Source organism: Cereibacter ovatus, from assembly GCF_900207575.1.
Classification (GTDB): Bacteria; Pseudomonadota; Alphaproteobacteria; order Rhodobacterales; family Rhodobacteraceae; genus Cereibacter_A; species Cereibacter_A ovatus.
On record NZ_OAOQ01000007.1, the window covers coordinates 110,346 to 166,195 of the forward strand.

A 55,850-nucleotide genomic window follows, 5' to 3' on the forward strand; every position below is an offset into this window, starting at 1 on the left:
CGCCCCTCGACCGGAAGCCGTGTGCCAAGACCGACCGGGGCGGTCTGCGGCACGCTTTCCAGCGCGGTGCGAATCCAGTCCTGATGATCGCGGGCGAAGGCCAGCGCCTCGGATTCGCGGGCACGCTGGGGCAGCGTCAGCGTCACGCGCCCGTCAAGCCGCGACACGCGCAGCGAAAAGCGCCGGGCACGCCCGGAACGGCGCAGGGTGATCTCGACGGGGGGCGGGCCGGGCAAGACGGGCATCGGGGGCTCCTTCAGGCGGCAGATTAGCGGCGGCGCGGGCAGAGAAAAGCCCTGAAAATCCCGGGTTTCCGCGCGGGGCGAAAGGCTTTGACAGCGCGGGGGGCTTGTGGCATGGCTCCTCAATTCTGCATCAGACAGCCTTGCAAGGGGATCACCATGCCCAAGGAAGAATGGGGCACGAAGCGCATTTGCCCGACCACCGGGAAGCGTTTCTACGACCTCAACCGTAACCCCGTCGTCAGCCCCTACACCGGCGAGGTGGTGGATATCGAAAGCGCCCGCCGCAAGGCGGTGGCTGCCGTCATCTCGCGCGTGGCGCCCGAGAAGGACGAAGACCTTCTGGTGGACGATCTCGAGGCCGAGGACGATCTGCTTGACGCCGAAGCGCCCGAAGATACGGACGTCGACGACGACCTGCTGGAAGACGACGCCGACGACAACGTGTCGCTCGACGATCTGGCCGATGTGGCCGGCGACGACGAAGAAAGCTGATTGCTGTCGGGGGGCGAATTTTCCTCTTGCGCCCCCCGCCGCGAGATTCTAGATAGCCCGGGCGAAGCGGGAACGGTTCGCAAAACCCAAGCAGGCCGGCAACGGTTTGCACCTCCGGTGGGGTCATAGCTCAGTTGGGAGAGCGCTTGAATGGCATTCAAGAGGTCGGCGGTTCGATCCCGCCTGGCTCCACCAAAAAACCAGCACGCAGACGCACTGTAAATCATCCTTCGGGATGCACGGCATTCAGCTCGTTGTTTTCCTGAGCCCTGCCTTCGGATCGGATCGGCGCCCCATCGTGCCGCGCTGATACGAACGGCCCGCGACATCGGTGCAGACAGTGTGACCGACAGTTTCGGCGGAAATCGCGCGCGAACTCGGCTAGGCTTGCGCCCATATCATCGCGGAACGCCAGGCAACCACACAAGGATCACCCCGCAATGCAAGATGCGCTCGTCATTGCGACGCCGACTCTGCTGACGGCGTGCGCCCTTCGGGGTTGGCTGGGGGCAGGGCACCGGGTTGCCGAACTGTGGTGCTGCGAACCGCAAAGCGGCTTTCTGCGCCCGCCACGCAGCCTTGCCGGCCGGCTCTTCCCCGACTTCGACGCCGTGCGCATCGTCCGGCAGGCCGGGATCAAGGTCAGGCCCTGCCCGCCCCTGCGCCACTGGGCCGAGGCGGCGGGCGCCGCCCGCGCCACCGGCGCCGATGTGCTTGTGACCCTGATGACGATGCAGATCGTTCCCGATGCGCTGCTGGACGTCTTTGGCCCGCGCGCGGTGAACCTGCACCCCGCCCTTCTGCCGCATTATCGCGGTCCGGCGCCCCGGGTGGGGATGCTCTTTGACGGCGAGGCCGACCGCCATGGCGGGGTGACGCTGCATGTCCTTGCCCCCGCCATCGACGAGGGGGCGATCATCGCGCACTCTGCCTGCCCGCGGTCGGCCGCAGGCAACCTGTTCCAGTGGGATCACCAGATTGCCGCGGCGGCGGGGCGGCTTATGGCCAGGGATCTGCCCCGCTACCTGCGCGGCGAGATCGCCGCCCGACCGCAGGCCGCAGGTCAGGGCAGCTACCGCCGTCTTGGCCGGGGCGAGGCCGATCTTGGCCCGCATCTCGACCTGACAGAGACCCGCCGCCGGTTCGCGGCCTTCGGCCCGCATCATCTGCACCGCTGGGTCGGGGCTGACGGGCAGACAGTGCAGGTCACCGGCCTTGTGGCGGTGCAGGGCGGGCGCAGCGGCACGCCGGACCGCCTGACCGCAGCCAGCTTCCAGACCGATCTGCGCGATGCGCGGGTGGTCTTCCGCCGTCGCTCGCCGCTGTTCCAGATCCGGCGCACCGCCGCGCGTCTGGCCGCGATGCGGGACGCCCGGCAGCGCCTGCACGAAAAGGAGCATTGATCGTGCCCCCGCAACCGCTTCGGCTGGCGTTCGCCCCGCAGACCGATCCGGCCGAGATCCGGGTGCGGATCGCCGCTGGCCCGCACCAGCTTGGCACCGCGCGCTTCACCTGCCGGACCGGGCAGAGGCTGACGCCGACGGCCGATGCGCTGCTGTGTCTTGGGCTTTATCCGGCATCCGAGACCGGCACCGCGCTGGAGATCGACGGCGCGGTGGATGCCGGGCTGCTGTCGCGGGCCGCTACGATCACGGGGATGTTCCGCGACTGGTGGCCGGGCTGCCGCAGCGTTCCCGTCTCGGCGCAGCGGGCGGCCCCACGGACCGCCCCGCCGGCAGACGGCACGGCGGCCTTTTATTCGGGCGGCATCGATTCAAGTTTCACGCTTGCGGACGCGCTGCCGCGACTGACCGCCATCGTCACGCTGCTGGGGGTGGACGTGCCGCTGTCGGACCAAGAGGGCTGCGCCCGGATGGAAGCGATGTGCCGCGACGTGGCCGCCCGGCTGGGGATCGAGGCGGTGGTGATCGAAACCGACATCCGCCAGAAATTCCACCGCCATGCCAGCTGGATCGAATTCCACGGCTCGGCCCTGGCCGCGATCGGGCATCTGCTGTCAGGCCGAATCGGGCGTATCCTGATCGCCGCGTCCGGGGACGAAAAGGCATGGGGTGCGCCCTGGGGATCGCATCCGGGGCTTGATCCGCTGTTTGGCTCGGCCGCGCTGACGATCGAGCATCACGGGCTGGTGGCGCGGGTCGACAAGATCGCCCGCATCGCGCCGAACGATGCGCTGATGCATCACCTGCGGGTCTGCAACGTCGCGCGCCACAACTGCGGCGTTTGCGACAAATGCACCTTCGCCATGCGGGCGCTGGCCATTCTGGGTGCCTCGGGCCGGGCCCCCACCTTTCCGCCTGCGGTGCCGGGACAGGGGCGGTTCAAGATCACCGACGACGCCTTCCTGAGCGAGATGGAAAAGCTGCGCGCACGGGCCGAGGAAGCCAGCGACGCGACCACCTTCCTGCCCGAAATCGACCGCGCCATCGCCGTCTATCGGCGCAAACGCCTTTGGCGCCGCGGCTTTGGGCTTGAGTCCCTTCCGGCAAGGTTGCGTGTGGCCAAGCATCGGTGGCGCTGGCACAAGGACTCGCCATGATCGACATCGCCAGTTTCGTGATCCATCTTGACCGCGCCGAGGGCCGACTCCCCAATGTCGCCAACCTGCTGGACCGGCTGGGCCCTGCGGCGGAACAGTTGCAGGCCGTTGACGGCACGCAGATGAGCGCGGACGAGATCGCCCGTCATATCGGCGGCGCCTTCCTGCCGCGCTATCCGTTTCCCCTGCGTCGGGCCGAGGTGGCGACCTTTCTCAGCCATCGCCGCAGTTGGCAACGCATCGTGGACAGGGCGCTGCCGATGGCCCTTGTGATCGAGGATGACGCGACACTTGGCCCCGGGTTCGAACCGGCACTGGCGCTGGCGCTGCGGCATGTGACGGACGGGATGCTGATCCGCTTTCCGGTCAAGCGACGCGAACGGTTCCGGCAGATCCTGGCCAAAGACGGCGGCATCCGCCTTGGCCGACCGCGGACCGTGGCCCTTGGGATGCAGACGCAACTGGTGACGCAGGGCGCGGCGCGGCAGCTTCTGGCCATGACCGACCGCTTCGACAGGCCGGTGGATACCTTCCTGCAAGCGCGGTGGATTCACCACACCGATGTCCTGTCGGTGCTGCCATCGGGGGTGGGCGAAATGTCCGGCCGCCTTGGGGGCAGCCTGATCGGCGAAAAGGTCGGGCTGCTTGACCGGCTGCGGCGCGAGTTGCGACGCCCGGTGTTCCGTCTGGCCACGGCGATCCGGTCGCGGACCTGCCCATGATCCGCAAGCTGCGAAAGATCCGCCGCCACTGGGCGGCCCGCCTGCGTCCGGCCTCGCTGCCGCCGCTGTTCTGGCACATCGGCACACCGAATTTCGGTGACGACATCAACCCCGCCTTCTTCGAGGCGTTGTCTGGCGTCCGAACCCGCTTTGCCACCAACCGGGACGCCGTGCATTTTCTGGGCATGGGCAGCATCCTTGACCGGGCCACGCCGCAGTCGATCGTGCTGGGCGCGGGCCTGCTGGAACCCCGCCCCCCCGCCCCCGCGCCCATGCGCTGCGTGGCGCTGCGGGGCGCACTGACGGCAGCGGCGCTGGGGATCGATCCGGCGCAGGTGCCGCTGGGCGATCCGATGGTGCTGATCGACCGGCTGGTTCGCCCTGATCGCGGCAGCGACACCGGGTTCATCCCGCATGTCCGGCAGATCCGGTCGGCGCGGGGGGGGCTGCCCGCTGGAATGCGCCTGATCGATGTCGGCCGCGATCCCTGGGCGGTGATCCGCGAGATCGGCCATTGTCGCCGCATCATCAGCCAGTCGCTGCATGGCCTGATTGTGGCCGACGCGCTGGGTATCCCCAACCTCTGGCTGGCCCCTGCCGCGAACATGACCGGCGGGGCCTTCAAGTTTCAGGACTATTTCTCCACCCTTGACGCGCCCAAAACCCCGCACCCGCTGACCGCGGACCTGCTGCATTCACCGCCGGCCGCGGAATTCTCGGTCGGACACTATCGCGGCGACAAACCCGAGTATCACCGCCTTCTGGCCGCCGCATTGCAAGAGGGCACGCCATGACCGCAACCGGACGCCTGAAAGCCGTGGCAAAGGCCGCTCGCACGGGGGTGATGCGACCAATCAAGCTGGCCCTTGCCCGGCGCGCACGCGGGCGCAGTGCTGCGCGCTTTGTTGCGGTCACCGGCAGTTCGGGGAAATCCACCACCACCGCGCTTCTGGCCCATCTGCTGGCCGACGAAGGGCCGGTCGTGGCGCAGGTATTCTGGAACACGCTTGGCCCGCTGATCCGCACGCTGCGCCGCAGCCGCCGCGACACGCGCTTCGTCGTGGCGGAACTGGGCGTGGGGGGGCCGGGCCAGATGCCCGAGATGGCGGCGCTGTTCCGGCCGGACATGGCGGTGGTGACGATGATCGGGCGCGAACATTACAGCGCCTTCCGCTCGCGCGAGGCGGTCGCGCAGGAAAAGGGCACACTGGTCGAAACGCTGCCCCCGGGCGGCATCGCAGTGCTGAACGCCGACGACGATCTGGCCCTGGGCATGACGGCGCGGACGGCGGCGCGCTGCGTGACCTTCGGCTGGGCCGACAGTGCCGACTGCCGCATCCTGTCGGCCAGGGCGCAGTTGCCCGAACGGCTTGGCCTGCGCCTGCTGTGGCAGGGCCGGGCGATCGATCTGCAAACCCGCTTCACCGGCGCGCATTTCGCGCTGCCGGTCGCGGCGGCGGCGGCGGCGGCGCTGACCCTTGGCGTCCCGCCCGACGCGCTGGCCCGCCGCATCGCCCGCTTCGAGCCGCTTCACCTGCGCATGAGCATGCATCCCGTGCCGAACGGCCCGGTGCTGGTGGTGGATACCGCGAAGGCCCCGCTCGATACGGTCGATCTGGCGTTTCAGGCGATCCGCGATGCCCGCGCGCCGCGGCGGCGCATCGTGCTGGGCACCGTCTCGGATTATCCGGGCGCCCGCAAGCGCGCCTATCGGATGGCGGTATCGGCGGCGCTTCAGGCCGCTGACGAGGTGATGGTGGTCACCGAATCGGGCGGCGAAAGCTGGGCCGACGAGGCGGCCCATGCCGACGGCCGCTACAGGATCTTTACCAGCACGAAGGCGGCCGCCGACCACATCCGCGCCACCGCCATCCCCGACGAGATCATCCTGCTGAAGGCATCGACCAACCTTCACCTTGAACGGATCATGCTGCAATTCCAACAAGATGTGCGCTGCTGGATGACCGCTTGCGGCAAAGGCGATTCGTGCATCGCCTGTGGGCTGTCCGGCACCGACTACACGCTTCACCGCAGCGCGCGGCGCAAGGCACGCCTTGCGTGGCTGCTGCATCCCGCGCGCCTGTTCGGCGCCGGTGCGAAATCCTGACCCCTGCACGACAGCAGGGGTCGCAACCCCCTCAGGAACGGTAGCATGGCGGAAGACCGATTTGAGATCACCCGCCGGATCGAGCGTCCCTCGGCCGCCGAAACGGTGCTTGCGATGACCCGCCCGCACCCCAGCCCGCCAAAGCCGCGCCGCTTCACCGAAAAGGATCTGCAACTGGTGCTGCTGCATGGCGCGCTGGCGCTGGGGGCACGGCTGCTGCCGACCCGGCTGTGGGGGGCCCTGTGCCGCCTGACGGCAGCGCCCAAGGCAGGCCGGCTGCGCCGGAAGGGCATGGCCGCCTTCCGCCCCCGCGCAACGGCCGTTCTGGGGCCGTTGGGCGACCGCGACGCGGCCCGCCTGTTCGACCGGCAGCGCCAGCGGCTGTTCGAACGCCACCTGACCTACCTGCGCGAGCATATCCGCCCCGATCCGGTGCAATTCGCATTCGACGGCCTGGACCGGCTTTTCGCCTTGCTTGCGGGCGGGCGGGGGGCGATCCTGTGGGTGACGCCCGGTCTTGCCGACACGATCGTAACCAAGCGGGCACTGGCCCAAGCCGGCGTGCGCGCCTTTCAGGTCAGTGTGCGCAGTCACGGCTTTTCGCAAAGCCGGTTCGCGGTGCGGCATATCAATCCGGGCCAGCTGGCGGCCGAGGATCGCCATCTTGGCGGCCGCATCCTGTTTGACGGCGACGACACCCATACCGTCACCCGCCAGATCCTGACCCATCTGGGCGCAGGTCAGGCGGTGCTGTTCGCCAACAGCCGCTTTGCCGGCCGGTCCTTCCTTGCGGTGCCGTTCGCGCCGGGATTTCTGCTGCCGCTTGCCAGCACGCCGCTGTCGATCGCGGCCAGAAAGGGTGTACCGATCCATATCGTGACCGGGGTCGAGACCGACAGTTTCCGCAGCTACAGGATCGCGATCTCGGCCGATCTGCGGATCGGGCTTGACCCGGCCGAAGATGCGCAGGCCGCCATGGCGCTGCGTGCCCGCGATCACCTGCGCGCGGCGTTGCGCGATGCGCCCGACCAGATCCGGCTGTTCGACAGCCTGATCCCCGAGCCCTGACGCCTCGGAAGGTCCGGGCGAAGGTCTGCGCCCCGCCTTGGCCCCCGGATGTCGGGCCGCCAAGACCCGTGCCCCGCCGCAGTCACGTTGCCGGCACGGGCGGAACCGGGGTGGACCACAGCGGTTGACGCCCCGGACATCCCCTTTGCAGAGGCGCAGCATGAAAAAGTTCCTGATCCTGATCCCGGTCGTGGCCCTCGCGGCCGGATGCGAGACCCCCGACAAGACCACCGCGGCCAGCGCCTTGGGCGGCGCGGCGCTGGGCGCGGCCCTGTCCAGCGACAAAGACCGCGTGCAGGGCGCCGCCATCGGCGCGGCGGCGGGCGCCATCGCCGGCACCCTGATCGGCCCGACCAGCCCCAGCAGCAACACCTGCTACTATCGCAACGCCCGGGGCGAGCGGTTCACCGGCCCGTGCTGACCGCATGGCCCTGCCAAGGTGGCCGTTCGGCGGCCACCGGGCCGGGAAAACAACGCCGGCCCGGCGCCATGCCGGGCCAACCGTTCCGCCCGTCAGCGGACAGAAAGGCCCCTGCGCCCCGGGCACCGCTAGCCGATCCGGTGCCGTTCCGGCGCGTCATGGCCTGGCATCCCCCTGACCCACGATCTCGAACCGATCGACATCCACCAGACCGCGGTCGGTGATCTTCAGATGCGGGATCACCGGCAGCGCCAGAAACGCCAGTTGCAGGAACGGCTCTTCCAGCGTCACGCCCAGCGTCCGGGCCGCCGCGCGCAGGTCGGTCAGCGCATCGCGGACGGCCTCGAACGGCTGAAGACTGATCAGCCCGCCCAAAGGCAGCGCCAGTTCGGCCAGAATCCGCCCGCCCAGCGCCACGGCAAAGCCGCCCTCGATCTCGCGCAGGCGGTTCGCGGCCAGCGCCATGTCGGCATAATCCACCCCCACCACCGCCAGATTGTGATGATCGTGGCAAACGGTCGAGGCGATGGCCCCGCGTTGCAGGCCAAAACCGCGGACAAAGCCGGTGGCGCGGCCACCCGTGCGGCCATGACGCTCGATCACCGCGATCCGGGCCAGATCGCGGGCCGGATCGGGCGGGCGGTCGCCCTCGACGGTGGGAATGGCGATCTGAAGCCGCTCGGTGATGATCTTGCCCGGCAAGATGCCGATCACCGGCGTCGTGGCGGCCTTGCCCGGACAGCCAAACATCCCCGGCGTCAGTCCCGCCACCTTCACCGACTGCCGCGCCACCGGCGCAACGGTGCCGCGCGCGGCAAAGGCGGCCTCATCGGCCACCACACCGCCCGCCAGCACCAGCACGGCGCGGCACTCCTCCAGCGCGTCGATCACCACGATGTCGGCGCGCTTGCCCGGCGCGATCAGGCCGCGATCCTTCAACCCGAACGCCTCGGCGCCCGACAGGCTGGCCGCGCGATAGACCGCCAGCGGCGGCACCCCCAGCCCGATCGCGGTGCGGATCATGTGGTCGATATGGCCGTGTTCGGCGATATCCAGCGGATTGCGGTCGTCGGTGCACAGGCACAGGTAGGGCGACAGCCGTTCGGTCAGCAACGGCGCCAGCGCGTGCAGATCCTTGGAAACCGATCCTTCACGGATCAACACCCGCATCCCCTTGCGCAGCTTTTCCAGCGCCTCGTCGGCGGTCGTCGCCTCGTGTTCGGTGCGGATGCCGGCGGCGATATAGCCGTTCAGATCGTGCCCGCGCAGCAGCGGCGCATGGCCATCGATGTGGCGGCCGCGGAACGCCTCAAGCTTGGCAAGGCAGCTTTCGTCCTTTGCCAGAACGCCGGGAAAGTTCATGAACTCGGCCAGCCCGATCACCCGGGGATGATCCCTCAGCGGTGCCAGATCGCCCGCGTCCAGCATGGCGCCCGAGGTCTCCATATGCGTGGACGGCACGCAGGACGACAGTTGCACCCGGATATCCATCACCGTCAGCGCCGAAGCCTGAAGGAAATAGCCGATGCCTTCCAGCCCGCAGACATTGGCGATCTCGTGCGGGTCGCAGATCGCGGTGGTGATGCCGCGCGGGGTCACGCAGCGGTCGAATTCGAACGGTGTGACCAACGAGCTTTCGATGTGCAGATGCGTGTCGATGAAACCGGGGACAAGGATGCGCCCGGTGCAGTCGATCTCGCGCCGGCCGGTGTAGCTGCCGAAGGTGCCCACGATGGTGTCGCCGCAGATCGCGACATCGGTCTGCACCAACTCTCCTGTTATCAGGTCAAAGACCCGGCCGTTTTTCAGGACCACATCGGCCGGGACAACACCTCGGCCCTGATCGATAAGGTCGGAAAGGGAACGTCGCATCGGTTCCTCCTGTCGCGTGATCTTACAGAAACCCAGCGCGGGCGCCGCGTCCAGCCTGATCGGCCTTGTGCGGGGTCCTGGCCGGGGGGATAGTCCGGCAAGCCCCTTGCGCCGGCTGCGCCAAGGTGGTCCACCTGCCCTGTCAGGCTGAAGGTTTCCCATGCGCCCGCTTCATGGCATCGCCCTAAAGATCGGTTCGGTCCTGATCTTCATCGTCATGTCGGCGCTGATCAAGGCCACCGCCGACCGCGTGCCCGCGGGCGAGGCGGTCTTCTTCCGGTCGTTCTTCGCCATGCCGGTGATCCTTGTCTGGCTGATCTGGCGGCGCGAGCTGCGGGTGGGCCTGCGCGCGGCAAAGCCGATGGGTCATGTCTGGCGCGGGCTGGTGGGGACGCTGGCGATGGGGCTGGGCTTCGCCGGTCTGGCCTATCTGCCGCTGCCCGAGGTGATGGCGCTGGGCTATGCCGCGCCGCTGATGACGGTGATCTTCGCCGCGATGTTTCTGGGCGAGGAGGTGCGCGCCTTCCGCATCTCGGCAGTGATTCTTGGGCTGGTGGGGGTGCTGATCGTGCTGTCGCCGCGGCTGTCGGTGCTGTCGGGCGGCATGGGCCACCGCGAGGCGTTCGGCGCGGTTCTGGTGCTGGGCGGGGCGGTCTTTGCCGGGCTGGCGCAGGTCTTCATCCGCAAGCTGGTGATGACCGAGGCGACCGCCGCCATCGTGTTCTACTTCTCGTTGACGGCCACGCTTTTGTCCTTTGTCACCCTGCCCTTCGGCTGGGTCTGGCCCACCGCGCCCGAGGCCGCCCTGCTGATCGGTGCAGGCCTGCTGGGCGGGGTGGCGCAGATCCTGCTGACATCCAGCTATCGCCATGCCGATGCCTCGCTGGTGGCGCCGTTCGACTATGCCTCGATGATCTTCGCGCTGGCCATCGGCTATCTGGTGTTTGACGAGGTGCCGACGCTGGTGATGATGGCCGGCGCCAGCCTTGTGGTCGGCGCCGGCATCCTGATCATCTGGCGCGAACGGCGGCTGGGGCTGGAACGTGCCCGGCAGCGCAAGGCGATGACGCCGCAGGGCTGATCATTGCCAGCGGATCACCTCGTCGGCGGGAACAGAGCCGTCCAGCACTCGCCGCGCGTTCGGCAGATCGTTGGACTGCGCCCAGAGGGCCGCCGCTTCGGGGCTGCGGCCGGCATCCAGACCGCGGCGGATCAGCCGGCGTTCCAGTTCCTCGAACGGCACATCCAGAAACACCGTCAGGTCGAAGAAATCGCGCAAGTCCCGCCACGGATATTCGTCCAGCAGCAGATAGTTGCCTTCGACGACAAGGATATGATCCTCATCCGTTACCACATCGGCGGCCGCGCGCGACAACTCCATGGCGCGGTCAAAGACCGGAATCGCGATCTCGCCGCCGTCGCGCAGGCGGTGCATCAGATGCAGGAAACCGTGGATGTCGAAGGTTTCCGGCGCCCCCTTGCGGCTGGACAGGCCACGCTGCGCCAGCACCCGGTCGTCAAAGTGAAAGCCATCCATCGGCACCACCCGCGCGCCCTGCCCCAGCGCCGCCACCACGGCTGCGGCCAGCGTCGACTTGCCCGCGCCGGGCGGCCCGGCAAGGGCCACGATGATCCGGCCCCGCCCGTCGGCCCCTTGCAGGATCTTCTGCGCAAGATCTTCCGTGGTCATGCGAATTCGTTCAGCTTTTCGGGCGCCATCGCCCCGGTCATCAGCGCGACCGCATCCGACATCGAATGTCGCCGGGGGTCGATCACGCACAGCCGGCGGCCAAGACGGTGGACATGGATGCGGTCGGCCACCTCGAACACATGGGGCATGTTGTGGCTGATGAGAACGATCGGCAGCCCGCGGCGCTTCACATCCAGAATCAGCTCCAGCACCCGGCGGCTTTCCTTCACCCCCAGCGCGGCGGTGGGTTCGTCCATGATCACGACCTTGGACCCGAAGGCCGCCGCCCGCGCCACCGCCACCCCCTGCCGCTGGCCGCCCGACAGCGTCTCGACCGCCTGCCCGATGTTCTGGATCGTCATCAGGCCCAGTTCGGTCAGCTTTTCGCGGGCCCGCCGCTCCATCTCGGCGCGGTCGAGGGCGCGGAACCACTTGCCCATGATGCCGGGTTTGCGGATCTCGCGGCCAAGGAACATGTTGTCGGCGATGGACAAGGCCGGCGACAGCGCAAGGTTCTGATAGACCGTCTCGATCCCCGCTTCGCGCGCATCCAGCGGCGAGACGAAGGACATCGGCCGGCCGTCCAGTTCGATCGTGCCTTCGTCCACCTTCACCGCGCCCGACAGCGCCTTGATCAACGAGGACTTGCCGGCGCCGTTGTCGCCGATCACGGCCAGAATCTCGCCGGGATACAGGTCGAAGTCGCAGTTATTCAGCGCCGTGACCTTGCCGTAACGCTTCACAAGGCCCCTTGCCTTCAGAATCGGTTCCATCACGCGGCCGCCTTTCTGATCCACTGGTCCACGGCCACCGCCGCGATGATAAGGACGCCGATAAGCAGGTAGGTCCATTGCGGGTCCGTCCCCATCAGCTTCAATCCAAGCGAGAACACCCCCACGATCAGCGCCCCGAACAGCATCCCCAGCACCGAGCCGCGACCACCGAACAGGCTGATCCCGCCGATCACCACCGCGGTGATCGATTCGATGTTGGCAAACTGCCCCGCCGTGGGCGAGACCGAGCCCAGCCGGCCGATCATCACCCAGCCCGCCAAGGCGCAGATCAGCCCCGACAGCGTGTAGACCGTCACCAGCACCTTCCTGGTCTGCACGCCCGCCAGTTCCGCCGCATCGGGATCGTCGCCCACGGCATAGACATGGCGCCCCCACGCGGTCTGGCGCAGGACATAGGCGATCAGCAGAACCAGCACGATCAGCAGCACCGCGCCATAGGTAAAGACCGCGCCGCCGCGCCCGGCCTCGTCCGCGCCGATGCGGAAGGTGTTGCCGAAGAATTGCAGGATCGGCGCCTTGGCCGAGATGTCCTGCGCGCGGATGGTCTCGTTCGCGGAATACAGGAAGTTCGTGGCCAGCACGATCTGCCACATGCCGAGCGTGACGATGAAGGGCGGCAGCTTCATCCGCGCGACCAGCGTCCCGTTGACGAAGCCGATGGCCGCCCCCGCCGCCAGCCCGCACAAGACCGACAGCGGCGCCGGGATGCCATAGCGGAAGGTGAACTGCCCCATGATGACCGACGACAGCACCATGATCGCCCCCACCGACAGGTCGATCCCCGCGGTCAGCACCACCAGCGACTGCGCGGCGCCCACGATGCCGACGATGGCCACCTGTTGCAGGATCAGCGTCAGCGTGAAGGCGGAAAAGAACTTCTGGCCCAGAAGCGCGCCGAACACCGAAATCGAGACCACCAGCACGATCAGCGGCACCAGCGACGGCGTCTGATGCAGCAGCTGCCGGGCGCGCTGCACCGGCGACTTTCTCTGCGTGAACTCGGCCACCGCCTCGGGGTTGCGCGCCAGCGCCGCCTCGAAGCCCTGCGGCCCACGGGTTTCGGTTGCCATGTCTGTCGACCTCCCGGTTTGCGGACGCGCCCCCCGCGCGGCCTTGTGGCAAGGGGGCGGCGCACCCGCCCCCCGCCCGTGTCAGCAGGGCGGCATCAGCCCCAGCACAGCTCGGCGCCGCGGGTGCTGTCGATCGACTCGACCCCCTCGACCGGCTGATCGGTGACCAGCAACACGCCGGTATCGGTGAAGGTCTTGCCCTCGGTCACCGCGGGCTTGGTGCCGTCCTTGGCAAAGGCCGCGATCGCCTCGACCCCAAGCGAGGCCATGCGCAGCGGATATTGCTGCGAGGTGGCGCCGATCACCCCGCCCTTCACGTTCTGCACGCCCGGGCAACCGCCATCGACCGAAACGATGGTGACATCGGCTTCGCGGCCGATGGATTTCAGCGCCTCGTAGGCGCCGGCCGCGGCGGGTTCGTTGATGGTATAGACCAGATCGATCATCGGATCCTGCGCCAGCAGGCTTTCCATCGCGCGGCGGCCGCCTTCTTCGTTGCCGTCGGTCACGTCATGGCCGACGATGCGCGGATCGGTCTCGTCGCCCCAGCGGTTCGGGTCACCCAGATCGACGCCGAAGCCCTGAAGGAAGCCCTGCGCCCGCAGCACATCGACCGAGGGCTGCGACACGCCAAGGTTCAGCATCGCGATCCGCGCAGTCGCGGCGGCATCGCCCATCTTCGCCCGCGCCCACTGGCCGATCAGTTCGCCGGCGATGAAGTTGTCGGTGGCAAAGGTGCCGTCCGCGGCCTCGATCGGGTCCAGCGGCGTGTCCAGCGCGATCACAAGGATGCCCGCATCCCGCGCCTTCTGCACCGCGGGCACGATGCCCTTGGTATCCGAGGGCGTGATCAGGATGCCCTTGGCGCCATCCGCGATGCAGGTCTCGATCGCCGCCACCTGGCTTTCGCTGTCGCCGTCGATCCGGCCGGCATAGGATTTCAGGGTGATGCCCAGTTCCTGCGCCTTGGCGGTGGCGCCTTCCTTCATCTTCACGAAGAACGGGTTGGTGTCGGTCTTGGTGATCAGGCAGGCATTCACCTCTTGCGCCAGCGCCGGCACCGCCGACAGGGCAAGCGCCGCGGCGCCCCCCAGAAGGGTGGTCTTGAAATGGGTCACGATGTCATCCTCCCAGTGGCGGGGCTTCCTCGGCCCGCCGTTTCGCTTTGCGCAAGCGTTCCTCCCGCCGCGACGCCTTTATGGAAGCCGATTCCCGGCCTTGCGTCAATAATTAAATCACTCTGATTTAGTATTGACAGAGCAGCCGCCGCACGGCCCAATGATCAGGCAGGTTCGCCTGCCGGGGAGGGAAGATGATCGTGAAACAGGAACCCGAGACGGCGGAACGCCCCGCCGCGGCGGCGCTGCGGTTGCGCGGATCGAATCAAAGCGGGATGCGCGCCCATAACGAACGGCTGGTGCTGTCGCTGGTCCGGCGCGAAGGCGCGCTGGCCAAATCCGACATCGCCCGGATCACCGGGCTTTCGGCGCAGACCGTATCCGTCATCATGCGCGGGCTTGAGGCCGACGGCCTGCTGATGCGCCGTGACCCGATCCGCGGGCGGATCGGCCAGCCCTCGGTGCCGATGGCGCTGGCGCCGGACGGGGCGTGGTTTCTGGGGCTGAAGATCGGGCGGCGGTCGCTGGAACTGACGCTGATCGACTTCGTGGGCACGCCGGTCGCCTCGCGCCGGCGGACCTATCCCTACCCCACCCCCGACGCCGTGATGGCCTTCGTGACCGAGACGCTGCCCGCGGTTCTGGCCCATCTGCCGCCCGAGCGGCTGGACCGGGTCGGCGGCATGGGGATCGCCATGCCGTTTCAGCTGTGGAACTGGGTGCAGCATGTCGGCGCGCCGCAATCCGAGATGGACGCCTGGCGCCACCGTGACATCCAGTCCGAACTGGCCGCGCTGACGGGGATGCCGGTCCATGTCCAGAACGATGCCACCGCGGCCTGCGGCGCCGAACTGGTGTTCGGCAGCGGCGACCGGCCCAAGGACTTCCTGTATTTCTACTTTGCCTATTTCATCGGGGGCGGGCTGGTCCTGAACGGCCATCTGTTCACCGGGCGCACCGGCAATGCCGCGGGCGTGGGGCCGATGCCGGTTCCGGGCCGCGATGGCCAGATGCAGCGGCTGTTGAATGTGGCCTCGATCTCGGTTCTGGCCGAGTCGATGGCGGCCGCGGGCGAAGACCCCTCGACGCTGTGGGAAACTCCTGATCGCTGGCAGGTCGGCGCGGCGGTGCTGTCCGATTGGCTGGACGGCGCGGCGGCGGGGCTGGCTTCGGCCATCCTCAGCGCCGCGGCACTGGTCGAAATGGATACCGTGATGATCGACGGCTGGATGCCGCGCGCGATCCGGGCCGAAATCGTGCGCCGGACCGACGCGGCGCTGCATCGGCTGGACCTGTCAGGGATCGATCCGCCCCAGATCCGTGAAGGCACGGTGGGCGCGCAGGCCCGCGCGCTGGGGGCGGCGGCGATCCCGCTGTCGCACCGCTACCTTCTGGAAGCCTGGGGCGCGCTGCCCGAAGCCTGAGGGGCCGTCGCGGAAAACCGGCGCGATGCGGGCGGCAAATCCCGCACTTCGGGTTGACAGATGAGGGGCACGCCCACATTTAGGGACTAACCTATCCCGAACCTGAAAGAATTTCATGATCGCGTCCCCACGCACATCAGGAAAGGAGAGCCGGGCGGCATGTCTCTCGCGCTGATCGCCGCCCTTCCGTTCCTTGGGGCCCTGTTGCCCGGCCTTTTGATCCGATCCGGCCGCAATGCCTGCGCGCTGGCCACCGGCACGGTGACGGCACTGGCGTTGCTGATGCTGGGGCTGCACGCCCCCGCCGTCCTGTCGGGCGAGGTGATCCACACCCGGATCGAATGGATGCCCGCGCTGGGGCTGAACGCCAATTTCTTTCTGGACGGGCTGGGCCTGCTGTTCGCGGGTCTGATCCTGGGGATCGGTCTGCTGATCATCCTTTACGCGCGGTTCTATCTGTCGTCGCGCGATCCGATGGGGCAGTTCTACACATATCTTCTGCTGTTCCAAGGCGCGATGGTCGGGATCGTGCTGTCCGACAACATCCTGCTGTTGCTGGTATTCTGGGAGTTGACGTCGCTGTCGTCCTTCCTGCTGATCGGCTACTGGAAACACCTGCCCGAGGGGCGTCAGGGCGCGCGGATGGCCTTGGCCGTGACCGGGACGGGTGGCCTTGCGATGATCGCGGGGATGCTGATCCTGGGCCAGATCGCCGGCAGCTACGACCTGAGCGTGATCCTGCAATCGCGCGAGGCGATTCAGGCGTCAGACTGGTATCTGCCGGCGCTGGTGTTGATCCTGCTGGGCTGCTTCACCAAGTCGGCGCAGTTCCCGTTCCATTTCTGGCTGCCGCACGCGATGGCGGCGCCGACGCCGGTTTCAGCCTATCTGCATTCCGCGACCATGGTGAAGGCCGGGCTGTTCCTGATGGCGCGCATGTGGCCGGTTCTGGCCGGCACGCCGGAATGGTTCTATCTGGTCGCCACCACCGGCCTTGTGACGATGGTCGTCGCCGCCAAGATCGCGCTGTTCAAGGACGATCTGAAGGCGCTTCTGGCGTTCTCGACCGTGTCGCATCTGGGGCTGGTGACGATGCTGCTGGGCTTTGGCACCAAGGCGGCTGCCATTGCCGCGATCTTTCACATCATCAACCATGCCACGTTCAAGGCTGCGCTGTTCATGTGCGCGGGCATCGTCGATCACGAAACCCATACCCGCGACCTGAAACGGCTGGGCGGGTTGCGGAGGCTGATGCCGGTGACCTTCGCGCTGTCGACCATCGCCGCTCTGTCGATGGCCGGGGTTCCGCCGCTCAACGGCTTCCTTTCGAAAGAGATGATGCTGGAAGAGGTCGCGCATACCGCATGGGCCGGGCAGGTCTGGCTGATGCCGGCCTTTGCGACGCTGGGGGCGCTGTTCTCGGTCGCCTACAGCCTCCGTTTCATCGCGCATGGCTTTCTTGGCCCGGTGCGCAAGGACTATCCGTCAAAGCCGCACGATCCGCCCTTCGGCATGTGGGCCGCGCCGGCGGTTCTGGTGCTGCTGTTGGTGGCCATCGGGCTGGCGCCGATGCCGGTGGCAGGCTGGCTGGTCGATGCCGCCGCAGGCGCCACGACCGGCGGGCTGGTCCATGCCCATATCTCGCACTGGCACGGGCTGACGCCGGCGCTGTGGATGTCGGTTGCGGCCATCGGCGGCGGGCTGATCCTGCTTTCCGCCCACCGCCCGCTGATGCGCGCATGGCTGGCCACCCCCCGCCCCGAGGCGAAACGGCTGTTCGACGGGGTTCTTGAGCCCCTTGCCACCGCCGCGCGCGGCGTGACGCAGGGGCTGCATGACGGGGCGCTGAGCCGCTATTTCGCCATTGCCACCGTTGCCGTGGTGACCGCCGGGGCTGCGGCCTTCCTGACCGGCAGCCATCAGGGCGGAACCCGCGCGCCGACCCCGGTCGATCTGGTGCCGGTGGTGGGGTGGTTCCTGCTGATCGCGGCCACCGTGGCCTTGGTGCTGCGCCACCACGACCGCTTCCTCAGCCTTGTGTTTGTGGGGGTGGTGGGCCTGATCGTGTCGATGGGGTTTGCCTATCTCTCGGCGCCCGACCTTGCGCTGACGCAGATCCTGGTCGAGGTCGCGACCGTGATCCTGTTGCTGCTGGCGCTGAACTTCCTGCCCAAGCGCACCCCGGCCGAGACCGGCCTTGCGCGCCGCCTGCGCGACGGCGCCATCGCCTGCGCGGCCGGGCTGGGGTCGGGCGGGCTGATCTACCTGCTGATGACGCGCAACGCGGCTTTCCCCAGCATCGCGGATTATCATCTGGCCAATGCCAAGACCGGCGGCGGCGGAACCAATGTGGTCAATGTGATCCTTGTGGACTTCCGCGGCTTCGACACTTTCGGCGAGATCACCGTTCTGGGCATCGCCGCGCTGGTGATCTTTGCCCTGACCGAAACCGTCCTGCGCGCAGGCCCCGCCAACGACCGCCTGCTGGGCTGGTCGCAGCGGCACAGGCAGGCCGGCGACCGCCACCCGCTGATGTTCGTGGTGGCGACCCGGATGGTGCTGCCGATCGCGCTGATGGTGGGCATCTACATCTTCCTGCGCGGCCACAACCTGCCCGGTGGCGGCTTCATCGCCGGCCTTGTCGTCGCCGTTGCCGCGCTGATGCAATACATGGCCTCGGGGTTTGGCTGGACCTCGGCGCGCAAGCGGGTGGAATATCACGCGCTGATCGCGGTGGGGGTGCTGATCGCCGCCGCGGCCGGGGTGGGGTCGTGGTTCGCGGGACGGCCATTCCTGACCTCGGCCTATGGCTATGTCACCCTTCCGCCTCTGGAAAAGTTCGAGCTGGCAACCGCGATGGTCTTTGACATCGGCGTGTTCCTGACCGTGCTGGGCGCGGTGATGCTGGCGCTTGCCTCGATCTCGCGCATTGCCGTCCGCGCGGGCGAGAGGGTCTCGGCCACGCCTTATGACGTGGACCTGCCCGGCGACGGATACGGAGACCGCTGATGGAGGTTCTTATGGCAAGTGCCGTCGGCATCCTGACCGCGGCGGGCACCTATCTGATCCTGCGGCTGCGGACCTTTCCGGTCATCGTGGGGCTGGCGCTGCTGTCCTATGCGGTGAACATCTTCATCTTCGCCAGTGGCCGGCTGGCGGTGGCGCTGCCCCCGGTTCTCAGCACTCAGGCCGAGGGATATACCGACCCGCTGACGCAGGCGCTGGTGCTGACCGCCATCGTGATCTCGTTCGGGATGACGGCGGTGATCGTCATGCTGGCGCTGGGTGCGTTTCTGGAAACCGGATCGGACCGGATCGATACCGACGATGACGACGAGGGCGCGCGATGAACCACTGGCTCGTTGCCCCGATCGTCCTGCCTGCCATCCTTGCGCCGCTGATGGTGCTGTGGATGCGGCATGACCTGCCATTGCAGCGGGTGGTCTCGGTCGCGGGAACCGTTCTGCTGTGCGCGGTGGCGGGGGGGCTGCTGGCCATGTCCGCCGACACCCCGCCCGAGGTTTACCGGCTGGGCAACTGGCCCGCGCCGTTCGGCATCGTGCTGGTGCTTGACCGGCTGGCCGCGCTGATGGTGGCGCTGACGGCGTTTCTGGCGCTGATGGTGTTGCTTTACGTCATCGGCACCGGCTGGGACCGGCGGGGCCATCATTTCCACCCGCTGTTCCAGTTCCAGTTGATGGGTCTTTGCGGGGCATTCCTGACCGGCGATGCCTTCAACCTGTTCGTGTTCTTCGAGGTGCTGCTGATCGCCAGCTATGGCCTGATGATCCACGGCGGCGGCCGCACAAGACTGCGCGCGGGGGTGCAGTATGTCGCGTTCAACCTGCTCGGCTCGACGCTGTTCCTGTTCGGGCTGGCCACGATCTATGGCGTGACGGGCACGCTGAACATGGCCGATCTTGGGGTGAAGGTCGCAACGCTGCCCGAAAGCGAGGCGGCCCTTGTCCGGGTGGCGGGCGTGATCCTGCTGGCGGTCTTTGCCATCAAGGGCGCGCTGGTGCCGTTCCAGTTCTGGTTGCCGGGCACCTATGCCGCGGCGCCGGGGCCGGTGGCGGCGCTGTTTGCGGTGATGACCAAGGTCGGCGCCTATGCGGTGATCCGGGTGTTCGGTCTGGTGTTTCCCACCGACACGCCGGCCACGGGCGGCCTTTATTCCGACCTGCTGTTGCCGGCGGCGCTGGTGACGCTGGTGCTGGGCGCGGTGGGGGTGCTGGGGGCGGCCAGCCTTGGGCGGATGGTGGCCTTTGCCGCCATCGCCTCGATGGGGACGCTGTTTGTGGCGATCTCGGGCTTTCGGCCCGATGCCACGGCGGCGGCGCTTTACTATCTGCTGCATTCCACGCTGGCCACGGCGGTGCTGTTCCTGATCGCCGATCTGGTGCAGGCGCGGCGCGGCGGGGACGGGCTGGCCGCCCGCCGCCCCCCCATCGCACAAGAGGGGCTGATCGCGTCGCTGTTCTTTGCCGGCGCCATCGCACTGGCGGGGATGCCGCCGCTGTCGGGCTTTGTGGGCAAGCTTCAGATCCTTGACGCTTTCCGCGGGCCGTCGATGGTCTGGGTCTGGGCCGTCATTCTGGGCAGTTCGCTGGTGATGATCCTTGGCTTTTCCCGCGCCGGCAGCCTGCTGTTCTGGAGATCGCACGAAACCCTGACCGAACCCGACCCCATCGCGCCCAGCCCGCTGGCTTTCGTCGCGGTGGGCGGGCTGCTGGCGGCGCTGGTGGCGCTGACGCTGGCCGGTGGGCCGGTCAGCGCCCATCTGCGCGACATCGCGGCCGAACTGCATGACCGCGCGCCCTATATCCGTGCCAACATCCTGCCAGAGAGCCAGCCATGATCCGCCGGCTGTTTCCCCACCCGTGGCTTAGCCTGACGCTGGTCGTGACCTGGATGCTGCTGGTCAACAAGGTCGCGCTGGGAAGCCTGGTCTTTGCCGCGATCCTTGCGACGCTTGTGCCGTTGCTGACCGCCTCTTACTGGCCAAAGCAGACCCGGCTGAAAAGCCCCGTGCGGCTGGCGGCCTATATCCTGCTGGTGATCGGCGACATCGTGCGGGCCAACATCGCGGTGGCGCAGATCATCCTGTTCTACCGCAAGGACCGGATTCGTTCGGCCTGGATCACGGTCCCGATCGAGCTGACCTCGCCCGAGGCGGTGGCCATGCTGTCGGGGACCATCACCCTGACGCCCGGCACGCTGGTGGCGGACATGTCGGGCTGCGGGCGGGTTCTGCTGATCCACTGCCTGCACGCCCCCGACCCCGACGCCGTGCGCGACGAGATCAAGACCCGATACGAGGCCCGGCTGAAAAGGATCTTCGCATGATCGGATATGCCCTGACCTATGCGCTTGGCTGCTTCGGCATCGCGCTGGCCTGCAATCTGTGGCGGGTACTGCGCGGGCCCACCATCGCCGACCGGATTCTGGCGCTGGACACGATGGTGATCAACATGATCGCGCTGATCGTGCTTTATGGCATCCGTCAGGGGGGACCGCTGAACTTCGAGGCGGCGCTGCTGTTCGCCATGACCGGCTTTGTCTCGACCGTGGCCTATGCCAAGTTCCTTCTGCGCGGCAACATCATCGAGTGATCCCCATGGAACCGGCTTTCGAAATCGTTGTCACCGCGCTTCTGGTCATCGCCGGCACCTTCGGCCTGATCGGCAGCTTTGGCCTCCTTCGGCTGACGGATGCGATGCAGCGGCTGCACGCGCCGACCAAGGCCACGACGGTGGGTGTGGGGGCGGCCCTGATCGCCTCGGTGATCGACCTTTATCTCTACCGTTCCGAACTGACGTGGCAAGAGCTGCTGGTCGCGGTCTTTCTGTTCATCACCGCGCCGATCACCGCGTTGTTTCTGGCCAAGATCCACCTGCACCAGACCGTCCCGCGCGACTTGCTGCCGCCAACCGGGACCGGCCGCGACTGGGCGACGTTCGATCAGACCGCCAATGGCCCCACCCCCGAACTGCCGAAGGACTAGGCGACAGCGCCCCGTTTGCACGTTCTTACGCATGTAGGTCACAGGCAGGTGACAGCTTCGCTTGACCGATGCCTCTGCGCATGGTTCTGGAACCATGCTTGCGTGTCGCGAAAGGCGCCCCTTCATGCTTGATCTGACGTCTCACTGGGCGGGGATTTTGTCCCTCGTCATTTTCGTGGTGGCCTATGTCCTCGTCGTGTTCGAGGAAACCACCCATATGCGGAAATCCAAGCCCGTCATGATGGCGGCGGGCCTGATCTGGATGCTGATCGGCATCGCCTATGCGCTGGCGGGCCACAGCGAGGAAACCTATGAACTCTCGTCCCATATCATCGAGGAATATGGCGAGCTGTTCCTGTTCCTGCTGGTGGCGATCACCTATGTGAACACGCTGGAAGAACGCCGCGGCTTCGAGGTGTTGCGCGCGAAACTGGTCAGCCTTGGCCTAAGCTATCGCAGCCTGTTCCTGCTGACCGGGGTTCTGGCCTTCTTCCTGTCGGGCGTTCTTGACAACCTGACCACCGCGCTGGTGATGGGCACGGTGGTGGTGGCGCTGGGCAGCCATTCGCCGCGCTTTGTCACCATCGGCTGCATCTCGATCGTGGTGGCGGCCAATGCGGGCGGGGCCTTCACCCCGTTCGGCGACATCACCACGCTGATGGTCTGGCAGAAGGGCAAGATGGAGTTCTTCGAATTCTTCGCGATCTTCTTCCCCTCGCTGGTGAACTGGCTGGTGCCGGCCGCGTTCATGTATTTCGCAGTGCCGCATGGCACACCCGCGCCCAAGGAAGAACATGTGCGCGCCAAGCCCGGCGCGCTGGGGGTGGCGGTGCTGTTCGGCCTGACCATCGTGACAGCGGTCTGTTTCAAGAACTTCCTGCACCTGCCGCCCGCGTTGGGCATGATGCTGGGTCTGGGCTATCTGCAACTGTGGTCCTACCACCTCAAGCGCGACGGAACCCGGCGTCAGCATGACGACATGGTTCTGGACAGCTTTCACCAGATCCAGCGGGTGGAATGGGACACGCTGCTGTTCTTCTTCGGCATCATCTTCGCGGTGGGCGGCCTTGGGGTTCTGGGCTATCTGACGCTGGCCTCGCAGCTGCTGTATACTGACCTTGGTCCGACCTATGCCAACATCATCATCGGGGCGCTGTCGGCCATCGTGGACAACATCCCGCTGATGTTCGCGGTTCTGACCATGGACCCGCAGATGTCCCACGGCCAATGGCTGCTGATCACCCTGACCTGCGGCGTCGGCGGTTCGATGCTGTCGATCGGCTCGGCGGCGGGGGTGGCGCTGATGGGGCAGGCGAAAGGCGCCTACACCTTCTTTGGCCACCTGAAATGGACATGGGCCATCGCCCTTGGCTATGTCGCCTCGATTGGCGTGCATCTGGTGCTGAACGCCAACCACTTCTGACGCCCGCCCGATCCCTTGCGCCGCAGGCGGGCCCCGTGCCACCCTGCGGCGCAACCGGACCGGAGGCCCCTTGTGACCACAGACCTGACCCGCGCCGCGGCGCAGCTTCCGCAACTGGCCCATCCGCGCAATCCGGGGATGGCGCTGGATCTGGAATGGGTGGCACAGGCACAGGCCAACGCGCCGGCCATCGCCCGCCGCGCGGCCAGCCTGCCGGCGACGCGCGGGGTCAAGAAGGACCATCAGGCGGCATGGCTGTGCAAGGCCATCAGCCTGATCGACCTGACCGCCCTTTCCGGCGACGACACCCCGGGCCGCGTCCGGCGCCTCTGCGCCAAGGCCCGCCAGCCGGTGCGCCCCGACCTGCTGGCCGCGCTGGGAATGGAGGGGCTGACCACCGGCGCCGTCTGCGTCTATCACGAGATGGTGGAAACCGCGGTCAGGGCGCTCGACGGTTCCGGCATCCCGGTGGCGGCAGTCTCGACCGGCTTTCCCGCGGGGCTGTCGCCCTACCGGCTGCGGCTGGCCGAGATCGGTGAAAGCGTGGCGGCCGGCGCGTCCGAGATCGACATCGTGATCTCGCGCCGGCATGTGCTGACCGGCGACTGGCAGGCACTTTACGACGAGATGTGCCAGATGCGGCAGGCGGCGGGTTCCGCCCATGTCAAGGCGATCCTTGCCACGGGCGAGTTGGGATCGCTGCGCAACGTCGCCCGCGCCAGCCTTGTCTGCATGATGGCCGGCGCCGATTTCATCAAGACCTCGACCGGGAAAGAGCCGGTGAATGCCACGCTGCCGGTGTCGCTGACCATGATCCGCGCGATCCGCGACTATCAGGACCGGACCGGCTTCCGCATCGGATTCAAACCGGCGGGCGGGATCTCGAAGGCAAAAGAGGCGCTGGTCTATCTGGCGATGATGAAAGAGGAACTGGGCCACCCGTGGCTTCAGCCCGATCTGTTCCGCTTCGGTGCCTCGTCGCTGCTGGGCGATATCGAACGGCAGCTCGATCACCATGTGACCGGCTGCTACAGCGCCGCCAACCGCCATCCGCTGGGGTGATGCCATGTCCGTCCGCGACCTGTTTACCGCCATGAGCTATGGCCCCGCCCCCGACAGCCCCGCCGAGGCGCTGGCCTGGATCGAATCCCATGGCGGCCGCCTCGGGCATTGGATCGACGGCGCCTTCGGCACGCCCGACACCGCCTTTGCCATCGCGAACCCGGCCACGGGGGCGGTGCTGGCCCATGTCGCGCAAGGCACCGCCGCCGATGTCGACGCGGCGGTGACATCGGCCCGCCACGCCCAGACGGAATGGGCGCAGCGATCGGGCCACGACCGCGCCCGCGTGCTGTATGCGCTGGCCCGGCTGGTGCAGAAGCACAGCCGCCTTTTGGCGCTGCTTCAGACGCTTGAGACCGGCAAGCCCCTTCGCGACAGCCACGATGCGGATCTGCCGCTGGTCGCACGGCATTTCAGCTATCACGCGGGCCTTGCCCAACTGTCCGGGACCGAGTTTCCAGGGCTGGTGCCGCTTGGCGTTTGCGCCGCGGTGATCCCGTGGCATGCGCCGCTGCGGATGCTGGCGTGGAAAGTGGCGCCGGCACTGGCGGCCGGCAATGCCGTGGTGCTGAAACCGTCCAGGCAGACCCCGCTGACCGCGCTGCTGTTTGCCGATCTGTCGCGGCAGGCCGGGCTGCCGCCCGGGGTTCTGAACGTGGTGACGGGCGATGGTGCGACGGGGGCCGCGCTGGTTGCGCATCCCGGCGTGGCCAAGGTGGCCTTTGCCGGTTCGACCAAGGTCGGCCGACAGATCCGGCAGGCCGTGGCCGGCAGTGGCAAGGCGCTGACGCTGATGCTGGGCGGCGCTTCGGTCGTGATCGTGTTCGAGGATGCCGATCTCGATTCGGCTGTCGAGGGGGTGATTGACGGGGTCTTCACCCACCACGGTCAGGCCGGCGCGCGGCTTCTGGTGCAAGAGGGGCTAGCCGACCGCTTTCACACAAAGCTCCGGCGCCGGATCGAGCGGTTGCGCATCGGCGACCCGCTGGACAAATGCACCGACATCGGCGCCCTGCCCGCCCGGCCAGAGTTGGACCGGATCGCGCATCTGGTGGCCGCAACGCCGGGGGCCGAACTGTTCCGCCCCGCCCCGCCCCTCGCCGACGGCCGCTTCTGCGCGCCGATGCTGATCACCGGCCTTTCGCCCGCTTCGGCGTCGATGCAGGATGAGATCCCCGGCCCCGTGGGTGTCGCAACCACCTTCCGCACCCCGGCCGAAGCGGTCGAGCTTGCCAACAACAGCCGCCATGGCCTTGCCGCCTCGGTCTGGACCGAGAATGGCAGCCTTGCGCTGGCTGTGGCGCGCAAGCTGAAAGCCGGCGTGGTCTGGATCAATGCCACCCACCAGTTCGACGCGGCAGCGGGCTTTGGCGGCCTGCGCGACAGCGGCTTTGGCCGCGACGGCGGGCTGGAAGGGTTCCGCGACTGGCTGAAGCCCGCGAAGGCCGTGCCGCCGCCCGCGCCGCGCCTTGCGCCGATGCCCGCGCCAGAGCGGCCAAAGGCGCCCGACATCGACCGCACCGCCAAACTGTTCATCGGCGGCAAGCAGGTCAGGCCCGATGGCGGCGGTAGCCGCGCGGTCTGGTCGGCGCAGGGCCGGCTTCTGGGCCACGCGCCACTGGGCAACCGCAAGGACATCCGCAACGCCGTCGAGGCCGCCCGCGCCGCGACCGGCTGGGCCGCGACCTCGGGCTACAATCGCGCGCAGGTGCTTTACTACATGGCCGAGAACCTCTCGGCCCGGGCGGAAGAGTTCGCCGCCCGGCTGCGGGATCTGACCGGCACCCCCGGCGAGGCCGAGGTCGAGGCCGCGATTTGCCGGCTGTTCGACGCCGCCGCATCGGCCGGCAGCGTCGAAGGCCGCGTGAAGCCCGCGCCGTTCGACGGTCTGGTGATGGCGCTGCCCGGGCCGATGGGGGTGGTGGGCATCCTGTGCCCCGATGCGGCGCCGCTTCTGGGCCTTGTGTCGCTGATGGCGCCGGCGATCGCGATGGGCAACACCTGTGTTCTGGTCCCGTCAGAGCCGTTCCCGCTGGCCGCGACGGATTTCTGTCAGGTGATCGAAACCTCGGACCTGCCGGCGGGGGTGGTGAACCTTGTGACCGGCGCGCATCGGGATCTGGCGCCGACGCTGGCCGGCCATATGGGGGTGGATGCCGTCTGGTGCTTCTCGGGGGCGGATCTGTCGGCGGCGATCGAGGCGGCATCGGCCGAAAACCTGAAGCGAAGCTGGATCGGCACGGGCTGCGAGGACGCCAGCCCCGCCGAGGTTCTGCGGCAGGCGGTCGAGATCCGGACCGTGTGGGCGCCGGCGGGGGTCTGACTAAAGGGCATGACAGGGGGGCAGCCCCACCGAGGCCACGGTTGCCCGGGGGCTCTGCCCCAGGCCCGCCGCGGTGGAACGGGCGTTCTTCGCTGACGCTCATCACCCCGCCCGGGATATCCGGGCCAGAATGAAATGGCAGCCGTGCCCATGCCGTCACCCTTTTCCGGGGTCGGAATGAAAGCTCAGGCGTGCCCGGCGGCCGAGGACAGGCTGAGCGGATCGATCCCCATATGGCGCAGCATGCTGGTCCATTTGCCCTGATCGTCGTCCGAGAACACCAGATCGGCCGGCGCCTCGGCGGTCAGCCAGTCGTTGCGTTGCAGTTCGGATTCAAGCTGGCCGGGGCCCCAGCCCGAATAGCCCAGCGCCATCAGCGCCGAGCTTGGCCCCTGCCCGCGGGCGAGAGCTTCCAGGATGTCGACGGTGGCCGTCATGCCGAAGCGGCCCGAAACCAGCATGGTGGCGCCCACGCTCATGTAATCGGGCGAGTGCAGGACGAATCCCCGGCCCCGCTCCATCGGGCCGCCAAGATGCAGGCGGATGTCGCGGCCGTTCGGAGAGCGCGGAATCTTCAGCTGGTCCAGCATGCCGGCAAAGCTGAGGTCGCTGACAGGTTTGTTGATGACAAGACCCATCGCGCCTTCCGGCGAATGGGCGCAGATCAGCACAAGGCTGCGCTCGAACCGCGGGTCGGCCATGCCCGGCATTGCGATGAGAAGGCTTCCAGAGAGATCCATGCGCATGTCCCTTTGGTCAAGTATGGGGTGCCGGCGGGTTTGGCTCAAGGGGGATCAGTGACCACACCCGCGCAAGCGATGGCGGGGTTCGCCGGATTGTGACTTTTCAAAGCGGCCCGCTTCGATAAGGGTGCCGCCATGCCGATCCGTCTTGCCCTTGCAGTTTGCCTTTGTCTGGCCGGTTCGCCGGTGGTTGCGACCACGCAGGACGATATCCTGCGGGCCGAGATTCTGCCCGGCTGGCGCGATGCCCGCGGCACGCATATGGCGGGGCTGCGGCTGCGGCTGGCGTCCGGCTGGAAAACCTACTGGCGCAGCCCCGGCGATGCCGGCATCCCGCCCGAATTCGACTGGAGCGGGTCTGACAATGTCGCTTCGGTGCGGCTGCACTGGCCGGCGCCGCATGTGTTCACGCTGAACGGGATGCAGACTATCGGCTATCGCGGCGATCTGGTGCTGCCGTTCGAGGTCGAGGCCCGCGACCCCTCGCGTCCGATCCGGCTGCGCGCGGCGGTGGAACTGGGCGTGTGTCGCGACATCTGCGTGCCGGCGGCGCTGGATCTGGCGGCCGATCTGCCGGCAGGCGGCGTGCCGGACGGGGCGATCAAGGCCGCGCTGAAGGCGCGCCCCGCCACCGGACCCGAAGCCGGGCTGGGCCGGATCGCCTGCCGGGTCGAACCGATCCCGGACGGGCTGCGGCTGACCGCCGAGATGGACCTGCCCGCAAGCGGCACACAAGAGGTGGTGGTGATGGAGCCCGGCCAACCCTCGGTCTGGGTGTCAGAGCCGGTCACCTCGCGCGCAGGCGGGCGGTTGACCGCCACCAGCGAGATGGTCGGGCCGACGGGCACGCCCTTCGCGCTGGATCGGTCGGCCATGACGCTGACCGTTCTGGGGGATCGTGGCGCGGTCGAGATCCGGGGCTGCCCGGCCCCCTGAGGCGCAACCGCCGCGGCTGCGGCCGCGGACGCGGGGGCTCGATGCCCCCGGGGACGCGCCCCCCGGCTGGGCCGGGGAAAGGCAAGCCGCCGGTGGCAGGACATCAGCCCGGCCCTTACCGCAGTTTTCACGCAAGCCCACCCGGTCAGCGCGACAGCCGCGCCTTCAGCGCCAACAGATCGGCCCAGGCCTCGCGCTTCTGTTCGGGCTGGCGCAGCAGATAGGCCGGGTGGCACATCGGCAGCACCGGGCGGCCCCAGGCTTCGGCCCAGTGCCCGCGCAGCCGGGTGATCCCCCCCCGCCCCAGCACCGCCAAACAGGCGGTATTGCCCATCAGCACGATCACATCGGGCGCCACAAGCTCGACATGGCGTTCCAGAAACGGCCGCATCATCGCCACCTCATCCGCCGAAGGCTCGCGGTTCTGCGGCGGCCGCCACGGCATCACGTTGGTGATATAGATCGCGGATTCGGCATCGGGGCTGCTGCGCGATATCCCGATGGCTGCGAACATCCGGTCCAGCAGTTGCCCCGCGCGGCCGACGAAGGGGCGGCCGGCGGCGTCCTCATCCCGGCCCGGCGCCTCGCCGATCAGCATCAGCCGCGCCCGGGGGTTGCCGTCGCAGAACACCGTGGTCCGCGCGCCGCGCTTCAACTCGCAATGGGGATAGGCGGCGACCGCCTCGCGCAGGGCATCCAGCGTGCCGGCGGCGGCGGCGGCCCGATGCGCCTCGTCCACCGGATCAGGCGTTGCCACCGGGGCCGGATCGGGCAGCGCCATGGCCGCGGCAGGCCGCGGCACGCCCGCCGCATCGGGCTGGTCGTAGCGGTTCACCGGCCGATTGCCGATCGCCTCGGTCACGCCAAGTTCGACCTGCCATTCCAGCGCCGCCAGTGCCTGATGCCAGTCCAGCCCGTCCATGCCCCCCATCCCCGACTCAGGCAGAGACCCTAGGCCGCGGCCCCCGCGCCGGCAACCGCCTTGCCCCGCTGCACGCCTCTTTCTATAAGGCGCGCAGCCCTCGACGGAGACGCCCATGACCTTTCGCGCCCGCCACCTTCTTGGTATCGAGCATCTGGCACCCGACGAGATCCGATCCGTCCTTGATCTGGCCGACAGCTATGTGGACCTGAACCGCCGCACGATGAAACAATCGGATGCGCTGGCGGGGATGACCCAGATCAACATGTTCTTCGAGAACTCGACCCGCACGCAATCCAGCTTCGAACTGGCCGGAAAGCGGCTGGGCGCGGATGTGATGAACATGTCGGTGGCGCAAAGCTCGGTCAAGAAGGGCGAGACGCTGATCGATACCGCGATGACGCTGAACGCGATGCAGCCCGACCTGCTGGTGGTACGGCATCCGTCCTCGGGGGCGGTCAACCTGCTGGCGTCCAAGGTGAATTGCGCCGTGCTGAACGCGGGCGACGGCCGGCACGAACATCCCACGCAGGCGTTGCTGGATGCGCTGACGATCCGCCGCGCCAAGGGCCGCATCCAGCGCCTGACGGTCGCGATCTGCGGCGACATCGCCCATAGCCGGGTGGCGCGGTCGAACCTGATCCTGCTGGGCAAGATGGAAAACCGGGTGCGGCTGATCGCGCCGCCGACCCTGATGCCGCCCGGCGTGGCCGAGTTCGGCTGCGAGCTTTTCGACGACATGCGCAAGGGGCTGGAAGGCGCCGATGTGGTGATGATGCTGCGGCTTCAGAAGGAACGGATGGACGGCGCCTTCATCCCGTCGGAACGCGAATACTACCACCGCTACGGGCTGGACGCCGAAAAGCTGGCGGTGGCAAGGGACGATGCGATCGTGATGCACCCCGGCCCGATGAACCGCGGGGTCGAGATCGACGGCACGCTGGCCGATGACATCAACAGATCGGTGATCCAGCATCAGGTCGAGATGGGGGTGGCCGTCCGCATGGCCTGTATGGATCTTCTGGCGCGGAACCTGCGCGCCGAACGCGGCCGTGCCGCGCTGGGGGTGATGGCATGAGCCTGCTGCTTCAGAACGCCCGGCTGATCGACCCCGAAGCCGGAACCGAAACCGAAGGCGATCTGCTGATCGAAAACGGCGTGATCGCGGCCATTGGCGCGCTGGAGGCCCCCGAGGGGGTGACAGTGATCGACTGTCAGGGCAAATGGCTGGCGCCGGGCATCGTCGATATCGGCGTGAAAGTGGGCGAGCCGGGCGAGCGTCACCGCGAAAGCTTTCGCTCGGCCGGTCTGGCCGCCGCGGCCGGGGGCGTCACCACCATCGTCGCCCGCCCCGACACACTGCCGGCCATCGACACGCCCGAGGTTCTGGAATTCGTCACCCGCCGCGCGGCCGAGGCGTCGCCCGTCCGCATCCGCCACATGGCCGCACTGACCCGCGGCCGCGAAGGCCGCGAGATGGTCGAGGTGGGCTTTCTGCTGGATGCCGGCGCCGTGGCCTTCACCGATTGCGATCATGTGATCGAAACGACCAAGGTCGCCGCGCGCTGCATGACCTATGCCCGCAGTCTTGGCGCGCTGGTGATCGGCCATCCGCAGGAACCGGGCCTGTCGGCCGGCGCCGCCGCCACCAACGGCAAGTTCGCCAGCCTGCGCGGTATCCCCGCCGTGCACCCGATGGCCGAACGCATGGGGCTGGACCGCGATCTGGCCTTGGTCGAGATGTCGGGCGTGCGCTACCACGCCGACCAGATCACCACCGCCCGCAGCCTGCCCGCGCTGGAGCGCGCCAAGGCCGCGGGGCTGGATGTGACGGCGGGGGTGGGCATCCACCATCTGACGCTGAACGAATTTGACGTCGGCGACTACCGCACCTTCTTCAAGCTGAAGCCGCCGCTGCGGTCGGAAGACGACCGGCTGGCCATGGTCGAGGCGGTGGGCGCGGGCCTGATCGACATCATCTCGTCCATGCACACGCCGCAGGACGAGGAATCGAAGCGCCTGCCGTTCGAGGAAGCCGCATGGGGCGCGGTGGGGCTGGAGACGCTGCTGCCGGCCGCGATGCGCCTGTATCATGCCGGCCTTCTGACCCTGCCGCAGCTGTTCCGCGCCATGGCGCTGAACCCTGCAAAGCGGCTGGGCCTGCCGCAGGGCCGGCTGGCCGAAGGCGCACCGGCGGATCTGGTGCTGTTTGACGCCGATGCGCCCTTTGTGCTGGATCGCTTCACGCTGCGGTCGAAATCGAAGAATACCCCCTTTGACGGCCAGCGGATGGAGGGCCGGGTTCTGGCCACCTTTGTCGGCGGCAAACAGGTTTACGCGGTAGGAGAGTAAGATGCCGATGATCGAAAGCGGCCTTCTGGCGCTGATCCTGACGGGGGCGCTTGGCTATCTGCTGGGCTCGATCCCGTTCGGCATCGTCATCACCCGGGCGTTCGGCCTTGGCGACCTGCGCCAGATCGGATCGGGCAACATCGGCGCGACGAACGTGCTGCGCACCGGCAACAAGCCGGCGGCGCTGGCGACGCTGCTGCTTGATTCGGGCAAGGGTGCCATCGCGGTGCTGATCGCCCGCTTCACCGTGGGCGAGGATGCGGCGCAACTGGCGGCGCTGACCTCGTTTCTGGGCCATCTGTTTCCGGTCTGGCTGGGGTTCAAGGGCGGCAAGGGGGTCGCGACCTTCCTTGGCACGCTGCTGGCGCTGGCATGGCCGGTGGGGATCGCCTGCTGCCTGACATGGCTTGCGACCGCCGCGGTCAGCCGGATCTCGTCGCTGTCGGCGCTGGTGGCCGCGGCAAGTGCCGTGCTGTGGATGGTGGTGTTGGGTCAGGGGCAGATGGCGCTGCTGGGCGGGTTGCTGACGCTGGCAATCTTCTATCGCCACAGCGCCAACATTCAGCGCATCGTGGCCGGCACCGAACCGAAGATCGGCGCCGGCAAGGCGAAATCCTGATCCGGGAACGGGTTGACGCGCCGGATCAGTAGCTCATCTCGGCATAGATCCGGCGCAGGTCGCCATCCCACGCGCCATGGAAGCGGTCCAAGAGATCGTCGGCGATCCCGCGGCCGGATGCGGCGCTTTCGGCCAGAATGTCCAGATGGCCGGATTCGTCGGCCATGCCATAGCCCGACTGGCCGCGGGCCCGCAGGCCCGCCTGCGCGATGGCCACCACCTCACGCGCGAGATCGACCATGCGGATGCCGTCGACCTCGGCCTGAAGCCCGTCGACCGAGGCCGCCACGCGCAGCGCCTCGCGCGTTTGGGCGTCCCAGCCTTTCGCCAGATCCCATGCGGCATCCAGCGCGGCGGCGTCATACATCAGCCCGACCCACAGCCCCGGCATCGCCACCAGATGCGACAGCGGGCCGGCATCGCAGCCCCTCATTTCGATATATTTCTTCACCCGCGCCTCGGGGAAGACCGTGGTCATGTGGTCGGCCCAATCCGACAGGGTGGGCTTTTCACCGGGCAGCGCGGGCAACTCGCCCTTCAGGAAATCGCGGAACGACTGGCCCAAAGCATCGATGTAATGGCCGTCGCGGTAGACGAAATACATCGGCACATCCAGCACCCAGTCGACATACCGCTGAAAGCCCATGCCATCCTGAAACACGAAGGGCAGCATCCCGGTGCGCGAGGCATCCAGACTGCGCCAGATCCGCGAGCGCCAGCTTTTGTGCCCGTTCACCCGCCCTTCAAAGAACGGGGACGAGGCAAACAGCGCCGTCGCCACCGGCTGAAGCGCCAGCGCCACGCGCAGCTTCTTCACCATGTCGGCTTCCGAGGCGTAATCCAGATTCACCTGAACCGTGCAGGTGCGATACATCATCTGGGTGCCGTGGGTGCCAACGCGCCCCATATAGTCGGTCATCAGCCGATACCGCCCCTTGGGCATCACCGGCATCTGGTCATGCGTCCAGATCGGTGCGGCACCGACGCCAAGGAATTTTGCCCCCATCGGCGCGGCAATCGCGGCGACCTCGCGCAGGTGGGTTTCCAACTCGGCCCGGGTGTCGTGGATCGTGGCCAGCGGCGCCCCCGACAGTTCCAGCTGCCCGCCGGGTTCCAGCGAGACATTGGCGCCGTCGCGGGTCAGGCCGATGATCGCGCCCTGTTCCAGAACCGGGGTCCAGCCAAAGCGGTCGCGCAACCCTTCCAGAATGGCGCGCACCGAACAGGCGCCGTCGTAGGGCAAGGGATCAAGGCTGGCCGCGACATAGCCGAACTTCTCATGTTCGGTGCCGATGCGCCAGTCTGCGGCCGGCTTGCAGCCGGATTCCATATAGGCTGCCAGTTCGTCGAAATTCTCGATCGGACCGCCGCCGGACTGGGGAATGGACATCAGGACGCTCCGGTCACGTTTCGGGTTCGGGACGCAAGACGTGTCGCGTCGAAGCCGTCAAGTCAAGACCGCGCGGGCCGGACGGCGCCAGATCAACCGGCCGGTCCCCGGCCTTTCCGACGAAAGACTGATGACATTGCCGCCAAAGGCCGGCGCCGGTGGCGCGTCAAGCGCGGCCAGAAGCGCCGTGATCTCGATCCCCGGCAGGGTGGCAAAGGCATCGAACAGCCGCTCGGCCCCGCGGGCGCCAACGGGGATCAGCAACACCTGCCCGTCGCTTTGGCCAAGCCGCCACAGACGCTGGCCGTGCAGGGTCAGAAGGCGAAGCTCGTCGGTGTCGGCCAGGGCCACGAAGCCGCCAGAGCCGGGGCCAAGATAGCCCACCTGCCCCTCGTCGACCTCGACCACGCCGGGCGCCGAGGCCGGGCCGACAAAGCGCATCCGGCGCAGCGCGACCAGCCCCCAGCCCGCCGCCGCCAGCACCACCACCGCCCCCAGCGGCACCATCAGCCAACCACCCAGCGAGGCCAGCCACAGCCCCGCCGCCAGCGCGCCCGCCGCGGCCGCAGGCTCGCGCCAGCGGGTCAGCGTGGCCCGCGCTTCGGGGCGCAGAAAGGTCATACCCAGTCCCCAAGCACCGATTGCCACAGCGCCAGCGCCGCGACCGCCGCGGTATCGGCGCGCAGGATGCGCGGACCCAGGCTGACCGGGACAACTTGCGCCATCCGACGCAGGCGGGCCTGTTCGGCGTCGGAAAAGCCGCCCTCGGGGCCGATCAGGATCGCCCATGGCCCCGGATCTGCCGCCCCCGGCGCGTCTTCAAAGCCGCGGGCCGGGCCTGCACCCGCCGCCGCCAGCAACCCTGCCCGGGCGCCGACAAGGCTTTCGTCGCACCACATGATCCGCCTGTCGGCGGGCCAGCCGTCCAGCAGCCGATCCAGCGGCTCCAGATCGGCCACTTCGGGCACGAAAGTGCCGCCGCATTGTTCCGCGGCCTCGACCGCATGGGCCTGAAGCCGGTCCTGCCGGATGCGTTCGGAATTGGTGAAGCGGGTCTGCACCGGCAGGATACGCGCGGCGCCCATCTCGGCCGCCTTTTCCACGATGAAGTCGGTGCGCGCCTTCTTGATCGGGGCAAACATCAGCCACAGGTCGGGCGGCATCATCAGCGGCGCGCTTTGCGCCACGCAGACAAGGCTGCCGCCGCGCTTGCCCACATCCGTCACTTCGGCGCGCCATTCGCCATCGCGGCCGTTGAACAGCAAGACCGGGGCACCGCGGGCCAGCCGCATCACCCCGAACAGGTAATGCGCCTGATCCTGCGTCAGAGGAACGGGTTGCCCCCCGGCAAGGGGCTGATCTACATAAAGCCTGATTTTCGCATCCGACATGGGGGCACCTTATGCAGCAGCACAGCCAAGCGCCAGAGGCCCCGGGCGCGGGAACGGTGGCCGATGCCCCCCCCGGAAACTGGGTCGATACGATGGCCCCCGCCTTCAGCCGCCCGTTCCTGCGGCTGTCGCGCGCCGACCGGCCGATCGGGACGTGGCTTTTGCTGATCCCCTGCTTCTGGGCGGTGGCGCTGGCCGCGGCGACCGATCCGCAGGGCTATCGCCCGCTGGACCTGTGGCTGATCGTGGGCTGCACCATCGGCGCCTTCCTGATGCGTGGCGCGGGCTGCACCTGGAACGACATCACCGACCGCGATTTCGACGGGGCGGTGGCGCGCACGCGGTCGCGGCCGATCCCGTCGGGGCAGGTGACGGCGAAGATGGCGGCGGTCTGGATGGTGGTGCAGGCGCTGGTGGCGTCGCTGATCCTGTTCAGCTTCAACGGCACAGCCATCGCGCTGGGGGTCGCCTCGCTGGCGCTGGTGGGCATCTATCCGTTCGCCAAGCGGTTCACCTGGTGGCCGCAGGCCTTTCTGGGTCTGGCCTTCAACTGGGGCGCGCTGCTGGCATGGGCCGCACACAGCGGCACCGTGCCATGGGCGGCGGTGGCGCTTTATGCCTCGGGGATCGCCTGGACCCTGTTTTACGACACGATCTACGCCCATCAGGACAAAGAGGACGACGCGCTGATCGGCGTCCGGTCGACGGCGCGGCTGTTTGGCGAACATACCGGGCGCTGGCTGATGGCCTTCATGGTGGCGGCGACGCTGTTGATGACGCTGGCGGTGCTGCTGGCACTGCTGCCCGGGGGGGGGCTGCTGCAACTGCTGATCGCGCTGGCCGGCGTCTGGGGGTTTGGCGCGCATATGACATGGCAGCTTGCCCGGCTGGATACCGCCGACAGCGCGCGCTGCCTTGCGCTGTTCCGGTCGAATCGGGACGCGGGGCTGATCCCTGCGCTGTTTCTCGCCGTCGCCGCACTCGTCTGATTGCCCGGCCGGGGCCAAGGCCCTAATCACGGGGCGTCGGCCCCAGCCGGGAGATTCCCATGCGCCTTTCACCCAGACTTGTCGCCCCCGCGGTCTTTGCCGTTGCCACGGCGCTGGCGGTCATGGGCGCCACCTGGGCGGCCGGGGTGATCGAAACGCGATCGGCCCAGGCCGTGCGCACGAAACTTCTGACCGAAGGGATCGACTTTGCCGCCGTCAGCGCCGATGGCTTGCAGGTCTGGCTGACCGGCACCGCCCCGAACGAGGCCGCCCGCTTCCGCGCCATCAACCTTGCCGGCAGCGTGGTCGAAGCGTCGCGGGTGCGCGACGGGCTGGACGTGACGCCCGTGCGCGCGATCGAGGCCCCGCGCTTTTCGGTCGAGATGCTGCGCAACGACGATGGCGTGTCGCTGATCGGCCTGCTGCCCAAGGCCGAGGGCGCCGAGGATCTGGCGGCGGCGGCCCGCGATCTTGCCGCGGGCCTGAAGGTGGCCAACATGCTGGAAACCGCCGACTTTCCCATCCCCGAGGGCTGGGACGCGGCGCTGGATTACGGGCTTCAGGCGCTGAAGATCCTGCCGCGATCGAAGATCTCGGTCTGGGCGGGGCGGGTGTCGATCACCGCGATTTCCGACAGCGCCGAGGAAAAGGCGAAGCTGGAAGGGCAGTTGCTGCGGCTGGCGCCCGAGGGGATGGAACTGGTGATGAACATCTCGGCGCCGCGGCCGGTGCTGACGCCGTTCACGCTGCGCTTCGTTCTGGATGCCGAAGGCGCGCGGTTTGACGCCTGTTCGGCCGATACGGCGCGGGCGCGCGACCGTATCCTTGCGGCGGGTGCCAAGGCCGGCGTGACCGGCGAGACCGCCTGCACCATCGGCCTTGGCGTGCCGTCGCCCCGCTGGGCCGCGGCGGTCGAGGCCGCGATGGCGGCGGTGGCGGAACTGGGCGCGGGATCGGTGACGTTCTCGGATGCGGATGTGACGCTGGAAGGCAGCCCCGACACGCCGCAACAGACGTTCGACCGCGCCGTGGGCGAGCTGGAGGCCGCGCTGCCGCGGGTGTTTTCCCTGCGCGCGACACTGCCGCCGAAGGCCGCCGATGCCGTGGCGGGGCCGGCCGAGTTCACCGCCACACTGTCAGACGAAGGCCGGGTGCAGATGAACGGCCGGCTGACCGACGACCTGACACGCCGCGCGGTCGACAGTTTCGCGCGGGCACAGTTCGGCGCCGCAAAGGTCCATACCGCGGCGCGGCTGGACCCGGATCTGCCCGAAGGCTGGCCGGCGCGGGTGCTGGCCGGGCTGGAGGCGCTGGCCGAATTGCAGTCGGGCCAGCTTCTGGTGCGCGCCGATACGGTCGAGGTCTCGGGGGTCACCGGATCGAAGCAGGCCAGCGGGAAGATCTCGCAGGTGTTGTCGGCCAGGCTGGGACAGGGCCAGACCTTCAAGGTCGCGGTGCGCTATGACGAAAAGCTGGACCCGACCGCCGCGCTGCCGACGCCGGCGGAATGCATGACCCGCATCGGCCGGGTGCTGAACGCGCAGAAGATCGCCTTCCCCCCCGGCTCGGCCGAGATCGAAGGAGCCGCACGCGGCACGATGGACGGGCTGGCCGAAGTGCTGCGCGACTGCCCCGGCCTGCCGGTCGAGATCGCGGGCCATACCGACAGCCAGGGCAGCGAAGGCGGCAATCGAGCGTTAAGCCAGGCCCGCGCCGAGGCGGTGCTGATGGCGCTGCAAGGCCGCCGGGTGGATGTCAGCCGGATGAAGGCCGTAGGCTATGGCGAAGCGCGCCCGATCGCAGACAACCGCGACGAAGCCGGCCGAGAGGCGAACCGGCGGATCGAATTCACCCTGCTGGCCGAGGATGCCCCCCCCACCGCGGCTGTGTCGGCGGACGAGCCAACGGCGGACGAGCCGTCGTTTGCGCCAAAGGAAATGACGCGGCGGCCGAAGCGGCGCCCGGAAACCGATTGAGACGCACATGAACCGCACCGAATTCATCATCGCCACCGCGATCATCCTGTTTCTGGCCTTCGGGCTGGGCTGGTTCGCGCACTGGATCGTCAGCCGCTTCGCCCGCGTCAGCGGCGACATGAGCGAGGTCGACCGCCTGGCCCAGCATCTGCATGAGGCCGAGGAAGCGCGGGATCAGGCGCTGGTCTATATCGAGACCCGCGAGGAAGAACTGGGCACACGGCTGGCCGAAACCGAGGCCGAGTTGCGTGCGGCGATGGAGGGCCTGCGCGAGGCCCGGGCCGAGGCCGAGGAGTTGCGCGCCCATATCGCGCGGATCACTCGCGGCTGAGGTCGGACGGGGGCCGTCTGCCCCCGGCGCCTTCGGCGCTCCCCCGAGGATATTTTTGCCAGAATGAACAGGCAGGGTCCGCGGGGGGGGCTTGCGTCGGGCGGGGCGGTCTGTGTCCCTTCGGGATCGGGAAGGACGGTTGCACCGGCGGGGCAAAGGTCGCGCAGCGGCATCGCCTTGCCGTTACTGGACATGTTGCGCACCTTCTGGTCAGCATGATCTGCGACAGGCTGCCTGCACCGCCCCGGGCAGGTTCAAATCCATTGATCCACGAGGCCCCCCATGCTCGATTCCGTCACCGATCTGCGTTCGCTGCTGAAGGACCCCTTGCTTCTGGAAACGCGCGCTTTCGTGGCGGGTGAGTGGGTGGGCGCCGACGACGGGGCGACATTCGAGGTGACAAACCCCGCCCGCGGCGATGTGATCTGCGCCGTACCGGATCTGGGTCGGGCCGAGACCGCCCGTGCCATTGCCGCCGCGGCGCAAGCGATGACGGACTGGGCCGGGCGCACCGCGAAAGAGCGCGCGCAGGTGATGCGGCGCTGGTTCGATCTGATGATGGCCCATCAGGACGATCTGGCCACGATCCTGACCGCCGAGATGGGCAAGCCGCTGGCCGAGGCCAAGGGCGAGATCGCCTATGGCGCCAGTTTCATCGAGTGGTTCGGCGAAGAGGCCAAGCGCGTCTATGGCGAGACCATCCCCGGCCACATGCGCGACAAGCGCATCACCGTGCTGAAGCAGCCGATCGGGGTCGTGGGCTCGATCACGCCATGGAACTTCCCGAACGCGATGATCACCCGCAAATGCGGCCCGGCGCTGGCGGCGGGTTGCGGGTTTGTCGCCCGACCGGCGGCCGAAACGCCGCTGTCGGCGCTGGCGCTGGCGGTTCTGGGGGAACGTGCGGGGCTGCCGAAGGGCATCCTGTCGGTCATCACCTCGACGAAATCCGCCGACATCGGCAAGGAGTTCTGCGAAAACCCCGCCGTGCGCAAGCTGACCTTCACCGGCAGCACGGAAGTCGGGCGTATCCTGATGCGGCAGGCGGCCGATCAGGTGATGAAATGCTCGATGGAGTTGGGGGGCAACGCACCGTTCATCGTGTTTGACGATGCCGATCTGGATGCCGCAGTGCAGGGCGCGATGGCGTCGAAGTTCCGCAACAACGGTCAGACCTGCGTTTGTGCCAACCGGATCTATGTGCAGGCCGGGGTTTACGACGCCTTTGCCGAAAAGCTGGCGGCGGCGGTGGCGAAGCTGACGGTGGGCGACGGGCTGAAGCCGGGAACCGATGCCGGGCCGCTGATCAACGAAAAGGCGGTGGCCAAGGTCGAGGAACATATCCGCGACGTGCTGGATGGTGGGGGGCAGGTGGTGGCGGGCGGCGGGCGCCATGCGCTTGGCGGCACCTTCTTCCAGCCGACGGTGGTGACCGGCGTGCGGCAGGACATGAAGGTGGCGACCGAGGAAACCTTTGGCCCGCTGGCCCCGCTGTTCCGCTTTGACACCGAAGATGAAGCGATCCACCACGCCAATGACACGATCTTTGGCCTTGCCAGCTATTTCTATGCCCGTGACATCGGCCGCATCACCCGGGTTCAGGAGGCGCTGGAATATGGGATTGTCGGCGTGAACACCGGCATCATCTCGACCGAGGTCGCGCCCTTCGGCGGCGTGAAACAGTCGGGCCTTGGCCGCGAGGGCAGCCGCCACGGGATCGAGGATTATCTGGAACTGAAATACGTCTGCCTGTCGATCTGAGCCGTGCCGCGCAGGATGTCGGGCGGCGGTGGTGCCGGTTTTTTCGCGTTTGCCTCGTCGTCGGCCGCCAAGGATCGCTGCGGGTGCTGCGTCTTGTCTCCGGTGATGAATGGATGATGGCGACGACATTCTGGCCCGGTCCGCGGCAGCGGGTGACCGCGACGCCTTTGCCACGCTGGTGGCGCGGCATTACGACCGGATCTTCGGGCTGGCCTGGCGGCTGACCGGCAGCCGGGCCGAGGCCGAGGATCTGGCGCAGGACATCTGCGCCGCGTTGCCCGTGAAGCTGGCCGGCTGGCGCGGCGAGGCGCGGTTCACCACCTGGCTTTACCGGATCACGGTGAACGCCACCCATGATCTGCGGCGGCGGCAGTCGGCGCGCAGCCGGGCGGCGCAGGGCTGGGGCGACTGGGAGATCGCACGTCAAAAGGACATGGACGAGGCCCGCGCCGCGCAGGAATGGCTGGCGACCGCAATGGCCGCATTGCCGGTGGAATTGCGCGACACGGTGGCGCTGGTGCTGGGCGAGGGGCTGACGCAGGCCGAAACCGCCCTTGTGCTGGGTCTGGCCGAGGGCACCGTGGCCTGGCGCATGTCCGAGGTGAAGCGCCGGCTGAAGGCCATGGCCGAACAGGAGGCCCGCATATGACCGACGATCTCGACCGGCTGCGCAAGGCGCTGGCACAGGCGCCGCAGCCCGATGCCGAAGCGAAGGCGCGGGCGATGACGCAGGCGATGGAAAATTTCGACCGCGCCCAAGGAAGTGCCCGCGCGCCGCGTCAGGGAAAGGACCGCCCGCGTGGGGCGGGGTTCCTGAACGGAGTGCGTTTCATGTCGAATTTCCTGTCCTCGCGGGCTTTTCTGGCCACCTCGGGGTCTGTCGCGGCACTGGGGCTGGTGCTGGTCGCGGTGTTGCCGCTGTCCAAGCATGACGTTTCCGACGCGATCGGGCTTTCCTCGGAACCGATGCTTGCCGACCCTGTCGCCGCCGATGCCGCGGCGGGCAGGCAGGCGGTGCCAGCGCCGAGCGCGAAGATGGCAGACGAAAGCTTCGGTCAGATCGCGATGCCCTCGCCCGCCGAACCGCTTGCCGCCCCCCCCCTGCCCGATGCGCCGGGCCTGATCGCGCCCAACACCGAAGCCTATGCCAATGCGCCCGAAAATCCGCTGCGGATCACAGCCGAACAGCCGGTTTCGACCTTTTCGATCGATGTGGATACCGCCAGCTACGCCATTGTCCGTTCCAGTCTGGAAGGCGGTCGCCTGCCGCCGCGCGACGCGGTGCGGGTCGAAGAAATGGTGAACTATTTCCCCTATGCCTACCCGGCCCCCGCGCCGGGCGAGGCGCCGTTCCGCCCGACCGTCACCGTGATGCCGACGCCGTGGAACCCCGGCACGCAGCTTGTTCATATCGCGCTTCAGGGCCGGACGCCGGCGATCAAGGACCGCCCGCCGCTGAACCTTGTGTTCCTGATCGACACCTCGGGCTCGATGCAGTCGCCCGACAAGCTGCCGTTGCTGAAACAATCCTTGGGGCTGATGCTGGGCCGACTGTCCCCCGCGGATCAGGTGGCGATCGTGACCTATGCCGGATCGGCGGGCGAAGTGCTTCAGCCCACGCCCGCATCGGATCGGCAGGCGATCCTGAACGCGCTTGGCCGGCTTGAGGCCGGCGGTGCCACGGCGGGCGAGGACGGCATCCGGCTGGCCTATCGCACCGCCGCCGCGATGGCCGCCACCGGCGAGGTGTCGCGCGTGATCCTGGCCACCGACGGCGATTTCAACCTTGGCCTCGCCGATCCGGCGGAACTGGCCGGGCTGATCGCGCGGGAACGTGACAGTGGCACCTATCTGTCGGTGCTGGGCTTCGGGCGCGGCAATCTGGACGACGCCACGATGCAGGCGCTGGCGCAGAACGGCAACGGGCGGGCGGCCTATGTCGACCGGCTGGGCGAGGCGCAGAAAGTTCTGGTGGATCAGGTGTCCGGTGCGCTGTTCCCGATTGCGGATGACGTCAAGGTGCAGGTGGAATGGAACCCGGCGCAGGTCGCGGAATACCGGCTGATCGGCTATGAAACCCGGGCGCTGGCACGCGAGGATTTCGCCAATGACGGCGTGGATGCGGGCGAGATCGGCGCCGGCCACTCTGTCACCGCGATCTATGAAATCACGCCCGCGGACAGCCCCGCCCGCCTGACCGACCCTTTGCGCTATGGCAGCCAGCCGGCAGGCGCGGACCGGACCGGCGAACTGGGATTCTTGCGCATGCGCTACAAGGCACCGGGGGAAAGCCGCTCGGCGCTGATCGAGACGCCGATCCCGGCGGCCCTGACCACCGACCCCGGCGATGACACCCGCTTTGCCGCCGCCATCGCGGGCTTTGGCCAGCTTTTGCGCGGCGGCGCGTTCACCGGCGATTGGACATGGGGCGATGCCATCGCGCTGGCAGACTCTGCCCGCGGCGCCGATCCGTTCGGCTACCGGATCGAGGCGGTGACCCTGATGCGGCTGGCCGAAAGCCTGTCGCGCTGACGGCGCCGCCCCGCCCTGCCCGGCGGCCAAGGCGCGGGGCAGCCGGTGACGCAGGCACGGGGACATCTCGGGCGCGGCCACCTTGCCCACAGCAAAAAGGCGCGCCGATCCGGCGCGCCCCCTTCGTCGTGGCTGTGGCGACGACATCAGACCTCGGCGGGTTCCTTCACGGCATCGATGGTGCGGGCCGACGCAGGCTCGCCGCGCGAGATCTCAATCCGGCGGGGTTTCAGCGCCTCGGGCGTTTCGCGGACCAGATCGATATGCAGCATCCCGTGTTCATGGCTGGCGCCGGTCACGCGGACATGGTCGGCAAGGGCAAAGCGGCGCTCGAACGCGCGGGTGGCGATGCCGCGGTGCAGGTAGGTCCGCTCGCCCTCGTCGGTGGCCTTGCGGGCGCCGACATGAAGGGTGCCGTCCTTCACCTCGGCCGAGAGTTCCTCGGGGGTGAAGCCGGCAACCGCGATCGAGATGCGATAGGAATTCTCGGCGGTCTTTTCGATGTTGTAGGGCGGATAGGTCGGCTGGGCGACGTCGCTGGTCATCACCCGGTCCATCAGATCGGCAATGCGGTCAAAGCCGACAGTGGCGCGGTAAAGCGGCGAAAGATCATAGCTGCGCATGGTCATCCTCGTAAAAGCGATGTTCGTCAGACCCTCCGTTCAGGGACGGGCCATGGTCATGCCGAACCCGTCATGGCGCCCGGCATGAAAGATCTGGGAAGCCGCCCGCCGGCTTTCAAGGGGCAGACCGACCGCGCCACAGCCACAGCGCCGCCCCGGTCAGGGCGCCCCCGGCCGCAGGAATTTCGCCCCGCCCCCGCCACCCGCGATCACGCGCACCCCGGTCTCGGCCCGGCGAAGCTGCCCGCCCCCGGCATCGAGTTCGGCCAGAATATCCCGCAGCGGCGTGCCGATGTCCGACGCCAGCGAAATCGGCTTGCCATCCATCTCGGCCTTGGCCGAAACCACCGACACCACGCTGGGCGCGCCGTCCTGCATGGTAAAGACCGGCGCCCCCGAGGCGCCAAAATCGACCGAACAGGACAGCACCAGCGTCCCCGGCATCCGACCCAGCACCGAACAGATCTCTTGCAGGCTGGGCGCCTCGGACCGGCCCTGCGCATAGGACACCACGCCGACCTGCCCCCCGCCCAGCGGCGCGGCTTCGATCCGGAACGGCGCGACCGACGGCAGCCGGATCGGCTGATCCAGTTCCAGCACCGCCACATCATGGGCGACACGCTCGGCCGGGTCTTCGGCGGAAAACACATAATCGGGATGCACCACCGCACGGCGGACATGGCGATAGGCCACGGCGCGACCATTGCGCCAGCCGGCCAGAAACTCGATCACGCCGGCGTCAATCCGCGCGCCGGTTTCCTTGTCGAACAGACAGTGGCCTGCGGTCAGCACCACATCCGGCCGGATCAACGTCCCGGTGCAAAAGCCCCGGTCGCCCAGCATCAGCTTGCCGACCGCATCCCAGCCCCGGCCGGCATCGCCGGTTTCAAGACTGCGCAGCCGGCTTTCGTCGGCCTGCACGGGAAGGCCAAGACCGACGACAACGGAAAGAATCGCAATCAGGCGCATGACCACTCCGGCACGGCGTTGACCTGCCGGGGCTAGGCACCGGACATGGCCAATTCAAGGCGGATCGTTGCCCAGATCAAGCCGGCGCGGCTTCGGCCCGCCGGTCGCCCAGTCCAGCAGTTCCACGGTATGAACCACCGGCACCCCGGTTCCCGACCCGATCTGCATGATGCACCCGATATTCCCGGCCACGATCACATCGGGTTTCCGCGCCTCCAGCGTCGCGACCTTGCGCGCCTGCAACTCGGCCGAGATTTCGGGATGCAGCAGGTTGTAGGTTCCGGCCGAACCGCAGCACAGATGCGCGTCGGCGGGCTCGACCACGTCAAACCCCGCCCGCATCAGCAGATCCTTCGGCGTCTGCCGGATGCGCTGTCCGTGCTGCAACGAACAGGCCGAGTGATAGGCCACCCGCAGCCCCGTGGCCGCCCCCTCGGGCAGGCCCAGCCGCTCCAGCAACTCGGTCACATCCAGCGCCATCCCCGAGACCTCGGCCGCATCCGCCGCCAGCGGATCGTTGCGGAAGATATGGCGGTAATCCTTGACCGTGGTGCCACAGCCGCTGGTGTTGATGACCACCGCATCCAGCCCCCGCGCCCGCTTTTCCGCCATCCAGGCCCGGATGTTGGTCGCGGCCAGCCCATGGCTTTGCTCGGCGCGGCCCATGTGATGGGTCAGCGCCCCGCAACAGCCCATGCCCCGCGCAATCACCACCTCGCAGCCCAGCCGGTGCAGCAGCCGGATGGTGGCATCGTTGATGTCGGTATCCAGCGCCCGCTGCGCGCAGCCCGTCAGCAGCGCCACCCGCATCCGCTTTGGCCCGGTCGCCGGAAACACCTGCGGCCGGTCGTTAGGGCTGGCCTTCGGGATATGATGCGGCGCCAGCGCCAGCATCGCCTTCAGCCGCGCATCCGGCATCGCCCAGGCAAAGGGCCGCCCCAGCTGCGCCAGCCGCAACGCCACCCGGAACCGCGCCGGATAGGGCAGCAACTGCGCCACCGCCCAGCGCATCAGCCGCTCGATCAGCGGGCGGCGATAGGTCCGCTCGATATGGTCGCGGGCGTGATCGACCAGATGCATGTAATGCACCCCCGAAGGACAGGTCGTCATGCAGGCCAGACACCCCAGACAGCGGTCGATATGCTTGACAGTCCTTTCATCGGCAGGCCGGCCCGCCTCCAGCATGTCCTTGATCAGATAGATCCGCCCGCGCGGACTGTCCAACTCATCGCCCAGCACCTGATAGGTCGGACAGGTGGCGGTGCAGAACCCGCAATGAACACAGGCGCGCAGGATCTCGTTCGCACGCGCGATCCCGGGATCCTGAAGCTGCTCGTCAGAGAAATTCGTCTGCAAGGGGCTCTCCCGCTCAGGCCATCAGGCCGGGATTGAACAGACCGCGCGGATCGAACCGTGCCCGAAGCCCGCGCGACAAGGCCGCAACCGCCGCCGGCTCGGGCGGAAACACCGGCAGATCACCCGCCTCGCCCCCCCGCACAAGCGTCGCATGACCGGCCAGGGGGCCGATCCGCGCCCGCAGATCGCAGCCCGGCTCGACCAGAACCCAGACCAATCCGCCGCCCCAGTCGATCAGAACCTCACCCCCGCTCCGCACCGCCACCCCGGGCGCCTCGGACGGCTTCACCAGAACCCGCCAGACATCGCCCTCGCGCCCCTGAAACGGCTCGACATCGCGGATGGACCGCCAGGGCCCCGCCACCTGCTCCACAGCGCCGAACGGCGCCAGCAAAGCCGCCAACCGCCCGGCCCGATAGGCGACCGAGGCCGCAAATCCCTCGATCCGCAAGAACGTCCCCCGCCCCGGCCAATGCGCAGCCCCGCTCACCTCGAAGGGCGAACCCAGCGCCGCCGCCATCGCCGCCACCGCCCGCTCGGCCGACACCCCCGACAGCATCAGCGTCACCTCGTCCTCGGGGACCGGCAGCAGCTTGAAGGCGACCTCGGTCAGAACCCCCAACGTGCCATGACTGCCCGCCAGCAACTTCACCAGATCATAGCCGGTGACATTCTTCATCACCCGCCCGCCATTCTTCACCACCGCCCCGGTCCCGTCCACGAACCGAACCCCGATCAGACTGTCGCGACAAGCCCCCGCCTGAACCCGCCGCGGCCCCGAGGCATTGGACGCCACCACCCCGCCCAACGTCGAGCATCCCCCGCGACCCAGCAAACCGCGCAGATCCGGCACCTCGAACGGCAAACGCTGCCCTTGGGCCGCCAACGCCGCCTCGACATCGGCCAGCCGCGTCCCCGCCCCGGCAACCAGCGTCAACGCCCCCGGCTCGTAAAGCCGGATCCCCGCCAGACCGCAGGTCTCCAGAACCGCACCGGCACACCGCCCGATCCCGCGCGTCCCGCCCCCCACGATCCGCAGCGGCCCCTCGGCCGCCCGCACGATCTCGGCCACTTCCTGTTCCGTCCCGGGCCTCATGGCTGCCCTTTCATTCTGGCAAAAATATCCTGCGGGGGTTCGGGGGCGCAAAGCCCCCGAGGGGTCAACCGGCACGCCGCCCCCGGCTTGCATCCAGCGGAAACACCTTGGCCGGGTTCAAAAGCCACTTCGGGTCGAACACATCCTTCACCCGCATCTGCGCCTCCAGATCCGCGGGCGCGAACTGCACCGTCATCAGGTCACGCTTTTCGATCCCCACACCATGCTCGCCGGTCAGACACCCGCCCACCTCGACGCACAGCTTGAGGATCTCGGCGCCCAGCGCCTCGCAGCGTTCCAGATCGCCGGGCTTGTTGGCATCGAACAGGATCAGCGGATGCATGTTGCCGTCACCGGCATGAAAGACGTTGGCCACCTCCAGCCCCGCCGCCGTGGCCATCTCGGCGATGCGGCGCAGCACCCGCGGCAGTTCCGTCACCGGAATTGTCCCGTCCAGACACATGTAATCGTTGATCTGCCCCATCGCGCCAAAGGCCGACTTGCGCCCCAGCCAGATCCGCCGGCTTTCCTCTTCGGACCGGCTTTCGCGCAGCTCGACCGGGTCGTGGCGCCGGGCGATCCGGACGATCCGCGCCAACTGGTCGTCGATCTCGGCGGCCGAGCCCTCGACCTCGACGATCAACAGCGCCTCGCAATCGGGATAACCCGCATGGGCGAAGGCTTCGGTGGCGCGGATGCAGGGCCGGTCCATGAATTCGATCGCCACCGGCAGGATGCCTGCGCGGATGATGTCGGACACACAGGCCCCCGCCACCTCGTTCGAGGTGAACCCCATCAGCACCGGCCGCGCGCCCTCGGGTTTGGGCAGGATGCGCAGCGTGGCTTCCGTCACCACGCCCAGTTGCCCTTCCGATCCACAGATCACCCCCAGCAGATCCAGCCCCGGCGCATCCGAACAGGCGCCGCCGATCTCGACCACGGTGCCGTCCATCAGCACCATCGTCACCCCCAGCAGGTTGTTGGTCGTCACGCCATATTTCAGGCAATGCGCCCCGCCCGAGTTCATGCCGATATTGCCCGCGATCGCACAGGCCAACTGGCTTGACGGGTCGGGGGCATAGAAGAACCCGTCCGCCTCGACCGCGCCGGTCACCGACAGGTTGGTGCGACCGGCCTGCACCCGGATCAAGCGGTTGGCATAATCGGTTTCCAGCACCCGGTTCATCCGCGCGATGCCCAGGATCACGCAATCCGCCGTCGGCAGCGCCCCCCCCGCAAGCGATGTGCCCGATCCGCGCGGCACCACCGGCACGCCTTCCTCGTGGCAGATCGTCAGCACCGCCGAAACCTCGGCCGTGGTCCGCGGCAGCACCGCGGCCAGCGGCGGGCAGCGATAGGCGGTCAGCGCGTCGCATTCATAGGCGCGCGTCTCGGCCGGATCATGCACCACGGCATCGGCCGGCAGAACCGCCTGAAGCCGAGCCACGATGCGGTCCTTCCGGGCAAGAATGCCCGCGTCCGGTGTCGGCATGTCCATCGCTGGCCCTCCCTGCACGAGTGGTCAGCTTTTATAACCAATTCTCCGCCATGACAACAGCCCGGCTTTGCGGCTATCGTCGCGCCATGACCCTGCCGCTGTCTGGCCTGCTGCATCCGCTTGATCTTCTGGCCGTCGGCCTGCTGTTGCTGGCCTGGGGCGGCACCGGCTGGCTGTGCGAACATCCCCCGGCGGGGCGGCCCTCGGTCTCGGTGCTGATGAAGGTGCATCGCCGGGCCTGGATGCGCGAGATGGTCACCCGGTCGCCCCGGATCTTCGACGCCAGCGTGATCGACAGCCTGCGCCGCGGCACGGCGTTCTTCGCCTCGGGGTCGATGATCGCCATCGGCGGCGGCATGGCGCTGATCGGCAACCCCGACCGGCTGGCGACCCTGGTCGAGGATCTGACGCTGCCCGCCGATACCGTCCGGCTGGAGGTGCGGGTGATCTTCGTCCTGATCCTTGTCGCCAATGCCTTCCTGAAATTCGTCTGGTCGCACAGGGTGTTCGGCTATTGCGCGATCGTGATGGCCGCGGTTCCGAACGACCCCGACCATCCCGACGCCTATCCCCGCGCCGCACAGGCGGCCGAGTTGAACATCAACGCCGCGCGCAATTTCAACAGCGGGCTGCGGGCGGTGTTCTTTGCGCTGGCCGCTTTGGGCTGGATGCTGGGGCCGCTGGCGCTGATCGTGACGACGCTGGCCACCACCTTCGTGATCCTGCGGTCGGAATTCGCCTCGGGGTCGCGGGCGGCAGTGCTGGACGAACGCCCGCGCAGCTAGGCGCGGCTGCCGAACCGGCCCTCGCGCAGCCATGCCGCAAGGGCCAGACCCGCGGCCAGCATCAGCCACAGCCATGCCGGCAACAGCGCGGCGATCCGCACATCCTGCGCGACATGTGCCCCGCGGGGCGTAATGCCGATCCAGCCGCGCCCGGCCGCCACCCGCCCCTCGCGCACCGTGCGGATGTCGGGGGCGCCGTCTTCAAGCCGCAACAGACCGCCACGGGTGGGCGCGACCACGGGGGCCAGCTTGTCGGCGCTGGCGATGGTTTCCTCGAACTCTTTCGGGGCCGAGGGGCCGACGGCGATCACTGCCCGCTGATCGCCCTGCCTCAGACGATAGACGCCCATTTCCGGCGCCTGCCATGTCGTGGCCCAGCGCCCCGGCGCGACCTCGGTCAGGGTCAGCGCGGTTTCGGCGCCGTCGGGGCCCACCACGCTGACCGCGCCCGGATCATCGCCGATGGTGCGCCGGGTGATGGCGATTTCGGCGCCTTCGGCCGTGGCGGTCAGCGCCTCTTCCTCAAGCTCGGGTTCCTTCATCATCCAGTGCGCCAGCCGCCGCAGCAGTTCCAGCTGCGGCCCGCCGCCTTCATGGCCGCGCCCCCACAGCCACATGTGATCCGAGGCCAGAACCGCGATCCGCCCCTTGTCCACCCGATCCAGCACCAAGAGCGGCCGGTCGCCCGCGCCCTGCATCACCACCTGCCCCGACGGCGCGGTGATCTCGACCTGACGGAACCAGCGGCCCCAGCCGCCTTCCGGCGCCAGCGCGTCCAGCCCCTGCGTCACCGGATGCTTGCGCCCCAGATCGGTCAGCGCCGGGCGGAACCCGCCCTCGATCACCCGGCTTGTCGCCTGCACCGGCAGCACATCAGCCAGCGGAGAGCGCCACAGACTGTCAGCCGAGCCGAATTCCGGCCCCGCCGCCACCAGAACGGTGCCGCCGCCGCGCACATAATTGCGGACGTTTTCCAGATACGAGGTCGGCAGGATGCCCCGCAGTCGGTAGCGGTCAAAGATGATCAGGTCGAATTCCTCGATCTTCTCGACGAACAGTTCGCGGGTGGGAAAGGCGATCAACGACAGTTCCGACACCGGGATACCATCCTGCTTTTCCGGCGGGCGCAGGATGGTGAAATGCACCAGATCAACCGAGGCATCCGACTTCAGCAGGTTGCGCCAGACCCGTTCGCCCGCGTGCGGCTCGCCCGAGACCAGCAGCACCCGCAGCCGATCACGCACGCCGTTGATCTGCACCACGGCGGCATTGTTGCGGTCCGTCAACTCGCCCGGCTGCGCGGCGAGTTGAAACTGAAGCACGTTCATCCCGCCATGCGGCAGGGTCACGGGCAGTTCCAGATCCTCGCCCACCGGAACGCGGAAAGTCTGCGCCTCGTCGCCATCAATGGAAATCGCCAGATCGGCCAAGCCCCCGACCGCGGCGGGCACCCGGCCCTGATCCTCGATCCGCAGGATCAGCGTCACCGGCTCGCCCAGAATGGCGAAGGCGGGGGCATTCTTCACCACCAGCCGGCGGTCCCAGTCGGCATCGCGCCCGGTCAGCAGCACATGCAGCGGCGCCGGCATCTGCGGGGACAGGTCCAGATCATGCGCCTGCCCGTCGGTGATCAGGATCGCCCCGGCCACGCGCGCGCGGGGTTCCTCGGCCAGCGCCTCGGACAGGGCGGCCATCAGCCGGGTGCCTTCGTCGCCTTCGCCATCGCCCACCCGCGCGACGCGCAGTTCGGTGTTGGGCAGCGCCGCCACCTCGGCCTTCACCGCCGCCAGCGCCGCCGCCGTCTGCGCGGCACGGTCGCCGATGCGCTGGCTGGCGCTGTCATCCACCACCGCGATCACGATATCCGACAGCGGGGTGCGGTCCTCTTCCTGCAAGGCGGGATTGGCCAGCGCGGCCAGCAGCACCGCCAGCGCAAGGCCGCGCAGCCACCAGCCGGCAAGGCCACGCCACAGCGCCAGCGCCACCATCAGCGCCGACAGGGCACAAAGCCCCCAGATCGCGGCCCAGGGCAGGATCGGATCGAACACCACGGTTCCGTTCACTGTCCCAGCCTTTCCAGCAGCGCCGGCACATGGACCTGATCGGATTTGTAGTTGCCGGTCAGGACATGCATCACAAGGTTGATGCCAAAGCGCCAGGCGATTTCGCGCTGACGCTCGCCGCTGTAGCCGCGGCCGACGGGAAGAAGCTCCATTCCGCGCTCATCCACGGCCCAGGCGGCGGCCCAGTCGTTGCCGCCGATCACCACCGGCGTCACCCCGTCGTTCAGGTTGCGAAACGGCATCCCCTCGGCTTGTTCGGCATCGGGGGGGGCTGCCTCGACCCAGATCCGCGCGCTGGTGTGACGGCCGGGGAAATCCTGCAACAGATAGAAGGTGCGGGTCAGGACATGATCGGGCGGGATCACCTCCAGCGGTGGAATGTCCAGCGGTGCCGCCAGCGCCTGAAGCCGGCGCCCCTCGGGGGTGGACCCCGCCCCCCCCGCGATGTCGGCATCGCGGGTGTCGAACAGGATCATGCCGCCGGTGCGCAGATAATCGTTCAGCCGGGCGTAGGCCTCGGCCGAGGGCAAGGGTTGGCTGGCGGTGACCGGCCAGTAAAGGAAGGGAAAGAAGGTCAGCTCGTCGGTTTCAAGGTTCAGCGCCATCGGCGCGCCCGGCTCGACCGAGGTGCGTTCGCGCAGGCGCAGGCCAAGGCCGCGCAGGCCGGCCTCGGCCACGCGGTTCACCTGCGGGTCGTCGGTCTCGACATAGGCCAGATGAACCGCCGAGGTCGCCTCGATCGCAAAGCGGTCGGCGTCCTGTGCCCGCGCGTCCGGCGCCAGCGTCAACGCAGCCAGCACCACCAGCGCACCGCGCACCGCGCCGATCCGGTTGCCCAAGCGGCCGGAAACCCACAGCGCCGCCAGCACATCCAGAACCAGCAGTGCCAGCGCCCCGGCAAGGAAGGCGCCTTTCAGCGCCTGTTCTTCCTGCGTATCCAGCCCCTCGACCGCAATCCGCGCGGGCCACAATGCGGCGCTGAACCCGGTTTCGGCCGCCACCGCATTCAGCGCCACGCGCCGGTCCGCCCCGGCATAAAGCCCCGGCAGAAGGTTCGGGCCCGGCCGCCCCCCGGCCAGCAATTCGCCCTGAACCCCCGGCCGTTCGCCCGCGTCCGAGGGCACACCAAAGGCATCCAGAACCACCTCGGGCACCCAGACCTGCCCTTCCAGCTCCGCCGCCCCCGGCGCCGCCGGCCGGGTCGAGACCGCCAGCCGTTCCAGCATCTGCACAAACAGCCCCGACAGCGGCAGGCTGGACCATTCGGCATTGGCGGTGACATGGACCAGCACGACCTGCCCCTGCCCCACCGCCTTGCGCGTCACCAATGGCGTGCCATCGGCCAGCGCGGCGATGGTGCGGCCGCCCAGTTCCGGGTCGGGCTGGGCCAGAACCTGCGCCGTGACCGACACCTCGGGCGGCACCCGCAGGCCGTGGAAGGGCGAGCCTTCGGCGAAGGGCGCAAGGGTCTTGGGTTCGCCCCAGCTCATGGCGCCGCCGACGGTGCGGCCGCCTTCGCGCAGGCGGACCGGCATCAGGGGATCTTCCGCCATCCGGCTGATGTCGGACGCGGCCAGTTGCGGCCCGGCAAAGCGCAAAAGCAACCCGCCGCCGTCCAGCCAATCCAGCAGGCCGTCCTGTTCGGTCTGGGTCAGCCGCGCCACATCGGCCAGCACGATGACATCCGGATTGGCCAGCAGCACATCCGACAGGGTGCCGTCGATCAGGTCGGCCACGGGTTCCAGCGCCTGCCGCAGGTAATGGGTGGGCGACAGCAGCTGCAACTGTTCGCGCCCGGCGCGGCCGGCAATCAGCGCCACCTTGCGCCGTTTCAGGCTGTCGTCGGCCAGAGTGACCGCCCCGGCGGAACGGACGCCGGCCAGTTCGAACCGGGCCACGCGGTTGCGCAATTCGGGCGGCAGCGACAGCGCGATGGTAGCCTCGGCCGCGCCGGAATCGAAGGCCAGCGGCACGCGGGCCAGTTCCCGCTCGATCCCGGCGGGGTCAAGACCGCGCGCCGACACCTCGACCGAGACCGCATCCGCCGCAGGCAACCGCAGCGCGGTCAGCTGCACCGCACCATCCTTGAACCCCGCCGGGCGCAGGGCCAGCACCGGGCGCGGGCTTTCGAACACCCTGACCCTGCCGCGCCCTTCCAGCGCCGACAGCAGCGCCGCGCGGCCGGGATGGTCCAGCCCATCCGACAGCCAGAAGCTGTCAAACCCGCCCCCAGGCAGCGCCGAGGCCCATGGCCCAAGGTCGAACGGCAGCCACGGATGCGGCGCAAGGGCAGCCAGCCGCCCCTCCCATGCGCCCGCAGCCTGAAAGGCGGGGATCTCGGGGCGGTCGGTCAGGCGCAGCACGGCCACGGGGCGGCCCTCGCGGCCCGCCTCGGCCAACAGCGCCCGGGCCCGGTCGATCCGGCGCGGCCAGTCGCGGGCGTCGGCCCAGGTGCCATCGATCAGGATCAGCAGCGGCCCGGTGCCCGGCTGGCGCTGTTGCGGGTTCAGCACCGGCCCGGCAAAGGCCACGATCGCCGCCGCCACCGCCAGCATCCGCAGGGCCAGCAGCCACCACGGGGTCTTGTCGGTCTCGGTCTGGTCATCCGCCAGCCCCAGCAGCAGCGCCACCCCGGGAAAGCGCCGACGGATCGGCGCCGGCGGCACCGCGCGCAGCAAAAGCCACAGCACCGGCAACAGGACCAGACCCAGCAGCAGCCAGGGTGCGGCAAAGCCGATGGGGCCAAGGGTCCACATCAGACGGTGCGCTCCAACGCGCGGTAAAGCCACAGCAAAGCGGGCTGCGCACCCTGCCCGGTGTGGTGGCAGTGCCAGTGCCACCCCGAGGCGCGGGCCAGTGCGGCCAGCCGGTCCTTGCGCGCGGCCAGCCGGTCCAGATAGCGGGCGCGCAGATCGCCCGCGCGCAGGGTTTCATGGCGCAGACTGCCCCCCATCGATTCAAAGAGGGTGCGGCCGTCAAAGGGGAAATCCTCTTCCGACGGGTCGAGGATCTGAAGCAGCGCGCCGCGCATGTCACGCTCGGCGGCGCGGGCCATCGCGCGCTCGATCCCGTCCATGTCGCCCAGAAAGTCCGAGACGAACACCATCCGGCCATGCCCCACCAGACCCGCGGTGTCGGGCTGGCCATAGTCGGCCGCCCCGTCGCCCGCCAGCGCATCGGCCAGCCGCAGCGCCTGCCCCCGGCCCGACCGCGGCGGCACGCCTTCGCCCGCCAGCCCGACCCGTTCCCCCGCGCGCAGCAGCAGCACCGCCAGCGCCAGCGCCACCAGCCGCGCCCGATCCGCCTTCGGTTCGCGCAGGCGATCGCCGCTGAACGACATCGAACGCGAGACATCCACCCACAGCACCACCGTCTGCGCCGCCTGCCATTCGCGTTCGCGCACGAAATGCGCATCCGACCGGGCCGAGCGGCGCCAGTCGATCATCCGCGCGCTGTCGCCGCCATGGGCGGGGCGATACTGCCAGAACTCATCCCCCATGCCGGCCCGGCGTCGGCCGTGTTCGCCAAGGATCACGGTTGCCGCCAGATGTTCGGCCTGGGCCAGCAGGGGCGGCAGCGCCTGCCCCAGCGCCTCGGCGCGCGGACGAAGGGCAAGGACGTCGCTCACGCGGCGGCCTCAAGGCCCATCTGCCGCGTCACCACGCGGTCGATCACCCCGGCCAGACTTTCGCCCCGCGCCCGCGCGGCAAAGTTCAGCGCCATCCGATGCGTCAGCACCGGCCGCGCCAAGGCCGCCACATCCTCGACCGAGGGCGCCAGCCGCCCCGACAAAAGCGCCCGCGCCCGCACCGTCAGCATCAGGGCCTGCGCCGCCCGCGGCCCCGGCCCCCAGGACAGCACGTCGGCCAGCCCCACGCCTTCCGGCTCGCCGGGGCGGCAGGCGCGCACCAGATCCAGGATCGCCTCGACCACCGCATCGCCCACCGGCATCCGCCGCAGCAGGGCCTGCGCCGCGATCAGATCCTCGGCCGAGAAGACCTGATGCACCTCGGCATCCTCGGCGCCGGTGGTGGCGATCAGGATCTCGCGCTCGGTCGCGCGGTCGGGATAGTCCACGTCGACCTGCACAAGGAAACGGTCAAGCTGGGCTTCGGGCAGGGGATAGGTGCCTTCCTGTTCGATCGGGTTCTGGGTGGCCAGAACATGGAACGGCCGGCCCAGCGGGCGGTGGCGGCCGGCAATCGTCACCTCGCGTTCCTGCATCGCCTGCAACAGCGCCGACTGGGTGCGGGGGCTGGCGCGGTTGATCTCATCGGCCAGAAGAAGCTGGCAGAAGATCGGCCCTTCGATGAAGCGGAAGGCGCGGGCGCCATCGGCGCCCATGTCCAGCACCTCGGACCCCAGAATATCCGCCGGCATCAGATCGGGGGTGAACTGGATCCGGTTGCCCTTCAGCCCCATCACCGTCGACAGCGTATCGACCAGCCGCGTCTTGCCCAGCCCCGGCAGGCCCACCAGCAGCGCGTGCCCACCGCAAAGCATGGCGGCCAGAACCAGTTCAACCACCCGTTCCTGCCCGATGAAGCGGCGCGAGATGCTGTCGCGCGCCTTGGCCAGCCTGACCTCAAGGGCTTCGATCTCGGCAACCAGTGCAGCGGCATCGGCCATGACAACTTTCCCCCGGTCGTTATATGGATCATCAGACCAAACTATGACGTGCCGCACAAATGGCAAAAAGCGGGAAGGCACAAATGATCGTGAAACCTTCGGCCGAAGGCGTGATGGCCAGCGCCGCCGCGGCCGCGAAGAAAGGCCCGCCCCCGGTCCATCTGTGGAACCCGCCGTTCTGCGGCGATCTGGATATCCGCATCGCCCGCGACGGGACGTGGTTCTACCTTGGCACCCCCATCGGGCGGCCGGAAATGGTGCGGCTGTTCTCGTCGATCCTGAAACGGGAAGGCGGGCGGTATTACCTTGTCACCCCGGTCGAAAAGGTGGGGATCACCGTCGACGACGCCCCCTTCGTCGCGGTGGATTTCGAAACCGCGGGCACGGGGCGCGAACAGGCCGTCACCTTCACCACTCAGGTGGGCGATCGGGTGACCGCCGGCCCCGACCATCCGATCCGCGTGCCCCGCGCGCCGGATGGCGAGCCGCGGCCC

General features: G+C 68.4%; 51 protein-coding genes and 1 tRNA gene (2 of these 52 cut by a window edge). 32 read left to right on the plus strand and 20 right to left on the minus strand.

Annotated elements, in window-relative coordinates; all coding sequences use genetic code 11:
• On the minus strand, positions 1–245 hold the 5' portion of the coding sequence (locus CRO07_RS09890) for a M48 family metallopeptidase (RefSeq protein ID WP_097030529.1). Its footprint begins 442 nt before the window's first position; 245 of the gene's 687 nt are visible here — the first part of the coding sequence; the start codon lies at positions 243–245; its stop codon lies off the left edge, out of view.
• 156 nt (positions 246–401) lie between these two features.
• On the opposite strand from CRO07_RS09890, the gene CRO07_RS09895 reads away from it, so the two are divergent.
• The 9 genes from CRO07_RS09895 (at position 402) to CRO07_RS09935 (ending at position 7,615) form a co-directional block, all read left to right on the plus strand.
• Positions 402–737 (plus strand): TIGR02300 family protein, encoded by a 336-nt coding sequence (locus tag CRO07_RS09895; RefSeq protein ID WP_097030530.1) that lies wholly within the window; start codon positions 402–404, stop codon positions 735–737.
• Between the two features lie 119 nt (positions 738–856).
• Positions 857–932: transfer RNA gene (locus CRO07_RS09900), tRNA-Ala, on the plus strand.
• Between the two features lie 245 nt (positions 933–1,177).
• Positions 1,178–2,140 (plus strand): formyltransferase family protein, encoded by a 963-nt coding sequence (locus tag CRO07_RS09905; protein ID WP_097030531.1) that lies wholly within the window; start codon positions 1,178–1,180, stop codon positions 2,138–2,140.
• Positions 2,141–2,142: 2 nt separating this feature from the next.
• Positions 2,143–3,297 carry an adenine nucleotide alpha-hydrolase family protein gene (locus CRO07_RS09910; RefSeq protein ID WP_097030532.1) on the plus strand — a complete coding sequence of 385 codons (1,155 nt, stop codon included), beginning with the start codon at positions 2,143–2,145 and terminating at the stop codon, positions 3,295–3,297.
• A complete protein-coding gene (locus CRO07_RS09915) occupies positions 3,294–4,019 on the plus strand; it encodes a glycosyltransferase family 25 protein (RefSeq protein WP_097030533.1) in 726 nt (241 codons plus the stop codon). Before CRO07_RS09910 ends, CRO07_RS09915 begins: the two co-directional genes overlap by 4 nt.
• Positions 4,016–4,813: a polysaccharide pyruvyl transferase family protein gene (locus tag CRO07_RS09920; protein WP_097030534.1), complete on the plus strand. Its 798-nt coding sequence runs from the start codon at positions 4,016–4,018 to the stop codon at positions 4,811–4,813. Before CRO07_RS09915 ends, CRO07_RS09920 begins: the two co-directional genes overlap by 4 nt.
• Positions 4,810–6,126 carry a Mur ligase family protein gene (locus tag CRO07_RS09925; protein ID WP_097030535.1) on the plus strand — a complete coding sequence of 439 codons (1,317 nt, stop codon included), beginning with the start codon at positions 4,810–4,812 and terminating at the stop codon, positions 6,124–6,126. The genes CRO07_RS09920 and CRO07_RS09925 overlap by 4 nt, the downstream gene beginning before the upstream one ends.
• Positions 6,127–6,171: 45 nt before the next feature.
• The gene (locus tag CRO07_RS09930) at positions 6,172–7,194 is read left to right on the plus strand and encodes a hypothetical protein (protein WP_097030536.1); all 1,023 of its coding nucleotides are present in this window, start codon (positions 6,172–6,174) and stop codon (positions 7,192–7,194) included.
• A 160-nt stretch (positions 7,195–7,354) separates the two neighbouring features.
• Positions 7,355–7,615, plus strand: coding sequence for a YMGG-like glycine zipper-containing protein (locus CRO07_RS09935; protein ID WP_097030537.1), 261 nt, complete (start codon positions 7,355–7,357; stop codon positions 7,613–7,615).
• A gap of 156 nt (positions 7,616–7,771) precedes the next feature.
• On the opposite strand, the gene ade is transcribed toward CRO07_RS09935, so the two are convergent.
• Positions 7,772–9,487 carry an adenine deaminase gene (gene ade, locus CRO07_RS09940; protein WP_097030538.1) on the minus strand — a complete coding sequence of 572 codons (1,716 nt, stop codon included), beginning with the start codon at positions 9,485–9,487 and terminating at the stop codon, positions 7,772–7,774.
• Positions 9,488–9,647: 160 nt separating this feature from the next.
• Between ade and CRO07_RS09945 the strand changes: the two genes are divergently transcribed.
• On the plus strand, positions 9,648–10,568 hold the full coding sequence (locus CRO07_RS09945; protein ID WP_097030539.1) for a DMT family transporter: 921 nt from the start codon (positions 9,648–9,650) through the stop codon (positions 10,566–10,568).
• Here the strand turns inward: CRO07_RS09945 and CRO07_RS09950 are convergent, their stop codons facing one another.
• The 4 genes from CRO07_RS09950 to CRO07_RS09965 form a co-directional block, all read right to left on the minus strand.
• Positions 10,569–11,177: a nucleoside/nucleotide kinase family protein gene (locus CRO07_RS09950; protein ID WP_097030540.1), complete on the minus strand. Its 609-nt coding sequence runs from the start codon at positions 11,175–11,177 to the stop codon at positions 10,569–10,571. It lies immediately after the preceding gene.
• Complete coding sequence (locus CRO07_RS09955) at positions 11,174–11,950, minus strand: ATP-binding cassette domain-containing protein (RefSeq protein ID WP_097030541.1); 777 nt, start codon at positions 11,948–11,950, stop codon at positions 11,174–11,176. Before CRO07_RS09955 ends, CRO07_RS09950 begins: the two co-directional genes overlap by 4 nt.
• Positions 11,950–13,041, minus strand: a complete 1,092-nt coding sequence (locus CRO07_RS09960; RefSeq protein WP_097030542.1) for an ABC transporter permease — start codon at positions 13,039–13,041, stop codon at positions 11,950–11,952. Before CRO07_RS09960 ends, CRO07_RS09955 begins: the two co-directional genes overlap by 1 nt.
• A gap of 95 nt (positions 13,042–13,136) precedes the next feature.
• On the minus strand, positions 13,137–14,159 hold the full coding sequence (locus tag CRO07_RS09965) for a sugar ABC transporter substrate-binding protein (RefSeq protein WP_097030543.1): 1,023 nt from the start codon (positions 14,157–14,159) through the stop codon (positions 13,137–13,139).
• 200 nt (positions 14,160–14,359) lie between these two features.
• Here CRO07_RS09965 and CRO07_RS09970 point away from each other — a divergent pair, with 200 nt between their 5' ends.
• The 10 genes from CRO07_RS09970 (at position 14,360) to CRO07_RS10015 (ending at position 26,395) form a co-directional block, all read left to right on the plus strand.
• Positions 14,360–15,583 (plus strand): ROK family transcriptional regulator, encoded by a 1,224-nt coding sequence (locus tag CRO07_RS09970; RefSeq protein WP_097030587.1) that lies wholly within the window; start codon positions 14,360–14,362, stop codon positions 15,581–15,583.
• Between the two features lie 159 nt (positions 15,584–15,742).
• On the plus strand, positions 15,743–18,592 hold the full coding sequence (locus CRO07_RS09975) for a monovalent cation/H+ antiporter subunit A (protein ID WP_097030544.1): 2,850 nt from the start codon (positions 15,743–15,745) through the stop codon (positions 18,590–18,592).
• The gene (locus tag CRO07_RS09980; RefSeq protein ID WP_097030545.1) at positions 18,592–18,933 is read left to right on the plus strand and encodes a Na+/H+ antiporter subunit C; all 342 of its coding nucleotides are present in this window, start codon (positions 18,592–18,594) and stop codon (positions 18,931–18,933) included. The genes CRO07_RS09975 and CRO07_RS09980 overlap by 1 nt, the downstream gene beginning before the upstream one ends.
• Entirely contained in the window at positions 18,930–20,441 is a 1,512-nt protein-coding gene (locus tag CRO07_RS09985) for a monovalent cation/H+ antiporter subunit D (RefSeq protein ID WP_097030546.1), read from the plus strand. Before CRO07_RS09980 ends, CRO07_RS09985 begins: the two co-directional genes overlap by 4 nt.
• Positions 20,438–20,929, plus strand: a complete 492-nt coding sequence (locus CRO07_RS09990) for a Na+/H+ antiporter subunit E (protein WP_097030547.1) — start codon at positions 20,438–20,440, stop codon at positions 20,927–20,929. Before CRO07_RS09985 ends, CRO07_RS09990 begins: the two co-directional genes overlap by 4 nt.
• The gene (locus CRO07_RS09995; protein ID WP_097030548.1) at positions 20,926–21,195 is read left to right on the plus strand and encodes a K+/H+ antiporter subunit F; all 270 of its coding nucleotides are present in this window, start codon (positions 20,926–20,928) and stop codon (positions 21,193–21,195) included. Before CRO07_RS09990 ends, CRO07_RS09995 begins: the two co-directional genes overlap by 4 nt.
• A 5-nt stretch (positions 21,196–21,200) precedes the next feature.
• Positions 21,201–21,587: a Na+/H+ antiporter subunit G gene (locus tag CRO07_RS10000; protein WP_097030549.1), complete on the plus strand. Its 387-nt coding sequence runs from the start codon at positions 21,201–21,203 to the stop codon at positions 21,585–21,587.
• Between the two features lie 124 nt (positions 21,588–21,711).
• Positions 21,712–23,010, plus strand: coding sequence for a sodium:proton antiporter NhaD (nhaD, locus tag CRO07_RS10005; RefSeq protein WP_097030550.1), 1,299 nt, complete (start codon positions 21,712–21,714; stop codon positions 23,008–23,010).
• A 72-nt stretch (positions 23,011–23,082) separates the two neighbouring features.
• Positions 23,083–24,072: a deoxyribose-phosphate aldolase gene (gene deoC / locus CRO07_RS10010; protein ID WP_235840969.1), complete on the plus strand. Its 990-nt coding sequence runs from the start codon at positions 23,083–23,085 to the stop codon at positions 24,070–24,072.
• Between the two features lie 4 nt (positions 24,073–24,076).
• Positions 24,077–26,395, plus strand: a complete 2,319-nt coding sequence (locus CRO07_RS10015) for an aldehyde dehydrogenase family protein (RefSeq protein WP_097030551.1) — start codon at positions 24,077–24,079, stop codon at positions 26,393–26,395.
• A 185-nt stretch (positions 26,396–26,580) separates the two neighbouring features.
• Here the strand turns inward: CRO07_RS10015 and CRO07_RS10020 are convergent, their stop codons facing one another.
• Positions 26,581–27,135 (minus strand): YqgE/AlgH family protein, encoded by a 555-nt coding sequence (locus CRO07_RS10020; protein WP_097030552.1) that lies wholly within the window; start codon positions 27,133–27,135, stop codon positions 26,581–26,583.
• 138 nt (positions 27,136–27,273) lie between these two features.
• Here CRO07_RS10020 and CRO07_RS10025 point away from each other — a divergent pair, with 138 nt between their 5' ends.
• Entirely contained in the window at positions 27,274–28,074 is an 801-nt protein-coding gene (locus CRO07_RS10025) for a protein-disulfide reductase DsbD domain-containing protein (RefSeq protein ID WP_097030553.1), read from the plus strand.
• A 145-nt stretch (positions 28,075–28,219) separates the two neighbouring features.
• On the opposite strand, the gene CRO07_RS10030 is transcribed toward CRO07_RS10025, so the two are convergent.
• Positions 28,220–28,996, minus strand: coding sequence for a uracil-DNA glycosylase (locus CRO07_RS10030; RefSeq protein WP_097030589.1), 777 nt, complete (start codon positions 28,994–28,996; stop codon positions 28,220–28,222).
• Between the two features lie 115 nt (positions 28,997–29,111).
• On the opposite strand from CRO07_RS10030, the gene CRO07_RS10035 reads away from it, so the two are divergent.
• From CRO07_RS10035 to plsY, 3 genes are read left to right on the plus strand one after another with little or no spacing between them, the layout of a single operon-like run.
• Positions 29,112–30,074 carry an aspartate carbamoyltransferase catalytic subunit gene (locus CRO07_RS10035; RefSeq protein WP_097030554.1) on the plus strand — a complete coding sequence of 321 codons (963 nt, stop codon included), beginning with the start codon at positions 29,112–29,114 and terminating at the stop codon, positions 30,072–30,074.
• Positions 30,071–31,348 carry a dihydroorotase gene (pyrC, locus tag CRO07_RS10040; RefSeq protein WP_097030555.1) on the plus strand — a complete coding sequence of 426 codons (1,278 nt, stop codon included), beginning with the start codon at positions 30,071–30,073 and terminating at the stop codon, positions 31,346–31,348. The genes CRO07_RS10035 and pyrC overlap by 4 nt, the downstream gene beginning before the upstream one ends.
• A gap of 1 nt (position 31,349) precedes the next feature.
• The gene (gene plsY, locus CRO07_RS10045) at positions 31,350–31,967 is read left to right on the plus strand and encodes a glycerol-3-phosphate 1-O-acyltransferase PlsY (protein WP_097030556.1); all 618 of its coding nucleotides are present in this window, start codon (positions 31,350–31,352) and stop codon (positions 31,965–31,967) included.
• Positions 31,968–31,992: 25 nt separating this feature from the next.
• Here plsY and CRO07_RS10050 read toward each other — a convergent pair whose 3' ends face one another.
• From CRO07_RS10050 to CRO07_RS10060, 3 genes are read right to left on the minus strand one after another with little or no spacing between them, the layout of a single operon-like run.
• Positions 31,993–33,357, minus strand: a complete 1,365-nt coding sequence (locus tag CRO07_RS10050) for a glutamate--cysteine ligase (RefSeq protein WP_097030557.1) — start codon at positions 33,355–33,357, stop codon at positions 31,993–31,995.
• Between the two features lie 57 nt (positions 33,358–33,414).
• Positions 33,415–33,978 carry a hypothetical protein gene (locus CRO07_RS10055; RefSeq protein WP_097030558.1) on the minus strand — a complete coding sequence of 188 codons (564 nt, stop codon included), beginning with the start codon at positions 33,976–33,978 and terminating at the stop codon, positions 33,415–33,417.
• Positions 33,975–34,748, minus strand: a complete 774-nt coding sequence (locus tag CRO07_RS10060; RefSeq protein WP_097030559.1) for a 16S rRNA (uracil(1498)-N(3))-methyltransferase — start codon at positions 34,746–34,748, stop codon at positions 33,975–33,977. Before CRO07_RS10060 ends, CRO07_RS10055 begins: the two co-directional genes overlap by 4 nt.
• Before the next feature lie 11 nt (positions 34,749–34,759).
• On the opposite strand from CRO07_RS10060, the gene ubiA reads away from it, so the two are divergent.
• The 6 genes from ubiA to CRO07_RS10090 all read left to right on the plus strand — a co-directional run bounded on the left by ubiA (position 34,760) and on the right by CRO07_RS10090 (position 42,337).
• Positions 34,760–35,737, plus strand: a complete 978-nt coding sequence (gene ubiA / locus CRO07_RS10065) for a 4-hydroxybenzoate octaprenyltransferase (RefSeq protein ID WP_097030560.1) — start codon at positions 34,760–34,762, stop codon at positions 35,735–35,737.
• A 59-nt stretch (positions 35,738–35,796) separates the two neighbouring features.
• Entirely contained in the window at positions 35,797–37,713 is a 1,917-nt protein-coding gene (locus tag CRO07_RS10070; protein WP_097030561.1) for an OmpA family protein, read from the plus strand.
• Positions 37,714–37,720: 7 nt separating this feature from the next.
• Complete coding sequence (locus CRO07_RS10075; RefSeq protein ID WP_097030562.1) at positions 37,721–38,044, plus strand: mediator of RNA polymerase II transcription subunit 21; 324 nt, start codon at positions 37,721–37,723, stop codon at positions 38,042–38,044.
• A gap of 282 nt (positions 38,045–38,326) precedes the next feature.
• Positions 38,327–39,805, plus strand: a complete 1,479-nt coding sequence (locus tag CRO07_RS10080) for an NAD-dependent succinate-semialdehyde dehydrogenase (RefSeq protein ID WP_097030563.1) — start codon at positions 38,327–38,329, stop codon at positions 39,803–39,805.
• 109 nt (positions 39,806–39,914) lie between these two features.
• Positions 39,915–40,454 carry an RNA polymerase sigma factor gene (locus CRO07_RS10085; protein WP_097030564.1) on the plus strand — a complete coding sequence of 180 codons (540 nt, stop codon included), beginning with the start codon at positions 39,915–39,917 and terminating at the stop codon, positions 40,452–40,454.
• The gene (locus CRO07_RS10090) at positions 40,451–42,337 is read left to right on the plus strand and encodes a vWA domain-containing protein (protein WP_097030565.1); all 1,887 of its coding nucleotides are present in this window, start codon (positions 40,451–40,453) and stop codon (positions 42,335–42,337) included. Before CRO07_RS10085 ends, CRO07_RS10090 begins: the two co-directional genes overlap by 4 nt.
• A gap of 146 nt (positions 42,338–42,483) precedes the next feature.
• Here CRO07_RS10090 and CRO07_RS10095 read toward each other — a convergent pair whose 3' ends face one another.
• The 5 genes from CRO07_RS10095 to CRO07_RS10115 form a co-directional block, all read right to left on the minus strand.
• Entirely contained in the window at positions 42,484–42,960 is a 477-nt protein-coding gene (locus tag CRO07_RS10095) for an Hsp20 family protein (RefSeq protein ID WP_097030590.1), read from the minus strand.
• Between the two features lie 159 nt (positions 42,961–43,119).
• Positions 43,120–43,929, minus strand: a complete 810-nt coding sequence (locus tag CRO07_RS10100) for a trypsin-like serine peptidase (RefSeq protein ID WP_097030566.1) — start codon at positions 43,927–43,929, stop codon at positions 43,120–43,122.
• A gap of 54 nt (positions 43,930–43,983) precedes the next feature.
• Positions 43,984–45,285, minus strand: coding sequence for a glycolate oxidase subunit GlcF (gene glcF / locus CRO07_RS10105; protein ID WP_097030567.1), 1,302 nt, complete (start codon positions 45,283–45,285; stop codon positions 43,984–43,986).
• A gap of 13 nt (positions 45,286–45,298) precedes the next feature.
• Positions 45,299–46,381 (minus strand): FAD-binding protein, encoded by a 1,083-nt coding sequence (locus CRO07_RS10110; protein WP_097030568.1) that lies wholly within the window; start codon positions 46,379–46,381, stop codon positions 45,299–45,301.
• Positions 46,382–46,445: 64 nt separating this feature from the next.
• The gene (locus tag CRO07_RS10115; RefSeq protein WP_097030569.1) at positions 46,446–47,879 is read right to left on the minus strand and encodes an FAD-linked oxidase C-terminal domain-containing protein; all 1,434 of its coding nucleotides are present in this window, start codon (positions 47,877–47,879) and stop codon (positions 46,446–46,448) included.
• Positions 47,880–47,929: 50 nt separating this feature from the next.
• Between CRO07_RS10115 and CRO07_RS10120 the strand changes: the two genes are divergently transcribed.
• Positions 47,930–48,664: a DUF599 domain-containing protein gene (locus tag CRO07_RS10120; protein ID WP_407919624.1), complete on the plus strand. Its 735-nt coding sequence runs from the start codon at positions 47,930–47,932 to the stop codon at positions 48,662–48,664.
• Here the strand turns inward: CRO07_RS10120 and CRO07_RS10125 are convergent.
• Genes CRO07_RS10125 through CRO07_RS10140 form a run of 4 tightly spaced genes read right to left on the minus strand, consistent with a single transcriptional unit; the run spans position 48,661 to position 55,356 of the window.
• Positions 48,661–50,727, minus strand: a complete 2,067-nt coding sequence (locus CRO07_RS10125; protein ID WP_097030571.1) for a hypothetical protein — start codon at positions 50,725–50,727, stop codon at positions 48,661–48,663. The two genes, CRO07_RS10120 and CRO07_RS10125, sit on opposite strands and share 4 nt — an antisense overlap.
• Positions 50,724–53,483, minus strand: a complete 2,760-nt coding sequence (locus CRO07_RS10130) for a DUF4159 domain-containing protein (RefSeq protein WP_097030572.1) — start codon at positions 53,481–53,483, stop codon at positions 50,724–50,726. The genes CRO07_RS10125 and CRO07_RS10130 overlap by 4 nt, the downstream gene beginning before the upstream one ends.
• Entirely contained in the window at positions 53,483–54,355 is an 873-nt protein-coding gene (locus tag CRO07_RS10135; RefSeq protein ID WP_097030573.1) for a DUF58 domain-containing protein, read from the minus strand. Before CRO07_RS10135 ends, CRO07_RS10130 begins: the two co-directional genes overlap by 1 nt.
• Positions 54,352–55,356 carry an AAA family ATPase gene (locus CRO07_RS10140; RefSeq protein ID WP_097030574.1) on the minus strand — a complete coding sequence of 335 codons (1,005 nt, stop codon included), beginning with the start codon at positions 55,354–55,356 and terminating at the stop codon, positions 54,352–54,354. The genes CRO07_RS10135 and CRO07_RS10140 overlap by 4 nt, the downstream gene beginning before the upstream one ends.
• 83 nt (positions 55,357–55,439) lie before the next feature.
• Between CRO07_RS10140 and CRO07_RS10145 the strand changes: the two genes are divergently transcribed.
• A protein-coding gene (locus CRO07_RS10145; protein WP_097030575.1) for a DUF1285 domain-containing protein crosses the window boundary here: on the plus strand, positions 55,440–55,850 show its 5' portion. 156 nt of this gene lie beyond the right edge of the window; the window shows 411 of its 567 coding nt (coding positions 1–411); the start codon lies at positions 55,440–55,442; the stop codon falls past the right edge of the window.

Coding starts and splice junctions, on each gene's coding strand:
- ade (WP_097030538.1), bottom strand. CDS start 9,487: ATGCGACGTTCCCTTTCCGACCTTATCGATCAGGGCCGAGGTGTTGTC.
- CRO07_RS09980 (WP_097030545.1), top strand. CDS start 18,592: ATGGAGGTTCTTATGGCAAGTGCCGTCGGCATCCTGACCGCGGCGGGC.
- CRO07_RS09985 (WP_097030546.1), top strand. CDS start 18,930: ATGAACCACTGGCTCGTTGCCCCGATCGTCCTGCCTGCCATCCTTGCG.
- ubiA (WP_097030560.1), top strand. CDS start 34,760: ATGCAGCAGCACAGCCAAGCGCCAGAGGCCCCGGGCGCGGGAACGGTG.
- CRO07_RS10100 (WP_097030566.1), bottom strand. CDS start 43,929: ATGCGCCTGATTGCGATTCTTTCCGTTGTCGTCGGTCTTGGCCTTCCC.
- CRO07_RS10080 (WP_097030563.1), top strand. CDS start 38,327: ATGCTCGATTCCGTCACCGATCTGCGTTCGCTGCTGAAGGACCCCTTG.
- CRO07_RS09975 (WP_097030544.1), top strand. CDS start 15,743: ATGTCTCTCGCGCTGATCGCCGCCCTTCCGTTCCTTGGGGCCCTGTTG.
- CRO07_RS09930 (WP_097030536.1), top strand. CDS start 6,172: ATGGCGGAAGACCGATTTGAGATCACCCGCCGGATCGAGCGTCCCTCG.
- CRO07_RS10140 (WP_097030574.1), bottom strand. CDS start 55,356: ATGGCCGATGCCGCTGCACTGGTTGCCGAGATCGAAGCCCTTGAGGTC.
- CRO07_RS10120 (WP_407919624.1), top strand. CDS start 47,930: ATGACAACAGCCCGGCTTTGCGGCTATCGTCGCGCCATGACCCTGCCG.
- CRO07_RS10115 (WP_097030569.1), bottom strand. CDS start 47,879: ATGGACATGCCGACACCGGACGCGGGCATTCTTGCCCGGAAGGACCGC.
- CRO07_RS10030 (WP_097030589.1), bottom strand. CDS start 28,996: ATGGACGGGCTGGACTGGCATCAGGCACTGGCGGCGCTGGAATGGCAG.
- CRO07_RS10060 (WP_097030559.1), bottom strand. CDS start 34,748: ATGTCGGATGCGAAAATCAGGCTTTATGTAGATCAGCCCCTTGCCGGG.
- CRO07_RS09990 (WP_097030547.1), top strand. CDS start 20,438: ATGATCCGCCGGCTGTTTCCCCACCCGTGGCTTAGCCTGACGCTGGTC.
- CRO07_RS09935 (WP_097030537.1), top strand. CDS start 7,355: ATGAAAAAGTTCCTGATCCTGATCCCGGTCGTGGCCCTCGCGGCCGGA.
- CRO07_RS10000 (WP_097030549.1), top strand. CDS start 21,201: ATGGAACCGGCTTTCGAAATCGTTGTCACCGCGCTTCTGGTCATCGCC.
- CRO07_RS09920 (WP_097030534.1), top strand. CDS start 4,016: ATGATCCGCAAGCTGCGAAAGATCCGCCGCCACTGGGCGGCCCGCCTG.
- CRO07_RS09925 (WP_097030535.1), top strand. CDS start 4,810: ATGACCGCAACCGGACGCCTGAAAGCCGTGGCAAAGGCCGCTCGCACG.
- CRO07_RS10055 (WP_097030558.1), bottom strand. CDS start 33,978: ATGACCTTTCTGCGCCCCGAAGCGCGGGCCACGCTGACCCGCTGGCGC.
- CRO07_RS09905 (WP_097030531.1), top strand. CDS start 1,178: ATGCAAGATGCGCTCGTCATTGCGACGCCGACTCTGCTGACGGCGTGC.
- CRO07_RS10110 (WP_097030568.1), bottom strand. CDS start 46,381: ATGAGGCCCGGGACGGAACAGGAAGTGGCCGAGATCGTGCGGGCGGCC.
- CRO07_RS09945 (WP_097030539.1), top strand. CDS start 9,648: ATGCGCCCGCTTCATGGCATCGCCCTAAAGATCGGTTCGGTCCTGATC.
- CRO07_RS09915 (WP_097030533.1), top strand. CDS start 3,294: ATGATCGACATCGCCAGTTTCGTGATCCATCTTGACCGCGCCGAGGGC.
- CRO07_RS10130 (WP_097030572.1), bottom strand. CDS start 53,483: ATGTGGACCCTTGGCCCCATCGGCTTTGCCGCACCCTGGCTGCTGCTG.
- CRO07_RS10025 (WP_097030553.1), top strand. CDS start 27,274: ATGCCGATCCGTCTTGCCCTTGCAGTTTGCCTTTGTCTGGCCGGTTCG.
- CRO07_RS09950 (WP_097030540.1), bottom strand. CDS start 11,177: ATGACCACGGAAGATCTTGCGCAGAAGATCCTGCAAGGGGCCGACGGG.
- CRO07_RS09960 (WP_097030542.1), bottom strand. CDS start 13,041: ATGGCAACCGAAACCCGTGGGCCGCAGGGCTTCGAGGCGGCGCTGGCG.
- CRO07_RS10035 (WP_097030554.1), top strand. CDS start 29,112: ATGACCTTTCGCGCCCGCCACCTTCTTGGTATCGAGCATCTGGCACCC.
- CRO07_RS10020 (WP_097030552.1), bottom strand. CDS start 27,135: ATGGATCTCTCTGGAAGCCTTCTCATCGCAATGCCGGGCATGGCCGAC.
- CRO07_RS10015 (WP_097030551.1), top strand. CDS start 24,077: ATGTCCGTCCGCGACCTGTTTACCGCCATGAGCTATGGCCCCGCCCCC.
- CRO07_RS10095 (WP_097030590.1), bottom strand. CDS start 42,960: ATGCGCAGCTATGATCTTTCGCCGCTTTACCGCGCCACTGTCGGCTTT.
- CRO07_RS10050 (WP_097030557.1), bottom strand. CDS start 33,357: ATGTCCATTCCCCAGTCCGGCGGCGGTCCGATCGAGAATTTCGACGAA.
- CRO07_RS10075 (WP_097030562.1), top strand. CDS start 37,721: ATGAACCGCACCGAATTCATCATCGCCACCGCGATCATCCTGTTTCTG.
- plsY (WP_097030556.1), top strand. CDS start 31,350: ATGCCGATGATCGAAAGCGGCCTTCTGGCGCTGATCCTGACGGGGGCG.
- nhaD (WP_097030550.1), top strand. CDS start 21,712: ATGCTTGATCTGACGTCTCACTGGGCGGGGATTTTGTCCCTCGTCATT.
- CRO07_RS10090 (WP_097030565.1), top strand. CDS start 40,451: ATGACCGACGATCTCGACCGGCTGCGCAAGGCGCTGGCACAGGCGCCG.
- CRO07_RS10070 (WP_097030561.1), top strand. CDS start 35,797: ATGCGCCTTTCACCCAGACTTGTCGCCCCCGCGGTCTTTGCCGTTGCC.
- CRO07_RS09995 (WP_097030548.1), top strand. CDS start 20,926: ATGATCGGATATGCCCTGACCTATGCGCTTGGCTGCTTCGGCATCGCG.
- pyrC (WP_097030555.1), top strand. CDS start 30,071: ATGAGCCTGCTGCTTCAGAACGCCCGGCTGATCGACCCCGAAGCCGGA.
- CRO07_RS09955 (WP_097030541.1), bottom strand. CDS start 11,950: ATGGAACCGATTCTGAAGGCAAGGGGCCTTGTGAAGCGTTACGGCAAG.
- CRO07_RS09895 (WP_097030530.1), top strand. CDS start 402: ATGCCCAAGGAAGAATGGGGCACGAAGCGCATTTGCCCGACCACCGGG.
- CRO07_RS10085 (WP_097030564.1), top strand. CDS start 39,915: ATGGATGATGGCGACGACATTCTGGCCCGGTCCGCGGCAGCGGGTGAC.